Below are 43,454 nucleotides of genomic sequence, written 5' to 3' on the forward strand. Positions count from 1 at the left end.
ACGATTCCCATCGTATTTTTTCTGGGAAAGTGGGGTTGGACGGCTTACCAGCGACGTATGTAACGGATGATGCTGAAGCCGAAACGCTTGAGATTACGATGATAGACGCGGTGTTGGGACTGCGTGTCATTTTGCAGTATACGGTTTTTGAGGAGGAAAACGTGATTACGCGGTCGGCGCGTTTTGTTAACGACGGACAGGATGCTTTGCAAATTTTGAAGGCGGCGAGCATGGCGGTGGATTTCAAAGATAGTGATTACGATTTGCTGACATTGCCGGGAGCTTGGGGTGCAGAACGGCATGTGGAACGGTTATCGTTGCGGCGCGGGATGCAGAGTGTGGATAGTGTTCGCGGAGGTAGTAGTCATCAGCAAAATCCATTTGTGGCGCTACTTCGGAAGCAGACGACTGAGGAGGCCGGTGAGGTTTACGGTTTCAACTTGGTGTATAGCGGAAACTTTGAGGCGTCTGTTGAGGTGGATCAGTTTACGACGACGCGGGTCATACTTGGTATTCATTCCTTTAATTTTGATTGGAAATTGGAGCAAGGCGCTATTTTTCAGACGCCAGAAGTGGTGATGGTTTACTCGGATTCAGGGCTTGGCGGCATGTCGCGCCAGTACCATCGGTTTTACCAGAAACATTTGTTACGAGGCGCTTACCGTGACAAGACGCGACCTATTTTAGTAAACAATTGGGAAGCGACTTATTTTGACTTCACTGAAGAAAAGATTTTGGACATCGCAAAAGTTGGCGGCAAGCTTGGAATGGAGCTGCTCGTGCTGGATGATGGCTGGTTTGGTAAGCGTAATTCGGATAAATCGTCTCTTGGAGATTGGTTTGTAAATGAGGAAAAACTACCAAACGGCTTGAAAAATCTTGCGGAAAACGTCAATAAACTCGGCATGAAATTCGGTTTATGGTTCGAGCCAGAGATGGTTTCGGTGGACAGTGATCTGTATCGAGAACATCCAGAATGGTGTATTCATGTGCCAAACCGGGCGCGTTCGGAAAGCCGTAACCAGCTAGTTCTCGATTTTTCAAGAGCAGATGTTTGTGCGGAAATGACGCGGCGTATGGCAGCTATTTTGACAGAAGTTCCGGTTGCTTACGTGAAGTGGGACATGAATCGGCATCTAACGGAGGTTGGTTCGGAGCATTTTCCGCGAGAGCGGCAGCAGGAGATTGCTCATCGACACATACTTGGCGTTTATCAGGTCATGGATGCGATTACCACGCGTTTTCCGGAAATTCTTTTTGAAAGTTGTTCTGGTGGTGGCGGTCGTTTTGATCCAGGTATGCTCTATTACATGCCGCAAACGTGGACGAGCGACGATACAGATGCTGTGGAACGCTTGAAAATTCAATACGGTACGAGTCTCGTTTATCCGATTGTAACGATGGGATCGCATGTTTCTAGCGTACCGAATCATCAAGTCGGCCGTATTACTTCCCTTGAAATGCGCGGAAACGTGGCGATGTCGGGGAACCTTGGTTATGAACTCGACCTAACGACATTGACCGACGCTGAGCAAAAAATAGTGAAACGGCAAATTGCAACCTATAAAGAAATTCGGACATTGATCCAATTCGGTGATTTTTACCGCCTAAAAAGCCCTTTTGAAGGAAATGAAACGGCATGGATGTTCGTTGATGCGACTAAATCGGAAGCTTATGTTTTCTATTTTCAGGTGTTAGCGACGCCGGCGAAACCGCTGAAATCTATCCGATTGACCGGATTGGACGAAGCGGCGGACTACGAATTAATTGGAACAGAGCAAGTTTTCGGCGGAGATGAACTAATGTACGCGGGAGTCAAGATTCCAACCGCACTCATTGGCGATTTCCAAACGGTCCGTTGGCATTTTAAATTGAAAAATAGCAAAAATTACCCAAATGTATACTGAACTATGGTAGAATGAATCCTAGTAAACAAAAAAGGAGAGTTTTAAAATGGGATTTTCAGAAGCATTTAAGGCCTTTTGGGGAAATTATGTTAATTTCAGTGGAAGAGCAAGCCGTTCCGAGTATTGGTTTGCACAGTTAGCACTATGGATTATTTTCTTTGTATTGGGCATTTTTAGTTATGCAAGTGAGTTTATTTATTACGTGGACGGGCTTTTGGGGGTGATCGTCATTATTCCAATGCTGAGTCTTGCCATTCGCCGTTTGCACGATACAAACAAGCGTGGCTGGTTCATTTTATTGGGACTAATTCCACTCGTTGGTTGGATCATCATGCTCGTTTTTTACTGTACAGCAGGGGATCGTGGGCCTAACCGTTTTGGCGAAGATCCGTTAGCGAAATAACACGAAAAAGTTGAGCCTGTGGAAGCTCAACTTTTTTATTTTGTCGTAGAAGCTATGATTTTCTCATAATTCTCGATTTTATATTGTAATTCGCTTTCCACACTCGTCAAACGCTCGAGTTGCTTCTGGATCAAAACTTGATGATTTTGCAATAATTCTAATCGTTGTCTTGTCGTATGCTCGCCTTCCAAAAATAATTCGGTATACTCGCGAATTTTGGCAATCGGCATCTGTGTTGCTTTCAGACGAATCACAAAACGGAGCCACTGAATGTGTTGCTCATCAAACGTTCGCTCACCATTCGCATTTCGCAGAGGCGTGATAATTTTTTCTTTTTCATAATAGCGTAATGTGTAGGTACTTAGTCCAACCAATTTTGCAGTTTCTCCAATTGAATACATCTTGTTCCTCCTAAATATTTACTATACAGTCTATACTTGCGACTATATCATAAATACTGAGCGAAGGCTATTTAGGGGAATGTATACGACAAAGGCTAGTTCTGCCACGATCACGGAACTAGCCTTTTAGTCATTCAAATTTGCATTTGGTTAAGCCTCTCGATTGTGCATCGGACAAGGTGACTTGTGTTTCTCCGTTGGAATTGTTAAGACCCCGGCAATTTTGATTGAAGTGATACCGTTTTCCAGTCGCGGTAATGTACACCATTTTGCCTTGATTATCGGCAGGCTGTTGTTCGGTTGCGGCTTGCCTGCGCTGTTCGGCTTCTTTTTGCGCAGCGGCTTGTTGGTCTGCTATACGTTTTGCCTCTGCTTTTCGATTTTCCTCGGCAATTCGCGCATCTTCCACACGTTTCGCTTTCGCAGCTTCTGTAGCAAGGCGTTCTTGTTCTTTCTTCTCGGCCTCGATACGCTTGGCTTCTGCGACTTGTTTCTCTTGTTCGATCTTGGCAAGTTTGGCTTTGTAAGCGGGATTAGCTTGGTATGTAATATTTTTCGTTTCGTTTTGGCTCTTCCAAGTGGTCGTCAGTGTTGCCGTCCCGTCATTCGGTACCTCTGTCAGCGCGAATGAAAAATTCCCTTTGGCATCGGATGTGGTCGTCTGATTTGGCTGCCCAGTTGCTACAAGCGTTAATTCCGCAGTAGGTTTTGTTTTTCCAGAAATGGTGACGGTTCCATTTTCGTCCGATTGAAAAGTACCCTCAGATTTAATACTAAGTTTTGGTGCTTTTTCTTGTGTAGCTGTAGGCTCTTCTTTCGTAAGCTCGTCATCACTTGCGCTACAGCCAGCCAGAATAATAGCAACCATTCCAATGGCTAAAAATAAGGGCATCCCTTTTTTGAAACTGGTCTTCTTCGCAAAAAACGTTAATATGCCAAGAAAAATGAAAATGAAAACTAATTCTATCATTTTTTATCTACCTCCCTATATATGTAAGTATACAGGATCACATAATAAATGCAATATTTGGATGTTCTTCCTGGTTCCATTCGATCTGCTGAAATAAGATAGGACGCAAAAATAGTAGGCAGGAAACGCCAAGCTTAGCGAGGTTCTTGTCTACTATTTTTTGTATTATCCTTTGACGACGCCGAGTGTTGTCAGTTTCTTGATGGTTTCGACGAGATCGGTTTGGTTTTGCATGACTTCGTCGATATTTTTATAGGCAAAGCGGCTTTCTTCGGCGACATCTTGGAGGTTTTTCTTGCCGATACTGATGTTATGCTCGTTCAGGTCTTGCAACACTTCCTCCATCGGAAAATTGCTTTTGGCGCGTGTTCTGGAGAAGCTTCGTCCGGCGCCGTGCGAGGAGGAGTGGAAACTTTCGGGGTTTCCGAGGCCGCGAACGAGATAGCTTGTTGCTCCCATCGCGCCGGGGATGATGCCGAGTTCGCCAGCTCGCGCACGCGTGGCGCCTTTGCGGTGAACCCAGACGTTTTCGCCATAATGATTTTCAAAGGAGGCGTAGTTGTGATGGCAATTGATTTTGTCGGTGAATTGCGGCGTACGTCCGAGTTTTTTGTTGCTGTGCTTGGTGAAGATGGTCATCGTGGCTTCAAGCATAGCTTCGCGGTTCTCATAAGCGTAGTCGAGTGCGAGATTCATCCATTCGATGTAGGCTTTTCCTTCTGGTGAATTGGTTGGCAAGAAGGCGAGCTTGTTTTGTTCGGGTGTGTCGCTATACCATTGTTTGTTCAACGTGACGGCGATTTTTTGAAAAGTTTGGCAAATTTGAGCGCCGAGATGGCGACTTCCAGAATGGAGCATAATGCCGAGATAGCCGTTTTCGTCTTTTTGAAATTCGATGAAATGGTTGCCGCCGCCGAGTGTGCCGACCTGATAGTAGGCGTTTTCTAGTAGTTCCACTGCGTTGGATAGTAGTTCATAGTGGTCTTTTTGCGCTAGGGCCATGTCGATGACGGCGGAGTTCTGCGGCGCGCGGTGACGGGCTTTGCCAACGGGAACCGTGAAAAGTGTCTCGTTAACGATGCTTTGGATGAAGTTCTTGGTGAGTTCGCTTTCATGGATATCGGTTTGGACGTAACACATTCCGCATCCGATATCCATTCCAACGGCATACGGGACGATCGTGTTTTTGGTGGCGAGAACCCCGCCAATCGGCATGCCTGCGCCGAGATGGGTGTCAGGCATGAGTGCTAGCCATTTGAAGACGAACGGGAGGTTGGCGATCGCTTTTGCTTGATCGAAGCACCCGTCTTCTATTGCTGATTGGTCGGAAAGCCAGATTTTGATTGGTTTTGCTGTTTCGTTTTTTTCATAGTAAGTGAACATTGTAATTTCCTCGTTTCTAGTTTATGGTCTTAGTATAGAGGATTCGGATGGGTTTATCTTATAAAAAAAGGTGCGAACGGAGGACACGATGGCAAAGTCATTTAATGAATTGGTGAAAAATTTTGCGGTGCTGCGAAATTATGTTCGGGAATTTTATGTGTATGGATTTAAGCAACGGGAGGATTTTACGGAAAAAAGTGGACGAAGTTATGATAATGTGCGGCGACGAGTGGAGAGTTATTTGCGGGAGTACGTGGATGTGGAGCAACAGGCGAGTGGCAGGGCGTTACGATTGTTCATCGATCCGAATGAGATTACGGAAAATCCGATGTTCGCGGTATGGCAGGCGAAGAGTTTTACGAAGAACGATATTTTTCTGCATTTTGTGTTGATGGATCTTTTTCAGGAAGGCGTGTCATTGTCGGTGAATCAGGTGTTGGCGCGGATAGATGAGGAGTATTTCGTGCATTTTCAGGATGGGTTTCTGGTGGAAGCGCTAACGTTGCGAAAAAAATTGGCGGAGTATGTGGAGCTGGGTGTGTTGCGACGGGAAGCGTGTGGGCGTGCGGTTTATTTTTCGCGTGTGCCGTGTGTGGTGTTGGGGCGCCGGATGAAGCAAGCGGTGCAGTTTTTTAAGGAAATGGCGCCGCTCGGGGTGTTGGGCCATTATTTGTTGCAACAGGAGACGGTACGGGAATCGGTGTTTAGTTATAAGCATTATTTCGTGATGCATACGCTGGAGGAGCAGGTTTTCTTGGATTTGTTGCTGGCGATTCGGGAGGAGCGCTGGGTCGTGATGGCGCGATTTGGTCGGAAACGGGAATTGCGATTTTTGCCGATAAAATTGCTTACGAGTGCGCAGTCGGGACGGCAATATGTTGTTGGGAAATCGAAGCGGGGTCAGTTTTTTGCGTTTCATCGGTTGGATCAGATAGAACGTGTGGTGTTGGCGGAGGTCGCGACGGATTTCGGGATGGAAAAGGAGCATTTTGATGAGGTGCGTAAATTCATGTGGAGCGCGGGATTTGATCGGCGTGTGGTACATGAGTTGCGTGTGACGCTTGCCATTGATGAGGAACGGGAAGCGTATTTGTTGGAGCGGATTCGAATGGAGGGGCGGCATGGGACGCTGACACGTGTGACTCGGGAGCGGTTCGTGTTCGCGATTTCGACGTATGATTTGAATGGGATGAAGCCGTTTTTGCGGACATTTGTGGGGCGGATTATAGCTCTTGATTCGGGAGATTTGACTTGGGAACGGCAATTTTACGCGGAGCTTGCGGACATGTATCGGCTCTATTTTGAGGAGGGGACGACGGTTGGAGATATTTAATGAGATGTATGGGACGTATTATCGTGTGGTACTGGAAATCTTATCGCAAAAGCGCGGATTGACGAAGCAGGACTGTGCGGAGATTGTGCGGGAACTTGGATTTGATGAGAGTGGCTTGCATTTGTTGCCGCAGCTGACGGAGAATTGGCATCTGTTGGTGGAGAGGTCTGATGAGGCGGTGTATGATTCGATTTTGAAGCGGAATTGGTTGCCGGTGCAAGGGTCTCTTTTGAAACGGTGGTTGAAGACGGTTTTGCGGGATCCGCGGATGGGTTTGTTTTTGACGGATGATGTGCTTGCGGAGTTGGAGCGGGAACTGGTGGACTATGATGTGCTGTTTGATGTGGATACGATTTGGTGTTTTGATGGGTTTTTGGGAGGGGATATGTATTTGGAGCCGGGGTATCGGACGCGGTTTGGTGTTGTATTGGATGCGCTTTATGGGAAGCGGGAGTTGGAACTGGTGTATCAGGTGCAGGAAGGTAGGGTGTTGACGGGGACGTTTTTGCCGGTGCGTTTGGAGTTTTCGCAGAAGAATGATAAGTTTCGCTTGCTTTGTTTTCGGAAGGCGGATTTAATGCCGTTTACACTGAACATGGCGAAGCTTGCGGAGGTGCGGATGGGTGCGCAGATCGAGGGTGAATTGCCGGAACATAAGGCGGAGATGGTGATTGTGAAGTGTCATGTGGTGGATCATCGGAATGCGGTGGACCGAGCGATGATTCATTTTGCGGATTATAAGAAGAAAGCGTTTCGGACGGCGCGCGCAAATGTGTTTGAAATCGAGATTTATTGTCCTCGTGGTGATTTGACGGAGCTCGTGATTCAGCTTTTGTCTTTCGGGCCGATGGTGCAGGTTTTGGAGCCGGTGAGCGTGGTTGCGGAGATGAAGCGGCGATTGGCACGGCAGTTAGAATTTTAAAACGTGAATGAGAAGGAATATACGTCGCTATCGGGCTTGTTTTTTGATACAATGAACGAAAGAATATACATAGAAATTGGAGGAATGGGATTATGGCTTTGAAAGATTTGCAGAATGGCTCGGATATTAGAGGAATTGCGATTGAAACAGACAAACACGATGTGACGTTGACGGATGAGTATGTGAGTGCGATTGCGATTGGTTTTGCTGCATGGTTACGGCATGTAAAAAAAGCTGGAGAACGGGTTTCTGTTGCGATTGGGCATGATAGTCGCTTGTCTGCTGGGCGGATCAAAGATGTGTTGACGGCAAGCTTGACGCGGTCAGGAATCGATGTGGTTGATGTTGGTTTGGCGACGACGCCGGCAATGTTTATGGCAACACAATATGATGGCTACACGTGTGATGCGGCGATAATGATTACGGCGAGCCATCTTCCTTATTTCTACAATGGCTTGAAATTGTTCACGCGTGATGGTGGCGCGGAGCATGAGGACATTGATTTTATTATGGAAAATGCGGACGCGGTTGTCGTGGCTAAAACGGTGGGAACGGTGACGCAAAAACCGTTATTGCAAAAATATGCAGCGGACTTGGTGGATAAAATTCGCGCAGGAATTCAAGATGTGACGGATTTTGAGAACCCGCTTGCGGGAAGCCACATTGTGGTGGATGCGGGGAACGGTGCTGGTGGTTTTTTTGCGACGGAAGTGTTGGCAAAACTAGGTGCGGATGTTACGGGAAGCCAATTTTTAGAGCCTGATGGACGTTTCCCCAATCATATTCCGAATCCTGATAATAATGAGGCAATGGCGAGCTTGAAGGAAGCGGTATTGGCGAATAAGGCTGATTTGGGCGTTATTTTTGATACGGATGTGGACCGGGCGGCGATTGTGGATCGTGATGGTGAAAGCTTGAATCGGAACCCGCTGATTGCAGTGATTTCGGCGATTGTTCTAGAGGAGTATCCTGGGACGACGATTGTAACGGATTCGACTACTTCGACGCATCTGGAGAAATTTATCGCGGATCTTGGTGGGAAACAACACCGATTTAAGCGCGGCTATCGAAATGTGATCAATGAGGCGATTCGTTTGAACGACACGGGGACTCCGAGTGAACTTGCCATTGAGGTTAGTGGTCATGCGGCGTTGAAAGAGAATTATTTTCTAGATGATGGGGCGTATTTGATCGCTAAAATCTTGATGCGTTATGCGAAATTGCGCAAAGAAGGTAAGGATTTGGCTGATTTGACGCGGGATTTGAAAGTTCCGGCGGACAATGACGAGATTCGTTTATCGATTTTGGCAAGTAATTTTAAGGTGTATGGGTTGGCGGCTTTGGAAGATTTCAAAGGGTTTGTGGCTAAAACGGACGGCTTGGAATTGGAGCCTGTAAACCAAGAGGGCGTAAGGATTAACACGAGTGGCGCGTTCGGAAATGGTTGGTTTTTGTTACGTATGAGTTTACATGAGCCGGTTATGCCAGTAAACTTAGAGAGTGATGAAGTAGGCGGTGTAGAAAAAATCAAAGCGGTATTAGAGGAATTCTTCGCGGGCTATGCAGAGATCGATAGCACGAGCCTGAAAAAATAAGCCAATAGAAGGAATGAGAAGCATGATTGATATACATTGTCACATCTTGAATAATTTGGATGATGGACCAAAAACAGAAACGGCGAGTCTGGCCATGGCGCAACAAGCAATTGCAGAGGGTTTCACGGATATCATTGCAACGCCACATCATTTGAAAGGCGATTATTTTAATCTGCGACCTTCTGTAGCGGAGCATGTAGCTGAGTTGAACGAGGCGATTAAAGATAACGGAATGGAACTACAAGTGCACGTTGGGCAAGAAGTGCGTTTGCATGGCGAAATTATTGAAGGGTTGAAAAATGGGGATTTGGCGTCTCTTGCGGGAAGCCGTTATGTGTTGATTGAGTTTCCGACGCAGAGCATTCCAGTGTTTACAGAGCAATTATTTTATGATTTGCAGATGGCGGGATATGTGCCGGTGATTGCGCATCCAGAGCGGAATTTTGAGATTATGGAAAATCCGGAGCGGTTGTATGAATTTGTGTCGCACGGTGCTTTGGCGCAACTTACTTGGTCGAGTTTGGACGGGAAGTTTGGGAAGAAGTCGAAGAAGTCGAGTGAGATTTTGCTTGAAAATCAGCTGGTACATTTTTTGGCGACAGATGCGCATGATACGGTTCGCAGACCGCTTTTGCATAAGGAAATTGAGCAGCGATTGGTGAAAAAAGTTGGATCGCGATACGTTGAGTATTTAAAAGGCAATGGAGCAAATGTACTGCAGAACGAGATAATTCTTGCGGAAGATTATACAGCGCCTTCAAGTAAGCGATTTTTCTTGTTTTAACAGCTCATAAAACCAAAACGGGCATGAACAGCGCTAAATAATGTTCATGCCACTTTTGAATGTTTTTTCTTATTTTTGAGGTAGTCTATTCAGATGGGGTTTCATTTTAGGAGGAATGTGAGATATGGTGTTAGAAAATGTTAAGGCGTATTGGGGAGCTTATGCCGTAGCTAACGGGTTAGACCGCAATGTTCCGCCAGCATGGATGTTTGGCGATGGTTCCCAAGAGATGGGAGACAGGCTAGGAAGTCTTGTTGTACAAGGGATTAAGACGGGTACTTGTGCGGCGCATTGTGTTTTTGAATTAGAAAATGAGCCGATTCCGGAGGTAAATACATATGAGATTGTGCTGGATGGTAGCAATGAGCCATTAGCGATTATTAAGTATACAGAGATCGATCTGGTGAAAATGAACGAAGTCACACACGATTTCGCGAGATCAGAAGGTGAAGGCGATTTGAGCTATGAATACTGGTATACAGGGCATAAAAAGTTTTTCACATGGGAACTTGGTCAGTATGGCCGCGCTTTTACGGACGATTTATTACTGGTCTGTCAAACATTTGAAGTGATGGATATTTACCGAGAGCGGGAAAGTCTGTGAAGCATCTCAAAAAACAAATGACATCCCTTTCTTACATCGCCAAATCATGGTATAATCAAACGAAACGTATAGTTGCGAACAACCATTTCATCCGTGAAGTGGTTTAAGTTGTTGAGGAGAGTCGTTATGAAGATGATAGTTGGACTCGGAAATCCGGGTAAGAAATATGAACGTACGAGGCATAATGTCGGCTTTATGGTCGTCGATGAGCTTAGTTTTAGATATCAAACGCCTTGGAAGAAGTCGAAATTTAATGGGATGACGAGCAGTATCGTCGTGAATGGCGAGAAAATGTTACTCGTGAAACCGTTAACTTTTATGAATCTTTCGGGGGAATGTGTACGTCCCTTAATGGATTATTATGATATGTCAGTGGACGACGTGATGATTATTTATGATGATTTGGACTTACCTACTGGGAAAATTAGACTTAGACAAAAGGGTAGCGCTGGTGGTCATAATGGGATGAAATCATTGATTCAGCATTTGAAAACGCAGGAATTTAACAGGATTCGTGTTGGTGTGGATCGGCCTGCGAACGGTGATATTATTAATTATGTGCTTGGTGATTTTCCAAAAGCAGAGCAAGCGGATATTATCGACGCAATCAAGAAGAGTGCGGATGCCGTGGAAGCTTGGTCGAATAAAGGTTTTGCAGAGGTTATGAATCAATTTAACTAGTGATTAGCAGCCGGATTATTTCGGCGAGAAATTTAGATGGAATATTCAAAAAAAGGAGGCCTTTTAGTGTGAAGGGATTACAACAGCTTGTCTATGAACAAAAAGATATTCGTGGCGTTATCAAAGAATTGGATGAAAAGGGAAAATCGCAATTAGTAACGGGGCTTTCGGGTTCAAGTCGAGCGTTATTTGCCAGTGTTATGGAGGGTGGGACGCAGCGACCAGTTATTTTTGTGACGCATAATTTATATCATGCTCAGAAATTATACGATGATTTGTCGGCTTTGGTGGACAGTGATCGTCTTTACTTATATCCTGCCGATGAGTTGATTTCGTCGGAACTTAGTATCTCAAGCCCAGAACTTCGAGGGCAACGCGTGGAGGTACTACAATTTCTGTTGTCTCGAAAACCGGGAATCGTGATTGTACCTGTTTCTGGGATGCGCAAAATTTTGCCGCCGGTTTCGATTTGGGAGAAGTATAATATTTCGTTGATTCAAGGTGCGGAGATTGATCCAGAGGGATTGCAGCAACAATTGGTGACAATGGGGTATTCAAGAAGTGATATGGTTAACACGCCGGGAGAGTTTAGTATTCGCGGCGGTATTATCGATATTTATCCGATCACGGAGGAGCACCCGATTCGGATGGAGTTATTCGATACGGAAGTGGAGTCGTTACGCTTTTTTGATGTGGATACGCAGCGTTCGATTGAGACGGTGGAGGAATTCCGCTTGGTGCCTGCGACGGAGATTTTGCTGGAGCCGGCGTTTTTCCCGGATTTGGTGACGCGGATTGAGAAAAAATTGGCGCAGACGCTGAAACAGATGGCGGGTGAGAAGGAAAAGCAACAGCTGGTGGAAAACTTAGAAGAGGATTTGGAGTTGCTTCGTGACGGCCAAAAACCGGACATGTTTTTCAAGTATATCGGGATGTGTTATCCTGATCCGGCTTCGTTGCTGGATTATGTGCCGCAAAACTCGATTTTGTTATTTGATGAATTTGCGCGGATTCAAGAGACGGATGAGCGTTTAGAAAAAGAGGAAGCGGAATGGCAAACGGAGACGCTAGAACGGTTGGAGACGGTCCGTGATACGAAGATGAGCCACAATTTCCGAGCGCTACTGGAAACGGATCGCTTGTCGCGGATTTATTTGTCGTTGTTCCAAAAGACGCCGAACAGTGTGCGGATTGCGAAGATGACGAACATTGTTTATAAGCAAATGCAGCAATTCCATGGTCAGATGAGTGTTTTGAAAACGGAGATGGATAGCTGGTCGAAAAATAATTATGCGGTCGTAATTTTGGCGCCGTCTATTGATCGTGCGGAGAAAATGAAGCAGACGCTCGCGGATTATGAGATGGAAAGCGTGATTTTAAAGGATGAGTCGGAGGTTCCGAAATTTGGCCAGACGCAATTTGCGCTTGGTAGTTTTCAGAATGGGTTTGAGTTGCCGCTTGCCAAGGTTGTTTTTATCAGTGAGACGGAACTTTTTAATAATAAGAAGCAGCAGAAGCCGAAGAAGCGGCAGAAACTGTCGAATGCGGAGCGGATTCAGAGTTATTCGGAGCTGAAGGTTGGCGATTATGTGGTTCATGTGAATCACGGGATTGCGCGTTATGTCGGGATGGAGACGCTGGATATTAACGGGGTTCATAAGGATTACTTATTATTGATGTACCAAGGCGATGATAAGTTATTTATCCCGGTGGAGCAACTGGAGCTCGTGCAAAAATATGTTGGTTCAGAAGGCAAAGCGCCGAAGTTGAACAAGCTTGGTGGCGCGGAGTGGAAGCGTGTGAAGACGCGGGTTCAGGCTTCTGTGCAGGATATTGCGGATGATTTGATTAAATTGTACGCGGAACGTGAGGCGGAGCGCGGTTATGGCTACAGCCCTGACGGTGAAATGATGCGTGAGTTTGAAGATGCGTTTCCGTACCAGGCGACGGAGGATCAGTTGCGTTCGATTATGGAAATTAAGAAGGATATGGAACGCGAACGGCCAATGGATCGCTTGCTTGTCGGGGACGTTGGTTATGGGAAAACAGAGGTTGCCTTGCGTGCGGCGTTTAAGGCGATGATGGACGGGAAACAGGTCGCATTCCTCGTGCCGACAACGATTCTGGCGCAGCAGCATTACGAAACGATGAAGGAGCGGTTTCAAGGATTTCCGATTGAGGTTGGATTGCTGAGCCGATTCCGAACGCGTAAGCAGCAAAATGAGACGCTAAAAGGCTTGAAGTCGGGACACGTGGATATTGTGGTCGGGACGCATCGCCTGCTTTCGAAAGATGTGGAATATCACGATTTAGGATTCCTTGTCATCGATGAGGAGCAACGGTTTGGCGTGACGCATAAGGAGAAAATTAAGCATATCCGTTCGAAAATTGATGTGTTGACGCTTACCGCCACGCCGATTCCGCGGACACTGCATATGTCGATGCTTGGCGTGCGTGATTTGTCGGTCATTGAGACGCCTCCTGCGAACCGTTTCCCAGTGCAAACCTATGTGGTGGAGCAAAATAATGTGTTGATTCGAGAAGCGATTGAGCGGGAGCTGGCGCGTGATGGACAAGTTTTCTTCCTGCATAACCGGGTGGATTCCATTTTGCAAAAAGCGGATGAGATCAAGATGCTTGTGCCAGACGCGCGTGTTGCGGTGGCGCACGGTCAAATGACGGAGACGGAGCTTGAGTCAGTGATTTTGAGTTTCCTTGAGGGCGAATACGATGTGCTAGTAACGACGACGATTATTGAAACCGGCGTGGATATTCCAAATGTGAATACGTTATTCGTTCAAAATGCAGATCACATGGGGCTTTCTCAGCTCTATCAATTGCGCGGTCGTGTTGGTCGGTGGAACCGGATTGCTTACGCCTACTTTATGTATCAAAAAGATAAAATCCTGCGGGAAGAGGCGGAGAAGCGTTTGCAGGCGATCAAAGAGTTCACGGAGCTCGGTTCTGGATTTAAGATCGCTATGCGTGATTTGTCGATTCGTGGCGCTGGTAATATTTTAGGATCGCAGCAACACGGTTTCATCGATTCTGTCGGCTTTGATTTGTATTCGCAGATGCTGCAAGAAGCGATTGCGGCGCGGCAGCCTAAGGAAGCGCATGAGCGGGTCGTTCCTGTGGAAATTGATATTACGGTGGATGCGTATATTCCGGAGCACTATATTCAAGATGGACGTCAAAAAATTGAGATGTACAAACGTTTCCGGACGGTGCTTGATATGGAGGATTTGGAAGAATTGCGTTCTGACATGACGGATCGCTTTGGTGAATATCCGGAGCAGGTGGAATATTTATTCACGATTACCGAATTAAAAGTGTATGCGATGCGGGTTGGAATTGAGTCGGTGAAACAAGAAGCGACGAAGGTTACGATTCTTTTCTCGGAAGATGGTACGCAAAATATGCGTGGCGACATGGTGATGCAGGTCATCGGTGAGTACGGTCGCCAGATTGGTGTAGGCATGGACGGTCAACAGTTGAAGATTACTGTAAATGTTGGTGCCAAGCCACTGCAAGAATGGCTGTATGAGCTGAAAACATTGACTGACAAATTATCAGAAGCGAAAAAAGAAACCGTGGAATCACAATCAGAATTAAGATAATTAAAGAAGGCGGTGACGCAAGCGATGGCTCAAAAAACGATTAAGAACTTAATGCAAGGCGCGGTATGGTTAACGCTTGCGTCACTACTTTCTAAAATACTGAGCGCGGTTTACCGGATTCCGTTCCAAAACATGGTTGGCGATATTGGTTTTTATATTTTCCAACAAGTATATCCGATTTATGGCATTGCGATGACGCTTGCTTTGGCTGGTTTTCCGATTATTGTCTCACGTATGATTGCGGAGGAAAAGGATGCGGCACAGCGCGAAACGATTTTTCAGTCAGCGCTTCAGGTCATGATTGGTGTCGGAGTCCTTTTTTTCATCGCAATTTTCTTCGGAGCGGGTTTCATTGCGCGCGTAATGGGAGATGTTCATTTAACCGTTCTGATTCGCGTCATCAGTTTCGCCTTTTTATTGATGCCATTTTTGGCTAGTTTACGTGGTTTTTTTCAAGGCCATGAGCAGATGATCCCGACAGCAGTTTCGCAAACGATCGAACAATTAGTGCGCGTCATCATTATTATTGCTGGGGCAACCGGGGCCGTCGCACTTGGTTGGAATCTCTATATGACGGGCGCCGTGGCTATGAGCGGTGCTGTGATCGGCGGCTTTGGCGCGCTAGGTACGCTACTCTATTTTTACTGGCGCAAAAAACCAGAACAAATCAGGTTCACCAAAAAATGGGCCAGCATCAAGTTTGTCAAGCAGTTCCTCGCGCAAAGCATCGCGGTCTGCACAACAAGTGCGATGCTGATTTTGTTCCAACTACTAGATTCCTTCCAAGTTTACCGCCTTATGCGCAATTCTGGCATTGAGACGACTACCGCGAAAGCCTTAAAAGGAATCTATGATCGCGGCCAGCCACTTTTGCAATTAGGCTTGGTCTTGTGCATGGGTCTCGCGCTCGCCATCGTGCCAATGATTACATCAGCAAAAGCGCGCGGGGAAACAAAAGAATTACGGCGATCCGTCCTGCTCATCATCAAACTCACCATCCTTCTATCGGGAGCCGCAACGCTTGGCCTTATCGCTATCATGCGTCCGACGAACCAAATGCTGTTTGAGACCGCGTCAGGAACTGGTGTCCTGCAGGTATTTATCCTGTCACTATTCCTGAGTTCACTCATCGTGACAATGAGCAGCATCTTGCAAGGGTTCGGCAACATGGCAGGGCCCGCCGTCGCGGTCTGCGTCGGACTCGCCGTCAAGCTCGCAACAAATGCTATGCTCGTACCGCGTTTCGCAACATATGGCGCATCTTGGTCCACCGTCATTGGCCTCAGCGCGACGCTCATCCTGTGCTGCGTTCTGCTCAAACGCCAGCTCCCCATCCCGTTCATCCGCAAAAACATGATCGGCTGGGCACTGCTTGCCTTTGTAGCGATGATCATTGTTCCCGTCGCGTGGGAAGCATTCTGGCCACTCACAAGCCGCATCGGCAGCGCGGTCCAAGCCCTATTCGGCGCACTCATCGGAGGAATCATCTTTTTCTACTGCCTCATCAAGTTCAAACTACTCACGACACGCGACCTAATCTTCATGCCATTCGGCTCAAAACTGCTCTGGCTCGCTAACAAAATCCATCGTAGATAGTTGCAATTTCCGCCTAACCGTGCGAAGATAAAGATAAATTTTACAAGCAAAGGAAGGATGTAACATGGCTGATTCAATGCGTTTAGATAAATTTTTAAAAGTATCACGACTGATCAAACGGCGAACCGTCGCAAAAGAAGTCGCTGAAAAAGGTCGGATTTCTGTTAACGGCACGGTTGCCAAACCAGGCACCAATGTCAAAGCCGGCGATGAACTAATCATCAAATTTGGTCAAAAAACAGTGACGGCACAAATCGATCGTTTAGAGGAAAATGCCCGTAAAGAAGTCGCGACAGAAATGTACACGATTTTAAAAGAAGAACGCAAAGACGAAGAATAAACGAAAAATACGAGTTTGAGACGCGCACGTGGTTTCAAGCTCTTTTTTCACATCATTGAGGAGGAAAAACGAATGAGAGCAATCATGTACGTCGCTCACGGTAGCCGTTTACCCGAGAAAAATCGCGAATTTCGCCGTTTTGTAGAACAAATCATGCAACAACGACCAGAAACCCATCAAAAAATCGCTTTCCTAGAAAAAGAAGACGAAACGATGGCGCTGGTTGGTGAGGCTCTGATGAAAGCCGGTGCGTCCGAAATCACGGTGATCCCGATGCTACTTTTCCCAGCCATGCACGCGACAAAAGATATTCCGGAACAAGTCACCGCGCTAAAAAAAGCTCATCCAGATGTGATTTTCCAAATTGCTGATACATTTGGAGCAGAAGAGGAAACGATTGCTGTTGCCGCATCACGAATCAAAGCAGCAAGTCCAGCAAGAAGCGCAGCGATTCTCGTCATCGCTCACGGCAGCGCAACTTATCACGAACCGCGAATCCAGATGCAGCGCGTCGCAGAGAAACTTAGCGCCGAGCTCGGCAACCCGGTCACACTAGGCATGCTCCACGGCGAACCTAACTATCGCCAAGTTGCCACAGAACTCGCGGCAACAAACGATGATATCTATTGGATGCCCTATTTCCTTTTCACAGGCCAGCTTGTCGATAAAATCCGCGCTGGAATCAAGGAGGTAAGCGAGCATACCCCCAATACCACATGGCATGAAACCAACTGTCTTGAACTAGATTCCAGCCTCGCGCCCGCCGTACTTCGCAAGATCGCAGAGGTGTCCCAATGACAATCATAGGCTATCCAATTCTACTCCAGCTAGCGGATAAAAACGTAGCCATCATCGGCGGTGGCAAAATAGCGACTCGTAAAGCACAAGGACTACTCCCGACTGGCGCCAGCATCACGGTTATCGCACCCACCTTCACAAAAACGCTACAAGAAATGCCCATCACACGAATCCAAGAAAACTATCATGCTGCACATATCAAAGACGCATTCCTCATTTTTTGCTGTACGAACGATCCAGAAATAAACACCCGAGTGACGACAGATGCAACCGCGCCCCAATTAGTCAACGATTGTAGCAATAAGACCCGATCGGATTTTTTCAACATGGCAACGATCCGAAAAGCAGACCACCTGATCGCGATATCCACGGATGGCACTGACCCAGCCAGATCCAAAAACATCCGTACAAAAATAGAGCAGAACACCGAATTTTAGCGTTCTGCTTCCAAATTTGTCCATCATATCATGCGGAATAAGCCCACCACCACACTTTTTCAGTGTTTCCCCTCATATTCGAGATTCCCAAATCCCTGTATAATAAGGACATCTAATTTTACAATTAATTGTGCATATATTCACAATTAACAGGAGGGGAAACCAATGCCAAAACAAAAACTACTCATGATCGGTAACGGCATGGCCGGTGTGCGGACTATCGAAGAAATACTGGAACGCGAGCCAGGTAAATACGCCATCACCATCATTGGCGACGAGCCGTATCCGAACTACAACCGAATCATGCTATCCAATATTCTGCAAAACAAGATGGCTCCATCCGAAATTATCCTGAACGACGAAGCATGGTATAAAGACAACCAAATCGACTTACATACGAGTGAACAGGCACTACTTATCGATAGACACACGAAAACCGTAACGACTACGAAGCGTAACATCAGCTACGACAAGCTTATTTTAGCGACTGGATCTAGAGCATTTATTCTCCCAATTCCTGGCGCGGATCTCGACGGCGTACTTGGTTTCCGCACGATTAACGACACAGAAAAAATGATCGACATATCGCAAAAATACGAACGAGCTACTGTCATTGGCGGTGGTTTACTCGGTCTAGAGGCCGCGCGAGGCTTGCTTGATCAAGGCATGGATGTCACTGTCATCCACCTCGCAGAATGGCTCATGGAAACCCAACTTGACGCAAAAGCAGGGGAACTTTTAAAAGCAGACTTGGAAGCGCAAGGCATGAAATTCCTCATGCAAAAAGCAACCTCAAAAATCCTCGGGAAATCACGCGTGACAGGGCTAGCTTTTAAGGATGGCACGCAAATCGAGACGGATCTTGTCGTCATGGCGATCGGAATCAAGCCTGAAATCGAATTGGCGCAACAGGCGAATTTACCAACAGGACGCGGTATCCTAGTCGATGATTTCATGACAACGGCAGACCCAGACATTTTTGCGGTGGGGGAGTGTGCGGAACATAATGGCATCGCATATGGCCTTGTAGCACCACTTTATGAACAAGGAAAAGTGCTCGCCGATCGACTATGTGACATTGCAACAAAAGGGTACCACGGTAGCAAGATGTTCACCCAACTCAAAGTATCCGGTTGCGACCTTTTCTCGGCAGGCGACATTAAAGAAAACGCGGAAATCAAAGGCGTCACTATTTTTAACAGCATCGAAAACAAATACAAAAAAATATTCATGCGCGACGGAAAACTGGTTGGTGTCGTACTTTACGGTGATACGACCGAGGGAAACCGTCTTTACAATCTCCTCAAAAAAGAAGAAGAACTAACCGATTTCACACTCGTTTCTTTATTGCATAAATCAGGAGAAGTAGAGAGTACGAGCGTTGCTGAAATGTCAGACGATGCGTCCGTATGCGGTTGTAATGGCGTCACAAAAGGTGCCATCACGAAGGCGATTACAGAAAAAGGTCTCACGACAATCGGGGAAGTTACAGCCCATACAAAAGCCGGTGGTTCCTGTGGGAAATGCAAGCCGATCATTGGCGATATTTTAGAACACACACTTGGCGATGATTTCGTGAGCGCAGCACCAGTCGGAATATGCGGTTGTACCGACTTCACGCGTGACCAACTCATCATTCAAATCAGATCGAAACAACTACAAACTGCAAAAGAAGTCCGCCACGTATTAGCGTTTCGGAATCCAGAAGGCTGCTCCAAATGTCGGCCAGCACTCAATTATTATCTCAACATGGTCTGGCCGAAAACACATGCCGATGAACCAGAAAGTCGCTACGTCAACGAAAGGCTACACGCCAATATTCAAAATGATGGTACGTACTCTGTGATCCCACGAATGTATGCTGGTCAAACAGATCCGCAACAATTGATTCAAATCGCGAAAGTCGCAGAAAAATACGATATTCCATTATTAAAACTGACTGGCGGCCAGCGCATAGGACTCTATGGCGTGAAAAAAGAAGACCTTCCGAAAGTTTGGGAAGAGCTCGATATGCGCTCTGGATTTGCCTACGGAAAAACATTGCGTACCGTTAAATCCTGCGTCGGTTCGAAATTTTGTCGTTTTGGCACACAAGATGCGCTGGCGCTCGGCGAAGCTTTAGAACGTCAATTTGAGTTCGTTGATACGCCGCATAAATTCAAAATGGGTGTTTCTGGTTGCCCAAGAAGTTGCGTCGAATCAGGCATCAAAGATTACGGGATCATCTGTATCGAGAATGGCTACCAAATTTATATCGGCGGAAACGGCGGGACAGAAGTCAAAGAAGCACAACTTTTGACAACTGTAGCAACCGAACAAGAAGTGCTCGATATATGTGGTGCTTTCGTCCAATATTATAGGGAAACGGGCGTCTACATGGAACGAACCGCGCCGTGGCTAGAGCGAATGGGCATGGAGCACGTCCGCGAAATCATCCTCGATCCAGCAGAACAAGCGCAACTAAAAGCATCGCTAGAAGAGGCGCTCGCAGGCCGTGATGATCCGTGGAAACAAGTTTTACAAGACGAAGAAAAACAAAAACTATACCGTGTAGAAAGAGTGTGACTCGCGATGGAGAAAAAATATATAGCAGATTTAGAAAGCTTGACGCCGCTCATTGGTCGCGAAATCCGCATGGATGGCGTACCAATCGCCTTGTTTCGCCTGACAGACGACAGCGTGAAAGCCATCAGTAATCGTTGCCCACATAAAAATGGACCGCTAGTAGAAGGCACTGTGTCTGGAACCGATGTTTTCTGTCCCCTTCACGATTACAAAATATCACTCGAAACAGGTATTGTCGCAGCCCCCGACGAAGGATGCGTCCAAACTTACGAAACAACTGTGGAAAACGGCAAAATCTATTTGGTAACGAGTCCATGACGCACGTATATCTCATAGGCGCAGGGCCAGGCGATCCAGAACTCCTGACACTAAAAGGACGACGCCATCTTGAAACCGCAGATATCATCATTTACGACCGTTTAGTAAATCCGATACTACTTCATCTGGCTAAAAAAGGCGCTGAGTTTCTGTATTGTGGTAAACTACCGCGCCATCACACAATGCGTCAAGAACAAATCAATGCAGCTATCGTTGCAAACGCCGCGCAAGGGAAAAAAGTAGTCCGTCTTAAAGGCGGAGACCCAGCCATTTTCGGACGTGTCGGTGAAGAAATGAAGGCGATATCAGATGCCGGTCTCACCTACCAAGTCATTCCTGGCATCACGTCGAGTTCCGCTGCATCCATCTATGCGGGAATTCCCCTAACGCATCGCGATCACAATGGACACGTCACGTTTGCAACGGGGCATCAGAAAAATAACGCCCTCACGGAAATAGACATGAATAACCTCCTACAAGGTGGGACGCTCGCTTTTTATATGGGCATCGAAAACCTACCACACATCTGCGAAAAACTCATACGACAACCGGCGTTGGCCAAGCTTCCAATAGCCATCATCGAATGGGGCACACTAGGACGCCAAAAAGTGCTCACTGGAAGCGTGGATACAATCGAAGCAGCATTAGCAAAAACAATGCTCGCCAATCCAGCGATGATCATTATCGGCCATGTTGTCACAGAACGCACAGCTCCCTCCTGGTTCGAACAACAACCTTTGTTTGGCAAACGCTACTTACTCGCCTCCGAAAGAGGATTCACTTTTGAGCAGATATGCGAATATACCGAACTCGGCGCACATATCTATGCTTTTCCATCATTAAACACCAAAGACACACGCTTTGACGATATCACTACACGCGTTTTAACGGAGCAAAATTGGGACGGCATCCTATTGCACGACGGAACTCCGGTTCGAATTTTGCAGGAAGAATTAGCGCGGCTTGGAATAAATGAAACATTTCACATATTCCAAAATAACGATGCACATGTTATTCTAGGGGAGTGTAGTCAAGGAGGAATGACATTCGATGAAAGAACAAGATATAGCAAGTGAACTAATAGATATCCGGTTGCAACTGGGACTCGATTTTGTTGGGATTGCCACAGCGATTGCAGCAGGCGGTCAGAAAGAAATCCGCTGGAAATACGTCGCTGGCAACCGTAATGAACGCTATCAAAAAATCGTTCTCCAAGTTGGCAAAGGTATCGCAGGCATTGTCTGGCGTACGGCGAGACCCATGATCGCCGAAGATCTGAAAAATGACAGACTTGCGCCATTGCAAGAATATCCGATTGCCCTCACGGAAAATTTGGCGAGTATTATCGCTGTTCCGATTACAGTTGAAGATACAGTTATTGGCGTTATGCTCGGTGGTTATCGCAAAGTTACACATATAAAGGCCCCGTTGATCGGCAACTTTAAAACATGTGCAGAAGGCATGCAGAAAAGTCTACTAGCCATAAAGGAATGATGTGAAATGGAAATAACATCCGAACTATTTAGGAAAGCTTATGAGCAAATGAGCGATGCCGTTTTTTTATTGCAAGGTAAAAGCGAGATTATTACATCGAATCCCGCGGCAAATCGCTTGCTAGACCAGTATGAGGTCAAACTAGATGATTTCTGTACGTTTTGTAATGGCTATACCTCTATCTTTGAAGAACGAACGTGCCTAGGCTGTTCTTTACGAAAACGAGTCGATAATGAGTCTTTTCAACTGTTTTTGAACTTGAAGGCTGGGAAAAATATCCCGTTCAGCGCGAGCTACACATTGATCGACGAAAAAGCTGGCATCAGTGTGCTCATTTTACGCAATTTAACCCAACAACAACATACCGAACAACTCCTGAAGCAAAAAACGATGACGGAGTACGTGATCAATGCCCAAGAAAACGAACGAAAACGATTGTCTCGCGAACTTCACGATGGCCTAGCGCAAGGCTTATTTAGTACGCTCATCGAACTGCGCAAAATCAAATACATGACCAAAAAAGAAGACTATGAATCAAGCCTTTCCGAGATGGACTCGATGCTCGCTACGACGCTTGAAGATATCCGTAATATGGCTGTAGAATTGCGCCCATCTTCATTGGATGATCTCGGCATTTTCGCCGCCTTAAAAGCCTATTTTAAGCGATATGAACAATTGTTTGGCATCCATGTCGTTTTCGTCTCCGAACTATACGGTACCCGTTTTCCAGCAAGTGTGGAAACCATGCTGTACCGCGTGACGCAAGAAGCCTTAACTAACGCCGCTAAATATGCCGATGTTGACGAAATTGAAGTATACCTTTTCAAAACGAAACAGACGATAGTTCTTGGAATAAATGATCAAGGAATTGGTTTCTCACCAGAGCATTTTACCGCACAAGGAAGTGGGCTCGGTCTGTTGAATATGAAAGAACGTGTGGAACTTTTAAATGGCGATTTTGAGTTGCGTTCAGAACCACAACAAGGAACGAAAGTACTTGTCAGAATACCAATCGAGCCAAAAGGAGGCAGAACAACATGATTAAAGTACTCGTTGTTGACGACCATGCCGTCGTTCGTAGCGGCCTATCATTCGTCATCAATTCACAAGAAGACATGACGGTAGTAGCAGATGCAGCAGACGGTTTAGAAGCTTATTTGGAAACGGAACGCCACACGCCAGACGTTGTTTTAATGGATCTAAGTATGCCACCCGGTGAAAACGGCCTGGTCACCACAAAAAGAATCAAGGAGAACTTTTCCGGCACCAAAGTTCTTATTTTAACGATGCATGATGACGAAGAATATTTATTTCGAGCCCTAAAGCTTGGCGCATCTGGTTACATCTTAAAAAACGCCAAAGACGACGAACTACTCGATGCCATCCGTTCACTCGAACAAGGAGAAATATACATCTATCCAAAAGTAACGACCGCGCTTGTCCGCCAATTCTTACAGCAAAATAATGGCGAAGAAGCCAAGGATTCCTATGTTCAGCTATCCAATCGTGAGCAAGAAGTACTGCCATTAATCGCGCTCGGTTACGGCAACAAAGAAATTGCCAGCAAGCTTTGTATTTCAGTCAAAACCGTGGAGACACACAAGTCAAATATCATGAATAAACTGGATCTTAACTCCCGCGCCGAGATCGTAAAATACGCGATTAAGAAAAACCTCATCGATTTGTAAATAGTTTCAGTTAAAACTTCCTTTTCTAAAGAAAAGTCACTATAATGAATAAATGACAATAGTTTTGTAAAAGGGAGTGTAATTCATTTGAAGAAAACAGAAAAGTGGAATTGGACAAAAATTATCGGGATTTTTATATTTGCATCACTGTTAATATCGCTGGTTTTTTCGCTTTATAATATGTTCACAACGCCTTCGACAGGAACACCAGAAGGGGATCCAACACGCAGCGACTATGCTTTAATGGTCAGTCAATGCGTGCTCGGCTTGGTGGCGATGTTTTTACCAGCCATTGTGGGTCGTCGCTTTCGATTTGAAATTCCGGGAAATATGTATTTGATTTTTATTATCTTTTTATACTGTTCCATTTATCTAGGCGAAGTGAGGAGTTTCTACTACCTAATTCCGAACTGGGATACGATTCTGCATACATTTAGTGGTGCGATGCTTGGTGCGCTAGGTTTCTCTATCGTTTCCTTCTTGAATGAGGACGAGCGGACAACGATGAATTTAAGCCCGGCATTTGTGGCGTTATTTGCCCTTTGCTTCGCGGTGACATTAGGTGTTGTCTGGGAGTTCTATGAATTTTCAGCGGATAACCTATTTGGTATGAATATGCAAAAAACAATGCTCGAAGATGGCACCAAACTCGCGGGAACTGCTGCCGTATCAGATACGATGGAAGATCTGTTCGTCGATTTCCTCGGAGCCCTAACCTTTGCGGTCATCGGCTACCTCAACTTAAAACGCAAAAAAGGTTGGATGGAGAAGTTTGAATTTAAAAAAACAGTGAGAAAGTAATAGTACATGAGAGGCTTGCGATGAAACTATTTCGTTGCAAGCCTTTTTAAAAGGAAAAAAAGAGTAACTAGGAACAAATATCCAGACCATAAATCATAATAAAATCAAATTGGCAACTATATCGTTTTGAAAAACGCAAAAAAGATTGTTGAAATAACGAATAGCAATGGACAAAAGCCCGAAATATTGTTATTATTTTAAACAAGAACCAATTTTTTTCAAGGAGCGTCACGATCGGCTTGTGAAATAAGGCTGGTGGCTAATTAATGTTGAAGAAATGGGGGATGATGTGTGAGGCAAGAACAACGTAATGTTACGAAGATTAATAATCGCTATGTACAAGACGAAGCTATCATGAAAAAACAACGATCACGCAGAAGAGTCGCGCTATTTCGGAGATTATTAATGCTCGCTGTAGTTATCATGGCGGTGAGTGGAGGCCTAGTGTATGCTTATTCGCAGCAAGTAAGCTTATTACATGCGAAGGAAAAAGAGAAAATAGCACTGAACAAGAAATCACTCGCAGTAGCGCAAGATCAGAAAGAACTAAAGAGCACGATTACCAAATTACATGATGATGACTACATCGCGAAGCTTGCTAGGAGTGAGTATTTCCTTTCTGAGAAGGGGGAAATCATTTTTAATATTCCTGACGAAAACGACAAGAAGAAAGAGTCGTCCAATTAATTTGCGAAAAAAGTTTCGTGTAATTGACACTCTTTTTATATTAGCTATAATTGAAGGTAGAGTGAAATTTTAAGGAGGAAGCATTGTTTTATGTCGATTGAAGTAGGCAACAAGTTACAAGGGAAGATTACTGGGATTACTAATTTTGGGGCGTTTGTTGAATTAGAAGGTGGCAAGACAGGTCTTGTTCACATTAGTGAGGTTGCAGATAACTATGTGAAGGATATCAATGACATTTTAACAGTTGGCGATGAAGTCACTGTAAAAATAATGAATGTCGGTGATGATGGGAAAATTGGTCTATCGATTCGTAAAGCAGTCGATCAACCAGAGCGTCCTGAAAGACCAGAGAGAAGTTATAGTAGCGGACCTCGCAAACCGAAATACAACAAAAAAGCTGCTGAACCAGTTCGTCCAGAGAATTTTGAAGATAAAATGTCTAAATTCTTAAAAGATAGTGAAGACCGTTTATCTACCTTAAAACGTCAAACGGAGTCGAAACGTGGCGGCCGTGGGGCAAAACGTAGCTAATCATAAATAATGAATTTTATAGGAGCTGTTCAAAGTCAACTAAAGTCTGATTTACTTGGCTTAGGTACAACTCCTTTTTTTGCCTGATTTTGATGCATGAAAGAGGTTAGAAATAGATGAATGCTCGCGAAAAAGTAATGACGTTTATTGGGAAGCATCAACTTATTAAGCCTAATGATCATCTGCTTGTCGCCGTCTCTGGTGGCGCAGACTCTATGGCGCTACTTCACTTTCTAATCCAGACGACGATTGTGCCAAAAGAGGCGATCACCGTTGCCCATGTTAATCATGGTTTACGTGCAGAATCCATCGACGAAGAGCAATTGGTTGCCGACGTCTGCGAAACGCATGGTATTCGCTTTGAATCGACGCAACTCGATATTAGGAAGCTGGCGGCGCAAGAACAAGCTGGTGTCGAGGAGACGGCTCGCAAATATCGTTACACTTTTTTCCGAGGTTTAATGCGAAAACATCATTGCCAGCGACTCGTACTTGCGCATCATGCTGACGATCAGATGGAAACGATTTTAATGCGACTTGTTCGAGGAAGTTCAGACTTGGGATGGCTTGGAATGCAACCGACGCGAGAATTTGCAAACGGCATGGCGATACGCCCGTTCTTACCAATAACGAAGCAAGAAATTGTGGAGTTGTGCGAGGCGCAAAGTATTCCCTATTTGGAAGACGCGACAAATCAGGAAGATTCCTATACACGTAATCGTTATCGCAAAGCATTACTACCGTTTATGAAAGAAGAGAATGCGCATGTCGACGAGCAGTTCCGCCGCTTTTCAGAAGAAACATCAGAAGATTTTAGGTATTTGAATGAATTGGCCGAACAAGCTTTGCCAGACATGACAGAATACAGTGAAACGAAAGTAGAGCTTTCGTTAATGGAGTGGCGAAAACTGGCTCAACCTTTACAACGCCGCACAATTCATTTACTATTAAAATATCTGTACAAAGACAATTTGGCTCTTATTTCAGCGGGGCATGTGGAGCAGATTTTGCGACTGAATCGGGAAGTGAATCCATCTGGCGAGTTGCACTTGCCGAATAGTCTGATCGTGAGGCGTGCTTACAATCAGTTGGATTTTTTCTACGGTAAGACTGGCCAGAAGGTGCAGGATTTTTACCATCAGTTGCATGATGGGGATCGCGTAACATTGACGGATGGCGCAGAGATTCGAATTAAAACCAAGAGTTCCGTGGTGCAAACTGCTGGTCTTGATGGGATTATTGTGAATCAAGCGGATATCGAATTGCCGTTAATTATCAGAGGTCGCATGAATGGTGACCGAATGAAGACGACCGGTGGTACGCGCAAACTCAAATCGATTTTCATTGATGCCAAAATTCCCAAGCACAAGCGTGATACCTGGCCGATTGTGACAGACTATTCAGGTGAAATTTTATGGATTCCGGGTGTTCAAGCTTCGAGTTACCAAGCGAAGCCTAGCCGTGAAATAAAGCAGTATATAATCAGATATCATCGTAATTTAGGAGGAAACAAAAGCATGCACAACGATATTCAAAAAGTGTTGATTAGCGAGACTGAAATTCAAGAAAAAATCGCTGAACTAGGAAAAGAGCTGACGGTGGAGTACGACGGCAGATTCCCATTAGCCATTGGTGTTTTAAAAGGTGCAACGCCGTTTATGACAGATTTACTAAAACGTGTGGATACATATCTAGAAATGGATTTTATGGATGTATCGAGCTACGGTAATGGAACAGTTTCGACTGGTGAAGTAAAAATCATCAAAGATTTGAACACTTCCGTTGAGGGGCGCGACGTTTTAATCATTGAAGATATCATTGACAGCGGACGCACGCTTAGCTATTTAGTAGACCTACTTAAGTACCGCAAAGCAAAGTCAGTAAAACTTGTGACGCTACTCGATAAACCAGAAGGTCGCAATGTAAATATTGACGCAGATTATGTGGGCTTTGTCGTTCCAAATGAATTCGTCGTTGGCTATGGTCTTGACTTCGCAGAGAAATATCGTAACTTACCATACATCGGTGTTTTGAAACCAGAAATTTATGCAGACTAAGTTAGTTCACAAAATGAATTAAATTTGTTACCATATAGAAAACAAGGCACCAAGGTAGCTTATCCACGTTAAAATTTTCCTGTAACAAAAAAACCGCAGGAACAACATGCAAATCATTGGGAAATTAAAGATCAGTGTGCTATCATTAGTCTTAGTTTTTAGCTCAATATGCCTATTTGAGGAATAATAATAAACAATGCTTTTTAATAGAAAGTCTTCGTAAGAGAAACACAAGGCGGATCTGTTTTTACAGCAAAAAAAGGGAGAGCAAGTCAAGCCCGATTTTTAGAGTGAAAGAACAGTCCAAGCTCTTACGTGGGAGGAGGTAAGGAATGAATCGCTTTTTTAGAAACGCCATATTTTACGTTATCATTTTCCTTGTTATCATAGGAATCGTGGCCACTTTCAACAACAATAGTGAGACCGCAAAAGAAATCAGCTATGATGAATTCATTACGAAAATGGGTGACGATAAGATCAAATCATTCTCCATTCAGCCAGACCGTAGCGTTTACGTCATTGATGGAGAGTTCAAAGATGCAGTGAAAACAGATAGTAAAGTCGGGAAAGATCAAACGACAACGAAATTCACGACGTACGCTATCAACAGTGATCAACTGCTAACACAAATGGATAAAGTTGCGGATGACAACGATGTGAAAATGACAGTCGTTCCTGCCAAGCAAAATAGTGGCTGGATTACGTTCTTCACTTCCATCATACCCTTCGTTATTATCTTTATCTTGTTCTTCTTCTTGATGAGCCAAGCACAAGGTGGCGGCGGTGGCGGTCGAGTTATGAACTTTGGTAAAAGTAAAGCCAAACTTTATAATGACGACAAGAAAAAAGTCCGCTTCACTGACGTAGCTGGTGCAGATGAAGAGAAACAAGAATTAGTAGAAGTCGTGGATTTCTTGAAGGATCCACGCAAATTTGCTGAACTTGGCGCACGTATACCGAAAGGGGTCTTACTCGTAGGTCCTCCAGGTACAGGTAAAACATTACTGGCCCGTGCAGTAGCCGGTGAAGCAGGCGTACCGTTCTTCTCTATCAGTGGTTCGGACTTCGTGGAAATGTTCGTCGGTGTCGGTGCTAGCCGTGTCCGTGATCTATTCGAGAACGCGAAGAAAAACGCCCCATGTATTATCTTTATCGATGAAATTGATGCTGTAGGTCGTCAACGTGGCGCAGGAATGGGCGGCGGACATGACGAGCGCGAGCAGACATTGAACCAATTGCTTGTAGAAATGGATGGTTTCAGCGGTAACGAAGGAATCATTATCATTGCGGCAACTAACCGTGCTGATGTATTGGATCCAGCATTACTACGTCCAGGCCGTTTTGACCGTCAAATCATGGTAGATCGTCCTGATGTTAAAGGACGTGAAGCAGTACTACAAGTCCATGCTCGTAATAAACCACTTGCGAAAAGTGTCGACTTAAAAGCTATTGCGCAACGTACACCAGGATTCTCTGGTGCCGATCTGGAAAACCTTCTGAATGAGGCTGCCCTTGTTGCCGCCCGTTCCGATAAAAAAGAGATCGATATGAAAGACTTGGACGAAGCAAGCGATCGTGTTATCGCTGGTCCAGCCAAGAAAAATCGCGTTATTTCTGTCAAAGAGCGTCGTACCGTTGCGTATCATGAAAGTGGTCACGTAATCGTCGGTATGGTACTTGATGAAGCAGAAGTAGTCCATAAAGTAACGATTGTACCACGTGGACAAGCAGGCGGATATGCCGTTATGCTACCAAAAGAAGACCGCTTCCTGATGACAAAAGCCGAACTAATGGATCGTATCACTGGTCTTTTAGGTGGCCGTGTTGCAGAAGAAATCGAATTTGGTGAAGTAACGACAGGCGCAAGTAATGACTTCGAACGTGCGACACAAATCGCGCGCCGGATGGTAACCGAATGGGGTATGAGCGATAAGATCGGTCCACTTCAATTCGCGTCTGGAAACGATCAAGTATTCATGGGTCGAGATTTTGGAAATGGTAAAAACTATTCCGATAAGATCGCATATGAAATTGATACCGAAGTACAAAGCTTAATCCGTTTCTGTTATGACCGTGCGAAAAATATTATTCTAGAGCACAGAGAGCAACATAAGCTAATTGCTGAAACATTGCTCGACGTAGAAACATTAGATGCACGCCAAATCCGTTCTCTATATGATGATGGTGTTTTACCATCCGAAATGGATGCTGATGAACAAATGTCGGAATTCCCTTCTGAAAAAGATGATATTGAACCAAAATCTTACGAAGAAGAGAAGAAAGAACTTGTTGAAGAAGCGAAGCAAGATAAGGTTTGGGATTATGCAGACAAAGATGAGAAAGCGGAGAAAGATGCTGAATCAGAAGGACCAAAAGAGGTCGTGACAAAAGAAGCACCTGACGCTGAAAAAACACCGAACGATGATAAAAAAGGTGAATAAGTAAAGTTATGGACCAGTACATGTAAGTTGTGTGCTGGTCTTTTTGTTGAGGCTTTTACGAAGCGAGCATAGAAACCAAACCATTAATATGTCGAAAAGGATAGTGGATTTATGAACATTTCTTTTGTGGTACAGTAATTATATACTCTTTTTATGTATATAGTATCATATTAATTCCAATTAAATTCCTTATTAAGATAAAATAGTCTTGTTTAATGGATAATTATATGCTATTCTAAAAATGCAAGTTATATTATAACAGGGAGGATTACATATGAAGAGTAAAAGGAAGTTAGTTTTAATTATAGTTTTATTGCTTAGTCTAGTAGTTCTAGCGAAACCTGTAAGTGCATCAAATGATAATATTAAGTTTAATTTTACCATTAAGACCTATCATGCGAACAGCGTAAGTGGTGAAAAGTACAGACAGACGACTAATACGAAGAATAATTGGAAGGTCAATTTTAGTTATTCTGGTGAAGGGGTAGGAACCGTCACAACATTTTGGTTGGACAAAAAAATGCCTTGGTATGCAGAGTTAAATCATCAAGTTGTATCCGGAACATACAATGTGAAGCAAGGAACAACGATTTATAAGCCAGCATATAGTAGCGCTAGCCAGCAAAATGTAAGATTAGGTGCTGAAAACAATAATTATAGTGCAAAATCCTACACAGCAAGCGGATATTGGGATGAAGAAACTAATTAAGATTCACTGATATAGGGAGACTGGTAGCATCGTAATGATGTTACCAGTCTTTAAATACGATAAGAAGGAGATACAGATGGTAAGCCATTTAACGAGAATGCGAAAAAATAATGTGAGCAGGATAATAATACTTGTTATTATCTTATTTCCGCTCATTGAAATAGGACAACTAATTGGGTTAAGAAATACAACTGGTGAAAATTTTCATCCTGCCTTTGCGTCTTTCCTCTCAGGAGCTTCACAAGGACACATCACACAAATATTATTACTCTGGTTTCTTCCGATTTATTTTTTACTTGTCATATCAGATGATAGCATAATGGATTATTTGACGGGTTATCGAAATATACTAATTAGTAAAGTTGGAAAGAAAAAGTATCTATTAGAAAAAATGATCACCTCGTTTCTCGTAGGTTTTGGTGTAATGGCTATTGCTTTAACCCTAAACGTAATAATAACGAGCGTTGTATTCCAAGGTGGGGACTCTATGAGAGGTATGGAGGAAATGACGTTCGATGATAATACTCTCTTCCACTTTGGAATCACACATAAGTACATAATGGCGATTATTTTTATCTTTATTACTAGTTTTTATACAGGTCTAGTAAGTTTGTTAGGTGCAAGTATGAGTTTGCTTTTCTTAAACAAGAAATTAGCATATCCTGCAACATTTTTTATTTGGTTCTTTTTTATTTTGCAGAATAAATCGATAATGCTTTTGTTTCAGCCATTTGCGGAGTACGGTATCTCAGATTTGCTAGGTATATTCATTGCTTCATTGCTAACATTTATTATAATACCTATTCTTGTATACATATACGAGGCGCGCTATGCAGAAGACTAAATGGGGGCACATAATATTGGCTTCCCTTCTATTCTTTAGCGCAGTGTGGTTTTTTCAAGGGAGACACTGGTTGATTGATACCGACTATGAAAAGTTATACGAGTTAAATGTTTCTGTTTTTGGCTATAATTCCGCGGCAGCTTATTCCCTTATATATATACTGCCGTTCTTATTACTGCTAAATCTATTAGTTCGTCATAACTCTGCAGAAATAACTACTAGATTTGACAAGAGAAGTAGCTTGTATCACCTATTTGTATATCAGTCTATTCAACTGGCGATTAGTTATGCAGGAATACAATGTTGCGTTAATATTTTGTGGACAACTCTATTCTTTGACCAGCCATTACTTCACCAAGCCAGTTTCTATCAAGCGACGTTCTATAATGCGATAGCTTTTATTCTGTTCTATCTAATTACCGCTTTTTGTTTCAAAATCACAGAGACGATCACAAAATCGACAGCCTTAAGCATGGGTATCACAGTGCTATTATTCGCTACAAGCTATTTCATCGAAAAAATAGGAATATCTATGACACATTGGTCGCTCTATCAAGATGTGGGTGTTATGGAATTGCTATTCAATGGTGGAGTTGTTGGGATAAATTATTTAAGGCTAGTAGTCATAGCTATCATCACATCGCTCTTAGCCTCCATGCTTTTTGAACGTAAGGATTTTATCACATGAAAAATAATATGAGATGGTGTCTTGTTTTTATGGGGTTATTTATAATTCAAGTTCTGTTTTCAAGCTCAAAATTAATGCATGATAACGTCTATCCATTCTTAGCTGGTGTTCCTATGACAGTGTCAGCTGTTACGACGAGTATTTATTTAATGGTTTGGTATCTCCCAATTGTAGCTTTAGGTTTTTATTTTACTGGTTTTGTAAAGGATTCTCTCAGCCAATATGGCGTTCTACTATTAGTTAGACAGTACAGCAAATGGCGTTGGCTTTTGAAAAGGTTTCTTTACTTAATAATAGTGACGGGAATCTTTGTAAGTTTGCAAGTTGCTGTACACATCTGCTTTTTCCAAAAGGGTATGCAGTTTAGCGAGGCTATTTTAGTAGCAGTCTTCTTCTATTTTGTTACTTTAATCGTATTGTTTAGTGTTCAAGTTACTTTGGAAATAGTGACAGATGTGCAAATTGCATTTTTGGTAGTAAATATAATGGCTATTTGTTCTGTGTTAGCGATGCCTAGTTTAATGGTAATGCACGCCCCTAAGTTAGTAGCCTATTTTTTGTTTACGAATTTAGGTATGGATTATCGGAGGGGTGAAATCAGCACTATGATAGAACCGATGTTAGTATTACTAGCGATTGAGATAGTTTGTATTTCTATTGCTATGTATAAAATCAAAAAAATTGATATATTGAGGTGAACGTATTGCTAACGATTTCTGGTGTAAATAAAAAAATCAAAAAAATACCGGTTCTAACCGACATTACATTTCAGTTTGAACCAGCGAAAATATATGGACTATTTGGCAAAAATGGTTCTGGCAAGACGATGCTACTACGAGTTATCGCTGGATTAGTTATTCCGAATTCAGGAACCATTGTCTATAATAATTTAAAGCTGCATAAAGATATATCTTTTTTACCAAACGTAGGCGTTATTATTGAGAACATGTCATTGCTTCCTCAATACGATGCTTTTACAAACCTATCCATTTTGGCCAAAATAAAAAAAAGAGCGACATCAGCGGATATTGAAGAAGCTTTAATACGTGTGGGACTTGATCCTAAATCTAAGCAGAAAGTGAAGGGTTTTTCTTTGGGCATGAAACAAAGGCTAAATATAGCGCAAGCCATTTTTGAAAAACCAGATATCATATTGCTAGATGAACCAACGAACGCGATTGATGATAGTGGTGTGGAACTGATTCATCAATTGTTGTTGGAGGAAAAAGAACGAGGGGCAATGATTATTGTGGCGACGCACCATAAAGTAGATATTGACTCAATATCAGATGTGGCATTAAAAATGGTAGATGGGAGAATGTTTTGTGAGTAGAGGGAGGGTAATAATATTTGGATGTATTGTCCTTATTTTTATTGGTTTTGTAAGTTGGCGTTTTTTTGTGAAGGACTTTATGGTAAAACCAGAAAAAGTTACTTTAGCGGCTGGGGAGTATACAGTTGGGAAGGATTTAAATCCAGGGGACTACGATGTGACGGTGGTGGATGGGAACGTAATGTATGGAGGTGCACAACTTGCGGTGGGAGATACTAAGTTTGCGCAACCAGCTTTTGATGGGGAAAAATTTTCGATAGAAGGTTCGGGAAAAGTGATATTTGAGCCAGCGAAATATAAAAAACTGGAGCCAGCGAGTGAAGGTGTGTACAGGATTTATCATTCCGGTTACTATAAAATTGATGCACAGATACCAGCTGGGAGATATGAGGTGACGTATGTTGCTCGAGATCCTGATGTGGATAAGGAGCTAGATCCGTTAGTTCAGACTACGAAGAATTATGATATACAAGAGGGAATTGCGTTCGATAGTAAAGGGAAACATTATATTAATTTGAGAAAAGGTGAAGTATTAGAAGTTTTTAAAGAATTTTCTAGGGAACTTTCTAAGGAGTATAGAGGGTCTTATGTTCAGTTTGATGCTGTGAAATAGAAATATTATCCTTGAGAAAGCTACTACCTTATAATTTTTAGGTATGGCTTTTTTTATGTCTATTTTACTTTGTTGAGGCTCTTATGACGCTGAATTAGGTGCAGAATCTAATTTTTAAAGAATGGTGTGGCGTTATGTTTAGCGCCTCCGGATCTAGCTTCAACGGCCAACTCCTCGAAATTTTCGTGGCCTCCGAAAAATCCAAGGGAGGGATTTATCTGCGCCCCCTAACAAATTTTTTCGGAGCTAACGGGCCGTTTCAGCTTTTCGTTGTAGATCTAGCTTCAACGGCCAACTCCTCGAAAACTTCACGCCCTCCGCAAAAACCACGAGCGGGTTTTTACTGCGACCGCTCCAGTTTTTTTCGGAGCTAAACGGGCCGTTTCAGCTTTTCGTTCTAGATCTAGCTTCAAAGGCCAGACCCTCGAAATTTTCGTGGCCTCCGAAAAATCCAAGGGAGGGATTTATCTGCGCCCCCTAACAAATTTTTTCGGATCTAGCGGGCCGTTTCAGCTTTTCGTTCTCATTGGTCAAAATAAGACAAATTACTCGGTTTTTCACAGAATCCGTGTTATGATACTCTAGAAAAATCACAAAAAAGGATGGTGACAGATATGATTTTAGTCATCGATGTTGGGAATACAAACATCACAATCGGCGTCTACGAAGGCAAAGAACTACGCAAACATTGGAGGATGACAACGGATCGTCACCGTACATCAGACGAACTCGGCATGATGGTTTTAGATTTTTTTCAATACGGTGATATTTCTTCTAAAGCCATTGAAGGTATTATCATTTCATCTGTCGTCCCACCAATCATGCATTCTCTGGAAGCGATGTGCTATAAATATTTCGAAATTAGGCCACTTGTTGTTGGTCCGGGCATCAAAACTGGCCTAAACCTACAGGTCGATAACCCGCGCGAAGTTGGTGCTGATCGAATTGTTAATGCAGTCGCAACGATTGAAGAATACGGAGTCCCTGCCATTATCGTGGATTTTGGAACGGCGACGACATTTTGCTATATCGACGAGAAATCGAGCTATCACGGCGGAGCCATTGCGCCAGGCATTATGATTTCAACGGAAGCCCTCTATAATCGCGCTGCAAAACTTCCGCGTGTAGACATCACAGAAGCGCCTAAAGTCATTGGCAAAAGTACCGTGACATCGATGCAAGCAGGTATTTATTACGGCTTTATCGGCCAATTTGAAGGCATCGTTAAAGCGATGAAAGAACAGACGAATACAGAGCCAACCATCGTTGCAACAGGTGGTCTCGCGAGGCTCATCAGTGGGAAATCAGATATAACGGATATTATAGACCCATTTTTAACATTAAAAGGGTTGCGAATTTTATATGAACGAAATCAATCAAACGATAAAGGAGCTAATGATAGTGAGTGATTATTTAGTAAAAGCTTTAGCATATGGTGGCAATGTCCGTGCGTACGCTGCAAGAACAACAGAAGCGGTGAGTGAGGCACAACGCAGGCACGACACGTGGTCTATCTCGTCCGCAGCGCTTGGGAGATCGATGACAGCGACCCTCTTTTTAGGCGCGATGCAAAAAGAAGATCAAAAAGTCACCGTCAAAATTGAAGGAAATGGCCCAATCGGTCCAATCATCACGGACAGTAACACACAAGGTCAAATCCGTGGCTATGTTACCAATCCACATGTGCATTTCAGCGAGCTTAATGAATTTGGTAAATTAGACGTTCGTCGTGGTGTCGGTACAGAAGGAACATTGGCAGTCGTTAAAGATATTGGCTTACGTACTAATTTTACAGGTCAAATTCCCATCGTCTCGGGTGAAATTGGTGAAGATTACACGTATTATCTGGCCAAATCTGAACAAATCAATTCCTCACTTGGCGTGGGTGTGCTCGTGAATCCCGATGATACAATTGAGGCAGCAGGTGGTTTTATGCTTCAGCTACTACCAGGCGCAGACGACACAATCATTGACGAAATTGAAAAAAACCTGAAAGATTGCCCAACCATTTCTCGTCTCATCGAAGCGGGAGAAACGCCTGAACAAATATTGGCGAGGCTTGCTGGTGGAGAAGAAAACCTGCAAATTCTCGAAAAAATGCCTGTAAGCTTCGAATGTAATTGCTCCAAAGAACGATTTGGAAACGCGATAATCTCGCTAGGAAAAGATGAAATTCGTCAAATGATTGAGGAAGATCACGGCGCGGAAGCAGAATGCCATTTTTGCCGTAATAAATATCACTTTGAAGAATCTGAATTAGAAGCGTTCTACGAAGAAGCAAAATAAAAATGGGAGGACAGTCCGAATCTGGGCTGTCTTTTAAATTTGACAAAGTATGTCGGAATTGATTAAAGTAAAGAAAAGAACTATGAAGGAGTGTTGAGAAAATGAAGATTGCAAACTCAATTACAGACTTAATCGGGAATACGCCCATTGTGAAATTAAACAGATTACCAGAAGCGGGAAGCGCAGAGGTATATGTGAAACTAGAATTCCAGAATCCGGGTGGTAGTGTCAAAGATCGGATTGCTAACGCGATGATTGAAGATGCAGAACAATCAGGTGCATTAAAAGCAGGCGACACGATCATTGAACCGACGAGTGGAAACACGGGGATTGGGTTGGCAATGGTTGCAGCGGCGAAAGGATACCGTGCGATCTTCGTTATGCCAGAGACGATGAGTTTAGAGCGTCGTAAGCTACTCCAAGCGTATGGTGCAGAATTGGTTCTAACACCGGGCCCTGACGGCATGAAAGGCGCGATTGCAAAAGCTGATGAATTAGCAAAAGCACACGGCTATTTCGTACCACAACAGTTCCATAATCCAGCTAATCCAGCTGTCCATGAGCGTACGACAGGTCCAGAAATCGTCGAAGCATTCGGTAAAGACGGCCTAGACGCGTTTATCGCAGGTGTAGGAACGGGTGGAACAGTATCGGGAGCAGGGCATGTTTTGAAGAAAAACTACCCAAATATAAAAATTTACGCATTAGAGCCAGAGGAATCTGCAGTGCTTTCCGGCGACTCACCGTCACCACATAAAATCCAAGGAATCGGTGCAGGATTCATTCCGGATACACTAGACACAAAAGTATACGACGGCATTCTCAAGGTTTCGAGCGAAGACGCATTGGAAACAGCGCGAGAAGTCGCTAAAAAAGAAGGTATTCTAGTAGGGATTTCCTCGGGGGCAACGATATTTGCGGCTTTGAATTTAGCCAAAGAACTAGGCGGAGGAAAAAAAGTGTTAGCAGTGGTAGCCAGTAATGGCGAACGTTATTTGAGTACCGCGTTATACAACTTCGAATAAATCTCATAGACTTCTAACAAAAAACACAGTAAAATTTCGCGAACGTGCAGTAATATAGTACTTGTAAGACCACAACAAATAAGTCGATTTCCGTTACTTCCTCGTGATGGAAAGCAAAAACCAACGTGCCACCAACACGTTGGTTTTGTTGTTGTTCTGAGGATTTTCTCGAAGTAATAGTATGAATACAGGCGTGGTAAGTGTTCGTTGTGTGTCATGCTTTGCGCCTTCGTGTCTAGCCGAAACAGCCAACTCCTCGAAAACTTCACGCCCTCCGCAAAAACCGAGAGAGGGTTTTCACTGCGGCCGCTCCAGTTTTTTTCGGAGCTAACGGGCTGTTTCGGCTTTTCGGTGTGTCTAGCCTCCACAGCCAGCTCCTCGAAAACTTCACACCCTTCGCAAAAACCGAGAGAGGGTTTTCGCTGCGTGCGCTCCAGTTTTTTTCGGAGCTAACGGGCTGTTTCGGCTTTTCTTTTATTTCTCATCAAATTCTAACAAAAAACTCAGTGAAATTTTGTTTTAGTGGGTTATTATATGTTCATAAGCTAACAACAAGCAAAACCAAGTTTCATTTTTTCCCTTTTTAAAATGAAAACTTAACACTCCCTTTTTGACCAGCGCGGTTACTCCCTTTTCCGCGCTGGTTTTTTGTTGCGTACTAAAGGCAATGTGATCCTCAAAAATGTGAAGACATGATATACTTATTTAAAAAAGAGGTGAGTTCATTGAGTAAAACATGGCTGAAAAATCATCCGACTATGATTATGGGCATTTTAAACGTAACGCCTGATTCGTTTTCGGATGGAGGGAAATACATAACGGAAACTCAAATCAAAGATAAAGCAATGCAGATGGTACGAGATGGCGCGGCAATCATTGATATTGGCGGTGAGTCAACGCGGCCTGGCTACAGGGAAATTCCTGTGGATGAAGAGATCGCTCGTGTGATTCCAGCAATCAAGGCTGTTCGGGCTGTGTTACCAAACATATGGATATCCATTGATACATGGAAATCGGAAGTTGCGCTTGCTGCGATTCAAGCGGGAGCAGATATTATTAACGACCAGTGGGGAGCTAAGCGAGATCCGAAAATAGCTCAAATTGCTGCTGTCTATTCAACGCCGATTGTTTTAATGCATAACCGCCCGAATCGGGAGTACGATCATTTTATGACGGATGTAAAAAAAGATTTGCAAGAAAGTATCGAAATTGCTAAAAATGCGGGTGTTCCGAGTCACCATATCCTACTCGATCCTGGGTTTGGTTTTGTCAAAACACCAGCGCAAAATCTGGAAATTTTACGTAAAATTGATGAATTAGTGGCAATGGGGCATGAAGTTCTTCTTGGGACGAGTCGGAAATCTACTATTGGACTTGTTCTAGATTTACCAGTAGATCAAAGAGTGGAAGGTACCGGCGCGACGGTGGTCTATGGGCAAACGAAAGGCTGCACTATTTTTCGCGTACATGATATCCAGCCGATTGCCCGCATGATCGCGATGACCGACGCCATTCTCGGCAATGTCGAAGCGCCGAATAATTAAGGAGGAACTTTTAAAATGGACAAAATATATTTAAATGAGCTAGCTTTTTATGGCTATCACGGGGTGCTACCAGAGGAAAATAAGCTAGGTCAAACATTCATCGTCTCACTCGTATTGGGGCTTTCTACAGAGGTGGCTGGGAAAAGCGATGAAGTAAATGATACAGTGAGTTATGCGGATGTTTACGAAACGGTAAAAGAGATAGCAGAAAACAAGTGCTTTAAACTCATCGAAGCTCTCGCAGAAACGATTGCAGCCACTGTTCTGTGCGACTATCAACTGCTTAAAGAAGTCACAGTTAAAGTTATCAAGCCAAATCCGCCGATTCCTGGGCACTATCACTCAGTAGCTGTCGAAATTACGAGGGCCGCAAACCATGCATAAAGCCTATTTATCCATTGGAACGAATATTGGGAATCGCGAAACCAACTTAGAAAATGCATTGAGAGCATTGAATAAAAGCGCTGCGATTAAAATAACACGTGTTTCAGGGGTTTATGAAACAGATCCAGTAGGTTTTGAAGACCAAGCCCCATTTTTAAATATTGCAGTCGCGCTTGAAACGACACTAGACCCGGAAACACTACTACAAACAGGTTTGGCGATTGAGAATGACTTAGGACGTGTTCGCGAAATTCGCTGGGGACCACGCTTGATCGATATCGACTTACTTCTATATGATGATGTGATCCAGCAAACAGAAACGCTAGAACTTCCCCATCCTAGAATGAACGAGCGGGCTTTTGTCATGATCCCATTGCAGGAAATCGCGCCAACCGTCGCAGCTCCTCTTTTACGCAAAGAAATTTTACAAGATCAAGGAATTAACAAGGCAGACACGAAGCTGGATTGGTAAATTTGGCACTTGCGCTTTCAATCAAATATGTTACCATAACAATATTGTTTTAAAAGGAGAAATCAACCGCTTAGATCACGGAGCGCAAAGCTACGAGCGGTTATTTTATTTCAAGAAAGAAGGGTTATTCTATGTGGAAAATCGGCAATGTACCCATTAAAAATAGAGTTGTCGTCGCGCCGATGGCAGGGATCTCGAACTCCGCGTTCCGTCTGACGGTAAAAGAATTCGGCGCTGGCCTCGTATGTTGCGAAATGATAAGCGATAAGGGGATTGCGCATCGTAACGCTAAAACACTAGACATGCTCTACATCGATGAAAAAGAGAAGCCGCTAAGCCTGCAAATTTTCGGCGGGGATAAAAATATATTAGTAGAAGCCGCTAAATTTGTTGCAGAAAACACAACCACGGACATTATCGACATTAACATGGGCTGCCCAGTTAATAAAATCATCAAATGTGAAGCTGGTGCAAAATGGCTTCTCAATCCTGATAAAGTGTATGATATGGTCGCTGCTGTAGTAGACGCCGTCGATAAACCAGTCACTGTAAAGATGCGCATAGGTTGGGATGACGAGCACGTATTCGCCGCCGAGAACGCCCAAGCTGCAGAACGTGCCGGAGCAAGCGCCATCGCGATGCATGGTCGGACCCGCGTTCAAATGTACGAAGGTAAAGCTGACTGGAATGTTCTAGCCGAAGTTAAAAAGAATATCAAGATTCCATTCATGGCAAACGGAGACGTCCAAACGCCCGAAGATGCCAAAGCGATCCTTGAGAAGACTGGTGCAGACGGTGTCATGATCGGTCGTGCAGCACTAGGTAACCCGTGGATGATCTATCGTACCGTACACTATCTAGAAACCGGCGTGCTACTCCCAGAACCAGAACCGCGCGAAAAAATCGAAACAGCCCTGCTCCATTTACGACGCCTTATCTCATTGAAAGGCGAAAGCATCGCTGTACGCGAATTCCGACAACATGCAGCATACTATCTGAAAGGTGCTCGCGGAAGTACCCGTGCTAAAGTGGCGGCCAACCAAGCAACCAAGTACGTAGAAATGGAAGCTATTTTACGAGGCTATGTCGACCAACACGAAGAAAAACTTATGGCAAAACAATAAAGTTTAAGTTGTCTCATCGTATTTGGAGGCAACTTTTTTCAAATAAAACTAGATAAACAAGCCCAATTGAGCGTATAATAAAACTATCTGTATAACTTGAAAAGAATAGGAGTGTCAAATATGTCCCACGAGAACCATGAAGAACTTAATGATCAACTAATTGTTCGCCGTGAAAAGCTGGATACATTGCGAGCGGAAGGAATCGATCCATTCGGCGCGAAGTTCGTCCGTACGATTAGCCCAGAAGAAATAGTAAGTCAGTACGAAGGCAAAACAAAAGAGGAGCTAGAAGAAGCCTCCATCGAAGTTTCTGTCGCAGGACGTATCATGACCAAACGAGTAAAAGGGAAAGTTGGTTTTACGCACATCCAAGACCGTTTCCATCAAGTTCAAATCTATATCCGTAAAGACGGTGTAGGAGAAGCGGCTTATGACGTTTTTAAATTAGCGGACTTAGGTGACATTGTCGGCATTAAAGGAACAATTTTCCTGACCAATACTGGAGAATTATCCGTTAAAGCATCAGAATTCACCATGCTAAGTAAAGCTCTACGTCCATTGCCAGATAAGTTTCACGGTTTAAAGGATGTAGAACAACGCTATCGACAACGCTATTTAGACCTAATCACAAACGCAGAAAGTCAACAACGCTTCGTGATGCGCAGTAAAATTATGCAATACACACGTAACTATCTTGATAATATTGGCTATCTAGAAGTAGAGACACCAGTTCTGCACACAATCGCAGGTGGAGCGGCAGCAAAACCGTTCATCACACACCATAATGCTTTGGATATGCAACTATATCTTCGTATTGCGTTGGAGCTTCACTTGAAACGCCTTATCGTAGGCGGCATGGACAAAGTGTATGAAATAGGTCGCGTATTCCGTAATGAAGGTGTTTCAACAAGACATAACCCAGAGTTTACAATGCTAGAAACCTACGCGTCATTCGAGAATTTTGAAGATATCATGGAACTAGTAGAAGGCCTTATCTCCACCGTTTGCCAAAAATTACATGGCACGACAGTCATCACATATGGAGAAGATCAAATCGATTTGACACCTAATTGGACCCGTCTACATATGGTAGATGCAGTTAAGCAATACACGGGCGTCGATTTTTGGAATGTGCAAACAACTGAAGAAGCACAAGCATTAGCGAAAGAGCACAATGTTCCGATTACAAAACATATGACATACGGACACATCCTAAATGAATTCTTTGAAGTATTTGTTGAAGAGAAGCTTATTCAACCAACATTCATTTATGGACATCCAATTGAAATTTCACCGTTAGCTAAAACAAATAAAGAAGATGGACGTTTCACGGATCGCTTTGAAGTATTCATCGTAGGGCGCGAACATGGTAATGCATTCTCAGAATTAAATGATCCAATTGATCAACGTCAACGATTTGAAGCGCAAGTATCTGAGCGCGAGCACGGTAATGATGAGGCGCACAGTATGGACGAAGAGTTCTTGGAGGCCTTGGAGTATGGGTTACCACCGACTGGGGGGTTAGGCATAGGAATGGACAGGCTAGTAATGCTTTTGACTAATGCCCCGTCTATTAGAGATGTGCTATTATTCCCGACAATGAAACCAAGAGATTAAACTTAATAAAATCGTGTTTTTGGACAGACTCAAAAACACGATTTTACTCTATAAAAATCTAGTTTGAAAAACTTTTTTTAAAATGTGAACTTTTTTTGTCAAATATACTTGCCAAGGTCTCCAAAACGTGATATATTAGTAAACGTTCCAGCGAATAAATAAAAGCAACCAAGAGTCAAAAATATTTTTTTGAAAAAAGTTCTTGACAAACCTCGCTAGGAAGTGTAAGATATAAGAGTTGCCGCTAAATACGTTTAGCGCCTCCGAATGACCTTTGAAAACTGAACAGAAACAAAGATAAAACCAAGAAGACAGTCATGTTTTCGGGTAAGAATCACAGGACGGAAATAGAGAGCTATTTCCACAAGTAATACTAGTAAAATTATTTGCTAGCGAAGTCAATTTGACGCAAGGATCTTATTCACGGTGTTGAATAAGTATTCAGATTCATCTTTTATT

At 43.9% G+C, this 43,454-nt stretch carries 41 protein-coding genes (1 of these 41 cut by a window edge); 38 read left to right on the plus strand and 3 right to left on the minus strand.

Annotated elements, in window-relative coordinates; genetic code table 11:
- Both HCJ54_RS11795 and HCJ54_RS11800 read left to right on the plus strand, forming a co-directional pair.
- Positions 1 to 1,907, plus strand: the 3' portion of a protein-coding gene (locus HCJ54_RS11795) for an alpha-galactosidase (RefSeq protein WP_187137778.1). 310 nt of this gene lie to the left of the window's left edge; 1,907 of the gene's 2,217 nt are visible here — the last part of the coding sequence; its start codon lies beyond the left edge, outside the window; the stop codon is at positions 1,905 to 1,907.
- A gap of 46 nt (positions 1,908 to 1,953) precedes the next feature.
- Positions 1,954 to 2,310 (plus strand): DUF805 domain-containing protein, encoded by a 357-nt coding sequence (locus HCJ54_RS11800; RefSeq protein ID WP_187137779.1) that lies wholly within the window; start codon positions 1,954 to 1,956, stop codon positions 2,308 to 2,310.
- 35 nt (positions 2,311 to 2,345) lie between these two features.
- On the opposite strand, the gene HCJ54_RS11805 is transcribed toward HCJ54_RS11800, so the two are convergent.
- From HCJ54_RS11805 to HCJ54_RS11815, 3 genes are all read right to left on the minus strand, one after another.
- Positions 2,346 to 2,711 carry a MerR family transcriptional regulator gene (locus HCJ54_RS11805; protein ID WP_187137780.1) on the minus strand — a complete coding sequence of 122 codons (366 nt, stop codon included), beginning with the start codon at positions 2,709 to 2,711 and terminating at the stop codon, positions 2,346 to 2,348.
- A gap of 130 nt (positions 2,712 to 2,841) precedes the next feature.
- Complete coding sequence (locus tag HCJ54_RS11810; protein WP_187137781.1) at positions 2,842 to 3,681, minus strand: hypothetical protein; 840 nt, start codon at positions 3,679 to 3,681, stop codon at positions 2,842 to 2,844.
- Positions 3,682 to 3,846: 165 nt separating this feature from the next.
- Positions 3,847 to 5,064, minus strand: coding sequence for an RtcB family protein (locus tag HCJ54_RS11815; protein ID WP_187137782.1), 1,218 nt, complete (start codon positions 5,062 to 5,064; stop codon positions 3,847 to 3,849).
- An 88-nt stretch (positions 5,065 to 5,152) separates the two neighbouring features.
- Here HCJ54_RS11815 and HCJ54_RS11820 point away from each other — a divergent pair, with 88 nt between their 5' ends.
- From HCJ54_RS11820 to lysS, 36 genes are all read left to right on the plus strand, one after another.
- A complete protein-coding gene (locus HCJ54_RS11820) occupies positions 5,153 to 6,397 on the plus strand; it encodes a WYL domain-containing protein (RefSeq protein ID WP_187137783.1) in 1,245 nt (414 codons plus the stop codon).
- Positions 6,384 to 7,319 (plus strand): WCX domain-containing protein, encoded by a 936-nt coding sequence (locus tag HCJ54_RS11825; protein ID WP_187137784.1) that lies wholly within the window; start codon positions 6,384 to 6,386, stop codon positions 7,317 to 7,319. Before HCJ54_RS11820 ends, HCJ54_RS11825 begins: the two co-directional genes overlap by 14 nt.
- Before the next feature lie 92 nt (positions 7,320 to 7,411).
- Entirely contained in the window at positions 7,412 to 8,914 is a 1,503-nt protein-coding gene (locus HCJ54_RS11830) for a phosphohexomutase domain-containing protein (RefSeq protein ID WP_187137785.1), read from the plus strand.
- Positions 8,915 to 8,936: 22 nt separating this feature from the next.
- Positions 8,937 to 9,698: a tyrosine-protein phosphatase gene (locus HCJ54_RS11835; protein ID WP_187137786.1), complete on the plus strand. Its 762-nt coding sequence runs from the start codon at positions 8,937 to 8,939 to the stop codon at positions 9,696 to 9,698.
- A gap of 124 nt (positions 9,699 to 9,822) precedes the next feature.
- Complete coding sequence (locus HCJ54_RS11840; protein WP_187137787.1) at positions 9,823 to 10,302, plus strand: ASCH domain-containing protein; 480 nt, start codon at positions 9,823 to 9,825, stop codon at positions 10,300 to 10,302.
- A 126-nt stretch (positions 10,303 to 10,428) separates the two neighbouring features.
- Complete coding sequence (pth, locus tag HCJ54_RS11845; RefSeq protein ID WP_187137788.1) at positions 10,429 to 10,983, plus strand: aminoacyl-tRNA hydrolase; 555 nt, start codon at positions 10,429 to 10,431, stop codon at positions 10,981 to 10,983.
- 68 nt (positions 10,984 to 11,051) lie between these two features.
- The gene (gene mfd, locus HCJ54_RS11850; RefSeq protein WP_187137789.1) at positions 11,052 to 14,603 is read left to right on the plus strand and encodes a transcription-repair coupling factor; all 3,552 of its coding nucleotides are present in this window, start codon (positions 11,052 to 11,054) and stop codon (positions 14,601 to 14,603) included.
- Between the two features lie 24 nt (positions 14,604 to 14,627).
- Entirely contained in the window at positions 14,628 to 16,199 is a 1,572-nt protein-coding gene (locus tag HCJ54_RS11855) for a putative polysaccharide biosynthesis protein (protein ID WP_187137790.1), read from the plus strand.
- Positions 16,200 to 16,275: 76 nt separating this feature from the next.
- Positions 16,276 to 16,539 carry an RNA-binding S4 domain-containing protein gene (locus tag HCJ54_RS11860; protein ID WP_277619721.1) on the plus strand — a complete coding sequence of 88 codons (264 nt, stop codon included), beginning with the start codon at positions 16,276 to 16,278 and terminating at the stop codon, positions 16,537 to 16,539.
- 15 nt (positions 16,540 to 16,554) lie between these two features.
- A complete protein-coding gene (locus tag HCJ54_RS11865) occupies positions 16,555 to 17,337 on the plus strand; it encodes a sirohydrochlorin chelatase (RefSeq protein ID WP_280527071.1) in 783 nt (260 codons plus the stop codon).
- Complete coding sequence (locus tag HCJ54_RS11870; protein WP_187137792.1) at positions 17,334 to 17,774, plus strand: precorrin-2 dehydrogenase/sirohydrochlorin ferrochelatase family protein; 441 nt, start codon at positions 17,334 to 17,336, stop codon at positions 17,772 to 17,774. The genes HCJ54_RS11865 and HCJ54_RS11870 overlap by 4 nt, the downstream gene beginning before the upstream one ends.
- Positions 17,775 to 17,939: 165 nt before the next feature.
- Positions 17,940 to 20,339, plus strand: a complete 2,400-nt coding sequence (gene nirB / locus HCJ54_RS11875) for a nitrite reductase large subunit NirB (RefSeq protein ID WP_187137793.1) — start codon at positions 17,940 to 17,942, stop codon at positions 20,337 to 20,339.
- Between the two features lie 6 nt (positions 20,340 to 20,345).
- Complete coding sequence (gene nirD, locus HCJ54_RS11880) at positions 20,346 to 20,657, plus strand: nitrite reductase small subunit NirD (protein WP_051998648.1); 312 nt, start codon at positions 20,346 to 20,348, stop codon at positions 20,655 to 20,657.
- Positions 20,654 to 21,733: a uroporphyrinogen-III C-methyltransferase gene (gene cobA / locus HCJ54_RS11885; RefSeq protein WP_187137794.1), complete on the plus strand. Its 1,080-nt coding sequence runs from the start codon at positions 20,654 to 20,656 to the stop codon at positions 21,731 to 21,733. Before nirD ends, cobA begins: the two co-directional genes overlap by 4 nt.
- Positions 21,708 to 22,151 carry a GAF domain-containing protein gene (locus HCJ54_RS11890; protein ID WP_187137795.1) on the plus strand — a complete coding sequence of 148 codons (444 nt, stop codon included), beginning with the start codon at positions 21,708 to 21,710 and terminating at the stop codon, positions 22,149 to 22,151. Before cobA ends, HCJ54_RS11890 begins: the two co-directional genes overlap by 26 nt.
- A gap of 6 nt (positions 22,152 to 22,157) precedes the next feature.
- Entirely contained in the window at positions 22,158 to 23,192 is a 1,035-nt protein-coding gene (locus tag HCJ54_RS11895) for a sensor histidine kinase (RefSeq protein ID WP_187137796.1), read from the plus strand.
- On the plus strand, positions 23,189 to 23,839 hold the full coding sequence (locus tag HCJ54_RS11900; RefSeq protein WP_187137797.1) for a response regulator: 651 nt from the start codon (positions 23,189 to 23,191) through the stop codon (positions 23,837 to 23,839). Before HCJ54_RS11895 ends, HCJ54_RS11900 begins: the two co-directional genes overlap by 4 nt.
- Positions 23,840 to 23,926: 87 nt before the next feature.
- Positions 23,927 to 24,640 (plus strand): DUF2238 domain-containing protein, encoded by a 714-nt coding sequence (locus HCJ54_RS11905; RefSeq protein ID WP_221638818.1) that lies wholly within the window; start codon positions 23,927 to 23,929, stop codon positions 24,638 to 24,640.
- A gap of 291 nt (positions 24,641 to 24,931) precedes the next feature.
- The gene (locus tag HCJ54_RS11910) at positions 24,932 to 25,327 is read left to right on the plus strand and encodes an FtsB family cell division protein (protein ID WP_187137798.1); all 396 of its coding nucleotides are present in this window, start codon (positions 24,932 to 24,934) and stop codon (positions 25,325 to 25,327) included.
- Between the two features lie 90 nt (positions 25,328 to 25,417).
- Positions 25,418 to 25,858, plus strand: coding sequence for a S1 domain-containing RNA-binding protein (locus tag HCJ54_RS11915; RefSeq protein WP_036067731.1), 441 nt, complete (start codon positions 25,418 to 25,420; stop codon positions 25,856 to 25,858).
- Between the two features lie 116 nt (positions 25,859 to 25,974).
- Positions 25,975 to 27,915, plus strand: coding sequence for a hypoxanthine phosphoribosyltransferase (gene hpt, locus HCJ54_RS11920; RefSeq protein WP_187137799.1), 1,941 nt, complete (start codon positions 25,975 to 25,977; stop codon positions 27,913 to 27,915).
- A 332-nt stretch (positions 27,916 to 28,247) separates the two neighbouring features.
- Complete coding sequence (ftsH, locus tag HCJ54_RS11925; RefSeq protein ID WP_187137800.1) at positions 28,248 to 30,356, plus strand: ATP-dependent zinc metalloprotease FtsH; 2,109 nt, start codon at positions 28,248 to 28,250, stop codon at positions 30,354 to 30,356.
- Positions 30,357 to 30,630: 274 nt separating this feature from the next.
- On the plus strand, positions 30,631 to 31,065 hold the full coding sequence (locus HCJ54_RS11930; protein WP_187137801.1) for a DUF2712 domain-containing protein: 435 nt from the start codon (positions 30,631 to 30,633) through the stop codon (positions 31,063 to 31,065).
- Between the two features lie 76 nt (positions 31,066 to 31,141).
- Positions 31,142 to 31,909 (plus strand): DUF2705 family protein, encoded by a 768-nt coding sequence (locus tag HCJ54_RS11935; RefSeq protein ID WP_187137802.1) that lies wholly within the window; start codon positions 31,142 to 31,144, stop codon positions 31,907 to 31,909.
- Between the two features lie 16 nt (positions 31,910 to 31,925).
- Complete coding sequence (locus HCJ54_RS11940) at positions 31,926 to 32,597, plus strand: WxPxxD family membrane protein (protein WP_187137803.1); 672 nt, start codon at positions 31,926 to 31,928, stop codon at positions 32,595 to 32,597.
- Positions 32,594 to 33,295 carry a DUF2705 family protein gene (locus HCJ54_RS11945; RefSeq protein ID WP_187137804.1) on the plus strand — a complete coding sequence of 234 codons (702 nt, stop codon included), beginning with the start codon at positions 32,594 to 32,596 and terminating at the stop codon, positions 33,293 to 33,295. The genes HCJ54_RS11940 and HCJ54_RS11945 overlap by 4 nt, the downstream gene beginning before the upstream one ends.
- Before the next feature lie 5 nt (positions 33,296 to 33,300).
- Positions 33,301 to 33,930 (plus strand): ATP-binding cassette domain-containing protein, encoded by a 630-nt coding sequence (locus HCJ54_RS11950; RefSeq protein ID WP_187137805.1) that lies wholly within the window; start codon positions 33,301 to 33,303, stop codon positions 33,928 to 33,930.
- 79 nt (positions 33,931 to 34,009) lie between these two features.
- Positions 34,010 to 34,543, plus strand: a complete 534-nt coding sequence (locus HCJ54_RS11955) for a hypothetical protein (protein WP_187137806.1) — start codon at positions 34,010 to 34,012, stop codon at positions 34,541 to 34,543.
- 614 nt (positions 34,544 to 35,157) lie between these two features.
- Positions 35,158 to 35,952, plus strand: coding sequence for a type III pantothenate kinase (locus tag HCJ54_RS11960; RefSeq protein ID WP_187137807.1), 795 nt, complete (start codon positions 35,158 to 35,160; stop codon positions 35,950 to 35,952).
- Positions 35,945 to 36,829: an Hsp33 family molecular chaperone HslO gene (gene hslO / locus HCJ54_RS11965; protein WP_036068499.1), complete on the plus strand. Its 885-nt coding sequence runs from the start codon at positions 35,945 to 35,947 to the stop codon at positions 36,827 to 36,829. Before HCJ54_RS11960 ends, hslO begins: the two co-directional genes overlap by 8 nt.
- Before the next feature lie 101 nt (positions 36,830 to 36,930).
- On the plus strand, positions 36,931 to 37,854 hold the full coding sequence (gene cysK, locus HCJ54_RS11970) for a cysteine synthase A (RefSeq protein WP_187137808.1): 924 nt from the start codon (positions 36,931 to 36,933) through the stop codon (positions 37,852 to 37,854).
- A 758-nt stretch (positions 37,855 to 38,612) separates the two neighbouring features.
- The gene (folP, locus tag HCJ54_RS11975; RefSeq protein WP_187137814.1) at positions 38,613 to 39,398 is read left to right on the plus strand and encodes a dihydropteroate synthase; all 786 of its coding nucleotides are present in this window, start codon (positions 38,613 to 38,615) and stop codon (positions 39,396 to 39,398) included.
- 15 nt (positions 39,399 to 39,413) lie between these two features.
- Positions 39,414 to 39,782: a dihydroneopterin aldolase gene (gene folB / locus HCJ54_RS11980; RefSeq protein WP_187137809.1), complete on the plus strand. Its 369-nt coding sequence runs from the start codon at positions 39,414 to 39,416 to the stop codon at positions 39,780 to 39,782.
- On the plus strand, positions 39,775 to 40,254 hold the full coding sequence (gene folK / locus HCJ54_RS11985; RefSeq protein WP_187137810.1) for a 2-amino-4-hydroxy-6-hydroxymethyldihydropteridine diphosphokinase: 480 nt from the start codon (positions 39,775 to 39,777) through the stop codon (positions 40,252 to 40,254). The genes folB and folK overlap by 8 nt, the downstream gene beginning before the upstream one ends.
- A gap of 131 nt (positions 40,255 to 40,385) precedes the next feature.
- On the plus strand, positions 40,386 to 41,378 hold the full coding sequence (gene dusB / locus HCJ54_RS11990) for a tRNA dihydrouridine synthase DusB (RefSeq protein ID WP_187137811.1): 993 nt from the start codon (positions 40,386 to 40,388) through the stop codon (positions 41,376 to 41,378).
- Positions 41,379 to 41,498: 120 nt separating this feature from the next.
- A complete protein-coding gene (gene lysS / locus HCJ54_RS11995; RefSeq protein WP_185528103.1) occupies positions 41,499 to 42,995 on the plus strand; it encodes a lysine--tRNA ligase in 1,497 nt (498 codons plus the stop codon).
- Positions 42,996 to 43,454: the final 459 nt, after the last annotated feature.

This window comes from Listeria grandensis (assembly GCF_014322885.1).
GTDB lineage: Bacteria > Bacillota > Bacilli > Lactobacillales > Listeriaceae > Listeria_A > Listeria_A grandensis.

Coding starts and splice junctions, on each gene's coding strand:
- HCJ54_RS11830 (WP_187137785.1), top strand. CDS start 7,412: ATGGCTTTGAAAGATTTGCAGAATGGCTCGGATATTAGAGGAATTGCG.
- HCJ54_RS11835 (WP_187137786.1), top strand. CDS start 8,937: ATGATTGATATACATTGTCACATCTTGAATAATTTGGATGATGGACCA.
- HCJ54_RS11840 (WP_187137787.1), top strand. CDS start 9,823: ATGGTGTTAGAAAATGTTAAGGCGTATTGGGGAGCTTATGCCGTAGCT.
- HCJ54_RS11915 (WP_036067731.1), top strand. CDS start 25,418: ATGTCGATTGAAGTAGGCAACAAGTTACAAGGGAAGATTACTGGGATT.
- HCJ54_RS11935 (WP_187137802.1), top strand. CDS start 31,142: ATGGTAAGCCATTTAACGAGAATGCGAAAAAATAATGTGAGCAGGATA.
- HCJ54_RS11895 (WP_187137796.1), top strand. CDS start 22,158: ATGGAAATAACATCCGAACTATTTAGGAAAGCTTATGAGCAAATGAGC.
- HCJ54_RS11945 (WP_187137804.1), top strand. CDS start 32,594: ATGAAAAATAATATGAGATGGTGTCTTGTTTTTATGGGGTTATTTATA.
- HCJ54_RS11810 (WP_187137781.1), bottom strand. CDS start 3,681: ATGATAGAATTAGTTTTCATTTTCATTTTTCTTGGCATATTAACGTTT.
- folP (WP_187137814.1), top strand. CDS start 38,613: ATGATTATGGGCATTTTAAACGTAACGCCTGATTCGTTTTCGGATGGA.
- HCJ54_RS11805 (WP_187137780.1), bottom strand. CDS start 2,711: ATGTATTCAATTGGAGAAACTGCAAAATTGGTTGGACTAAGTACCTAC.
- nirD (WP_051998648.1), top strand. CDS start 20,346: ATGGAGAAAAAATATATAGCAGATTTAGAAAGCTTGACGCCGCTCATT.
- dusB (WP_187137811.1), top strand. CDS start 40,386: ATGTGGAAAATCGGCAATGTACCCATTAAAAATAGAGTTGTCGTCGCG.
- HCJ54_RS11860 (WP_277619721.1), top strand. CDS start 16,276: ATGCGTTTAGATAAATTTTTAAAAGTATCACGACTGATCAAACGGCGA.
- HCJ54_RS11870 (WP_187137792.1), top strand. CDS start 17,334: ATGACAATCATAGGCTATCCAATTCTACTCCAGCTAGCGGATAAAAAC.
- lysS (WP_185528103.1), top strand. CDS start 41,499: ATGTCCCACGAGAACCATGAAGAACTTAATGATCAACTAATTGTTCGC.
- nirB (WP_187137793.1), top strand. CDS start 17,940: ATGCCAAAACAAAAACTACTCATGATCGGTAACGGCATGGCCGGTGTG.
- cobA (WP_187137794.1), top strand. CDS start 20,654: ATGACGCACGTATATCTCATAGGCGCAGGGCCAGGCGATCCAGAACTC.
- HCJ54_RS11890 (WP_187137795.1), top strand. CDS start 21,708: ATGAAAGAACAAGATATAGCAAGTGAACTAATAGATATCCGGTTGCAA.
- pth (WP_187137788.1), top strand. CDS start 10,429: ATGAAGATGATAGTTGGACTCGGAAATCCGGGTAAGAAATATGAACGT.
- HCJ54_RS11955 (WP_187137806.1), top strand. CDS start 34,010: ATGGTAAAACCAGAAAAAGTTACTTTAGCGGCTGGGGAGTATACAGTT.
- folB (WP_187137809.1), top strand. CDS start 39,414: ATGGACAAAATATATTTAAATGAGCTAGCTTTTTATGGCTATCACGGG.
- ftsH (WP_187137800.1), top strand. CDS start 28,248: ATGAATCGCTTTTTTAGAAACGCCATATTTTACGTTATCATTTTCCTT.
- HCJ54_RS11820 (WP_187137783.1), top strand. CDS start 5,153: ATGGCAAAGTCATTTAATGAATTGGTGAAAAATTTTGCGGTGCTGCGA.
- HCJ54_RS11815 (WP_187137782.1), bottom strand. CDS start 5,064: ATGTTCACTTACTATGAAAAAAACGAAACAGCAAAACCAATCAAAATC.
- folK (WP_187137810.1), top strand. CDS start 39,775: ATGCATAAAGCCTATTTATCCATTGGAACGAATATTGGGAATCGCGAA.
- HCJ54_RS11960 (WP_187137807.1), top strand. CDS start 35,158: ATGATTTTAGTCATCGATGTTGGGAATACAAACATCACAATCGGCGTC.
- cysK (WP_187137808.1), top strand. CDS start 36,931: ATGAAGATTGCAAACTCAATTACAGACTTAATCGGGAATACGCCCATT.
- HCJ54_RS11930 (WP_187137801.1), top strand. CDS start 30,631: ATGAAGAGTAAAAGGAAGTTAGTTTTAATTATAGTTTTATTGCTTAGT.
- HCJ54_RS11800 (WP_187137779.1), top strand. CDS start 1,954: ATGGGATTTTCAGAAGCATTTAAGGCCTTTTGGGGAAATTATGTTAAT.
- hpt (WP_187137799.1), top strand. CDS start 25,975: ATGAATGCTCGCGAAAAAGTAATGACGTTTATTGGGAAGCATCAACTT.
- HCJ54_RS11900 (WP_187137797.1), top strand. CDS start 23,189: ATGATTAAAGTACTCGTTGTTGACGACCATGCCGTCGTTCGTAGCGGC.
- HCJ54_RS11855 (WP_187137790.1), top strand. CDS start 14,628: ATGGCTCAAAAAACGATTAAGAACTTAATGCAAGGCGCGGTATGGTTA.